Genomic DNA, 57,671 nt, shown 5'->3' with positions numbered 1-57,671 from the left:
TCCTCGGGCACGGCCGCCGAGGCGGTGAGCAGGCCGGCCGTGATGATGGCCAGGAGGATCGAGCCCGCCCCGGTCCGGCCGAGGAAGGCGCTGACCGCGATGCCCAGCCCGAACACGGCGAGGGCGCAGGCCAGGCCGGTCTGCAGGCTGGCGCCGAGCGGATGCGTGTCCCAGGTCCGGCTCGTGCCGAGGGCGCCCGCCAGCAGCGCCAGGAGGAAGACCCAGCCGCCGATCCAGCGGTGGTCGCGAGGCTTGGGCGGCCGGGCGTGCGGGGCGGGTATGTCCGCACGGGCGCGCGGACGGGTGCCGAGGCCGATGTTGACGGCCGCCGCCACGTCGAGGTCGCGGGTGTCGCGCGGGCCCCAGAGGTAGCCCGTGCCCCCGATGTGTGTGCCGTCCTTGACGATGGGGTCGCGCCACCACGAGGGGGAGGTGGCCAGGACCGGCGGGGCCTGCGGCTCCGGCGGGGCGTCGGCGGCCGCCTGGGCGGCCAGCGGGTCGGGGCTGGGGGCGCCGCGCTGCCGGGACCAGTACCCGGCGCCCGCGAGGAGGAGGGAGAGGACGACGGCGAAGGTCAGCACCCCGCCGTTCCTCAGCATCGTCAGGAACACCCCGCAGCCGACCAGCGCGAACAGCACGGCCGCCAGGGCCTGGCCGTCGACGCGGCCGGTGAGCAGCTTGCGCACCTCGTTCTCGTCCTCGTCGTCGTACGGGACGAAGAGCCAGGCGAAGCCGTAGAAGATCAGGCCGATGCCGCCCGTCGCGGAGAGCACCGCGAGGGTGATGCGGAAGATGACCGGGTCCATGTCGCACTGCCGCCCGAGCCCGGCGCAGACGCCCGCCAGCATCTTGTGGGGGCGATCGCGGCGGAACGCGTGGGGCGGCCCGGGCGGGTCGGCCTCCGCGGCCGGGCCGGACGGACCGGACGGGCCGGGGGCGCCTCCCCGTCCGTCCGCGCCCGCCTGCGGCCCGGCGCCCGGCGTGGGACGCGGGCCGGAGCCGGGTCCCGGACCCGCCGCGGCGTGCTCGTGATCGGTCATGGGTCCATGGTGACGGGCGCGGCGCCGCGGCGGCAGTCGGAACGACCCTGGCCGGACCCTGATATCGGCCCTGAGGGACGGCCCGGGAAGCGTTCGACGGGCCGGTGTCCGAGATCAGGGGAGTCTCCGGGACCGACCCTGATGCCCGGGCACCGCGCACGTGTGACCATCAATGGCATGTCGGAAGCCGCAGCAGCGCCAGTCGCCGAGCCGCGGCCGCCGCGCAAGCTCTACCGCAGCAGCGACGGACGCTGGCTGGGAGGCGTGGCGCGGGGGCTCGCCGGGCACCTCGGGCTGCCCGTGATCTGGGTACGGCTCGTCTTCATCGGCCTGTTCATGGCCGACGGCCTCGGCGCGCTGCTGTACGCCGCGTTCTGGTTCTTCGTACCGCTCGGCGTCGGCGGGGTCGACGCGCAGAAGCCGCCCTCGCTGGTCACCACGGAGACCTCGCCCGACGGCCGGCGCAAGCTCGTCACGCGCCGGCCCGACAAGGGCCAGATCGTGGCCCTGCTGCTCATGGTCGTCGTGGCCATGGTCTTCGTCGGCAATGTGAACCTGGGCGGCGGGGCCCGGGCGTACCTCTGGCCGATGGTCCTCGTCGGCGCGGGCGTCGCCCTGGTCTGGCGGCAGGCGGACAACGCCCGCCGGGCCCGCTGGGCCGAGGTCGGCCGCCGCCGGCGCACGGTCACGCTGCTGCGCTCGGTGGGCGGCGTGCTGCTCGTGACGGCCGGTGTCTCCGGCATCTTCGTCCTCCAGGGCTCCGCCGCCCACCTCGGCTCCGTCCTCCAGGCGGCCCTCGCGGTCCTCGTGGGGATAACGCTGCTGGCGGGCCCGTATCTCGTCCGCATGACCCAGGACCTCTCCGAGGAGCGGCTGATGCGCATCCGCGCCCAGGAGCGCGCGGAGGTCGCCGCCCACGTGCACGACTCGGTGCTGCACACGCTCACCCTGATCCAGCGCAACGCGGAGAACGCGGGCGAGGTGCGCCGCCTCGCCCGCGCCCAGGAGCGGGACCTGCGCACCTGGTTGTACAAGCCCGAGGGCACGGGCAAGGACGAGGCCGACGAGCCCACGACCCTCGCCGACGCGGTCCGGCGCAACGCGGCCGAGGTGGAGGACAAGCACGGCGTCCCCCTCGAGGTCGTGGTGGTGGGGGACTGCCCGCTCGACGAGAGGATCGCCGCACAGATGCAGGCCGCGCGCGAAGCGATGGTGAACGCCGCCAAGTACGGTGGCGAAGGAGGAGCCGTACAGGTCTACGCCGAGGTCGAGGGAAAGACGGTCTTCGTGTCCGTCCGGGACCGCGGACCCGGCTTCGACCTCGACTCGATACCCGCCGACCGGATGGGTGTCAGAGAATCGATCATCGGCCGCATGGAGCGCAACGGCGGTACGGCGCGGCTGCGCGCGGTGCCGGACGGCGGCACGGAGGTCGAGCTGGAGATGGAGAGGGCGGAGAAGACGTCATGAGCGACCCGACCGAGGCGAACGGTACGGCGGCAGCGGCGGAGGCGGCCGGGCCCGCGGAGTCGGGCGGGCGTCGCGTGCGCGTGGTCCTCGTCGACGACCACCGCATGTTCCGTACGGGAGTCCAGGCCGAGATCGGGCAGACCGAGCAGACCGGCGTCGAGGTCGTCGGCGAGGCGGCCGATGTCGACCAGGCGGTCACGGTCATCACCGCGACCCGGCCCGAGGTGGTCCTCCTGGACGTGCACCTGCCGGGCGGCGGCGGGGTGGAAGTGCTGCGCCGCTGCGCCCCGTTGATGGGGGACGTCGAGCAGCCGGTGCGCTTCCTGGCGCTGTCCGTCTCGGACGCGGCGGAGGACGTGATCGGCGTGATCCGCGGCGGGGCCCGCGGGTACGTCACCAAGACGATCACCGGCACGGACCTGGTGGACTCCATCTTCCGCGTCCAGGAGGGCGACGCGGTCTTCTCGCCGCGGCTGGCCGGGTTCGTCCTGGATGCCTTCGCCTCCACGGACGCACCACCGGTCGACGAGGACCTGGACCGCCTCACCCAGCGCGAGCGCGAGGTGCTGCGGCTCATCGCCCGGGGGTACGCGTACAAGGAGATCGCCAAGCAGCTGTTCATCTCCGTGAAGACGGTCGAGTCGCATGTCTCGGCGGTGCTGCGCAAGCTCCAGCTCTCCAACCGGCACGAGCTGACGCGCTGGGCGACGGCCCGCCGCCTGGTCTGACACCGGCCCCGGCTCAGACCACCCGGGTGGCGCCCGCGAAGGGCATCTCGTCGAGCGGGGCGACCCGTACGGGTGCCGACGGGTTCGGGGCGTGGATCATGCGGCCGTTGCCCACGTAGATGCCGACGTGGCTGATGCCGGCGTAGAAGAACACCAGGTCGCCGGGGAGGAGTTCGGAGCGGGAGACGCGGCGGCCGGCGTCGATCTGGGAGTAGGTCGTGCGGGGCAGCGAGACACCGGCGGAGCGGTACGCGGCCTGGACGAGGCCCGAGCAGTCGAAGGCGTTCGGGCCGGTCGCGCCCCAGACGTACGGGCTGCCCAGCTTCTGGTAGGCGTAGGAGACGGCCGCGGCCGCGCGGGAGTTGGGCGCCTGGGAGGCGGCGGGCCCGGGCGCCGCCAGCGGGTCCCGCGCCCCGGAGGCGCGGGAGGCGCGCGGGGACTCGCCGAGCCGGGTGCGCTCCTCGGCGGTGAGCCGGGTCAGCAGCTGCCGTGCCGAGCCCAGCTTGCCGGTGATGGTCTTCTTGTGCCGCTTCAGCTCCGACTGCCGTGACTTCAGCGAGGTCAGCTCGATGTGGGCGGCGCCGCGCAGCTGCTCGATCTCCCGGAGCTGCTGGCGGACGCCAGCGACGGCGGATCTCTGCCGGTTGCCGGCCCGCTCGACGAACTCGGCGTTCTGCAGGTAGCGGTCGGGGTCGTCGGAGAGGGCGAGTTGCAGCGCGGGATCCAGGCCGCCGCCGCGGTACTGCGCGGACGCGACCGCGCCGAGGGCCTCGCGGGCCGTGTTGAGCCGTTCCTTCTTGCGGGCCGCCTGCTCCTGGAGGCCCTTCAGCCGCTGCCCGGCCGCCTCGGCCTTCTCCTTCGCACCGTTGTACTTCTCGGTGGCGACCTCCGCCTCCTGGTACAGCTTGTCCACCTTGGCCCTGACCTGGCCGGGCGTGAGCTGGGGTTCGGCGTGTCCGGTCCCGTCGAGGCCCGTCGCCGTCGCCGCGCCCGCGAGGGCGATCGTTGCGGCCGTGCGGGCCTTGCCGCCACCTGTCGAGCGCTGTCGGGGCTTGCGGTGCGCTGCCACTGGGAGGACACGTCCTTTCCTCGGCCGCCGGTGGGTGCGTACGGCCGTCGGGGGAGCGGACAGCGGCCTGCGCGCGTCCGGCGACGGCCCGCACAGGGGGAGCGGACCGCCGCCGGACCTTCTCGGCGGTGGTGTCCGACTGCCGCCCCTGGCCCGGGCGGCGGTGGGGAGCCGGTCACCTGGTGGAGGACGCTAAACCGCGGCGTGCGGCGCCGGGGGCGGGTGCGCGGAAGTGTTGCGAGAGGACCGGCGGTGACCGTATGCGACCGTGAAGTCTCCCCGGCGCCGTTCACTCAACTCAGCGTGATGACCGATGTGTCCATTTCCTGGGCGAGTGACGGTGATCGGATGCTATGGGAACCGCATATATGCAGCGGAAGGCCGGTGTCCGAGCGTCGCGGGGCACCTGATTAGGCTCCGGCCCCATGGACGTACTCATCCACCTCTTCGTCGGTCTCCACATCGTCGGCATCGCCGCGCTCCTGGGCGGATTCCTCACCCAGATGAAGGCGATGGGCCAGGGCGCCGCCCGCTACACCCCCGCAATGCTGCACGGCGCCCTGACGATGCTGGTCACCGGCGTGATCCTGGTCGGCCTCAACCAGGCCGACGACCAGTCCGTGAACAACATCAAGATCGGGGTGAAGCTCGCCCTGCTGATCGTGATCCTCGGCCTGGTCTACGTGAAACGGGACGACGAGAAGGTGGACAAGGGCCTGTTCGGCCTGGTCGGGCTGCTGACCACGGCGAACGTCTTCATCGCCGTCCTCTGGACCTGACGGATCCGGCCCCGGCGGGCCGGGACCCGGCCCGGGCGGCGGAGACCGCCCAGGCGGTGCACCCGAGCCACAGGGCCACCGCGCCCCACAGCAGCACCTCCCCGGCCACATCGAGCCAGGAGGCGTCCAGGGCGGCGGCGACGGCCAGCGCCGCGGCCGCCGTCACGGCCGCGCCGAACACACCGGCCCAGCGGCGGACGTCGTAGCCGTGCCGCGGCCACATGAGCGCGGCGGTGAGCAGAGCGACCCAGCACACCAGGGTGAGGACGAGCAGGGCGACCGTGACCCTGGTGAGGACGGCGTGGTCGTCGTCGTTCCACAGGTACAGGCGGTCGCTGTCGGCGCTGAGGAGCCGGGCCCCGGCCAGTGCCGAGACGGCGAGCGCGCCGCCCACGAGCCAGTGGTCCCCGCGCCCGTCGGTGACCTCGCGCGGGGCGAAGCGGAACAGGGCGAAGCAGTAGAGGACCAGCCCCAGCCAGAACGACACCAGGGCGGTGTGGGCGAGCCAGGCCGCCGACTCGGCCGCGGCGAGCGTGGCGGCGAGCACGGCGAGGCCCTGAGTGGCCACGCAGCGCAGGAACACCGTTCCGTCGCGGCCCGGGTCCCCCGCGGCGAGCAGCAGCGTCCAGCACACCGCCGAGAGCGCCAGCAGAGCCGCCGCGGACCGCTCCCAGCCGGCCGCGGCGAAGCCGGCGCCGATCAGGGCGGTCGCCGCCGTGAGGGTGTGGGCGGCCGGCGCCTGTGCCCGCCATGCCGCCCGTGGCAGCCGCAGCAGGGCGTACCCCACGGCCCCCAGCCAGGCGGCGCAGGCCGCTACGAGCGCGAGGCGGGAGAGGACCTCGTACCCGGCCGAGTCGAGACCGGCCGACAGGGTGCCGGTGGTCAGCGCATAGGTCGCCCACAAGGTGGCAAAGAGGGAGGGGCCGGACATAGCGCCGATGCTAGAGAGCGGCGGACGGGTTGGGAGAGGGGCACGCGCGCGTACCCCTCAAAAACGTCCCGGACCCCTCAGGCCGGCCGCACCACGCTGTGGATCGCCGACTCGCCGTCGTAGTAGACCGACTCCTCGCGCACGTAGGTGCCCGGCTTCGGGGCGTGGATCATCATGCCGTTGCCGATGTAGATGCCGACGTGGGTGATGTCGTCGTAGAAGAACACCAGGTCACCGGGCTGGGCGTCGGCCAGGGAGACCGTGGTGCCGGCGTCGACCTGGTCGTAGGTCGTGCGCGGCAGGGCCACCCCGGCGGCCTTCCACGCGGCCTGGGTGAGACCGGAGCAGTCGTAGGAGCCGGGGCCGACGGCGCCCCACACGTACGGCTTGCCGATCTGGGCGCGGGCGAAGGCGAGCGCCTTGTCGGCCTTGGTGGCGTACGAGGAGTCGGCCGGGGCCGTGGAGGTGGAGCCGGAGGCGGTGCCCGGTGACGGGGTGCCGCTCTCCTGCCGCTGGGCGGCCTCCTGCCGGGCCTTCTCCTGGGCGGCCTGTTCGCGCGCCAGCTCGGCCGCCTTGCGCGCGGCCTCCTCCCGCTTCTCCTTCTCGATCGCGGCGAGCCGTGCCTTCTCCTCGGCGGTCAGCCGCGACAGCAGGTCGCGGGCGTCGGCGAGCTTCCTCTGGACGGTGGCCTTGGCCGTCTTCAGGTCGCTCTGCGACTCGGTGAGCGTCCGCAGGCTCTCGGTGGCCTCCTGGCGCTTCTTCATCGTCGCGGACTGCTGCGTGACGTAGTCGTCGACGGCGACCTTCTGACGGCCGGTCATCCGGTCCATCAGCTGGGACTGGTCGAAGTAGTCCTGCGGGGTCTCTGCGAGCAGGAACGTGGCGGTGTCGGGTGCCGCGGTGCCGGTGCGGTACTGGGCGGCGGCGAAGGAACCCAGCTTCTCGCGCGCCTCGTTGAGCTTCTCGGTGCGCTGGGCGACGTCGTCGAGGAGGGTGTCGACGCGCTTGCGCTGCTTCGCGGTCTTCTCCTTGACCGCGTTGTACTTGTCGGTCGCCGACTCGGCCTGGCGGTACAGGTCGTCGACCTTCTTCTCGACTTCCTCCAGGCTGGGTTTGCCGTCGGCCTCGGGGGCGGCGTTGGCCGACTGGGACAGCAGGGCCACGGAGGTGAGGGCCGCCGTCGCGAGGGCGGGGGTCCGTATGCCTGCCACGCGCGTGCCCGTAGGACGCGACTTGCGGTGCGACGCCAAGGGAGGCGACTCCTTCCAAAGATCCGCCTACCGGGTTAGCTGTCGGGTTCGGGCGGGTGGTTCGGAAGGGTTGCCCTACGGCCTTCCCGGGACGGGAGTCGGGCCGATTCACCCCAAGGTCTCGGTGGGTCCCCGGCTCCGGCTGCCGCTGCGGCACACCGGACTCGGCGGAGGCCGCGCGGCCCGGCGACGTTCGCCGGTGAGGTCATGCGGCCCGGTCGCACCGTAGCCAACCGGTGTGGCTCGTGTGAAGGTTGATGGGTGATATGCCCGATACATTTTCGTGACCTTACGGCGGAGCGTCGCGCAACGTGAGCGGGCGGGGGCTTCTGGTGATGAGTTGTCCGGGATTGTGTGGGGCATCGCGCGGTGTGATCGCGCCATTTCGCAGGGCGACAGGAGGTGGTCCGTCCGTCACGGAAGGCCGGTGATCCGGCGATGTTCTCGGGGCGGCGGCGGGTTGTCAGTGGGGCGCCCTAGACTCGGAGAGCGATGAGCAGCCTCTTTGACGACCACTTCCTGGCGAACCTCCAGGCCCAGCGGGGCCCCGCGGACGAGCCCCCGCCGCCGCCCGAGGACGATCACGTTCCGGAGCCGATCCCGGACGATCTGTTCGGCGGGAAGTTCGACGTGCCGCCGGACCGGGACACCCACTACCGCGACGGCGCCCCCCGACCGGTGATCGACTCCGCCGCGCTGCTGGACGGGCTGAACGACAACCAGCGCGCCGCGGTCGTCCACTCCGGCTCCCCGCTGCTCATCGTGGCCGGCGCCGGCTCCGGCAAGACCCGCGTGCTCACGCACCGCATCGCGCACCTGCTCGCCGAGCGGGACGTCCACCCCGGCCAGATCCTCGCGATCACCTTCACCAACAAGGCCGCCGGTGAGATGAAGGAGCGCGTCGAGCAGCTCGTCGGACCGCGCGCGAACGCCATGTGGGTCATGACGTTCCACAGCGCCTGCGTGCGCATCCTCCGCCGCGAGAGCAAGAGGCTCGGCTTCACGTCCTCCTTCTCGATCTACGACGCCGCCGACTCCAAGCGCCTGATGGCCCTGGTCTGCCGCGACCTGGACCTCGACCCCAAGCGGTTCCCGCCTAAGTCCTTCAGCGCCAAGATCAGCAACCTGAAGAACGAGCTGATCGACGAGGAGGACTTCGCCGCCCAGGCCACCGACGGTTTCGAGAAGACCCTCGCCCAGGCCTACGCGCTCTACCAGTCGCGGCTGCGCGAGGCGAACGCCCTCGACTTCGACGACCTGATCATGACGACGGTCAACCTGCTGCGCGCCTTCCCGGACGTCGCCGAGCACTACCGCCGCCGCTTCCGGCACGTCCTGGTCGACGAGTACCAGGACACCAACCACGCGCAGTACGCGCTGGTCCGCGAGCTGGTCGGCACCTCCGAGCACCCCGTCGACGTGCCGCCCGAGGCCGAGATCCCGCCCGCCGAGCTGTGCGTGGTCGGCGACGCCGACCAGTCGATCTACGCCTTCCGCGGCGCGACGATCCGCAACATCCTCCAGTTCGAGGAGGACTACCCGGACGCGACGACGATCCTGCTGGAGCAGAACTACCGCTCCACGCAGACCATCCTCAGCGCCGCCAACGCGGTCATCGAGCGCAACGAGTCCCGCCGCCCCAAGAACCTGTGGACCAACGCCGGCTCCGGCGCGCTGATCACCGGGTACGTCGCCGACACCGAGCACGACGAGGCGCAGTTCGTCGCCGACGAGATAGACCGCCTCACGGACGCCGGCGAGGCCAAGGCGGGCGACGTCGCCGTCTTCTACCGCACCAACGCCCAGTCCCGCGTCTTCGAAGAGGTCTTCATCCGCGTCGGACTGCCCTACAAGGTCGTCGGCGGCGTCCGCTTCTACGAGCGCAAGGAGGTCCGGGACGTCCTGGCGTACCTGCGCGTCCTGGCCAACCCGGAGGACTCGGTGCCGCTGCGCCGGATCCTCAACGTGCCCAAGCGGGGCATCGGCGATCGCGCCGAGGCGATGATCGACGCGCTCGCCCAGCGCGAGAAGATCAGCTTCCCGCAGGCGCTCAAGCGGGTCGACGAGGCCTACGGCATGGCCGCGCGCTCCACCAACGCGGTCAAGCGGTTCAACACGCTGATGGAGGACCTCCGCACGATCGTCGAGTCCGGCGCCGGACCGGCCACGGTGCTGGAGGCGGTGCTGGAGCGCACCGGCTACCTCGCCGAGCTGCAGGCCTCCACCGACCCGCAGGACGAGACCCGGATCGAGAACCTCCAGGAGCTCGCCGCCGTCGCCATGGAGTTCGAACAGGAGCGCGGCGAGGACGAGCAGGGCACGCTCGCCGACTTCCTCGAACAGGTCGCGCTGGTCGCCGACTCCGACCAGATCCCCGACGAGGAGGACGGCGACGGCGTCATCACGCTCATGACGCTGCACACCGCCAAGGGCCTGGAGTTCCCGGTCGTCTTCCTCACCGGCATGGAGGACGGCGTCTTCCCGCACATGCGCGCCCTCGGCCAGACCAAGGAGCTGGAGGAGGAGCGGCGCCTGGCGTACGTCGGCATCACCCGCGCGCGGGAGCGGCTGTACCTGACCCGCTCCACCCTGCGCAGCGCCTGGGGCCAGCCCTCGTACAACCCGCCCTCCCGGTTCCTGGAGGAGATCCCGCCGGCTCACGTGGAGTGGAAGCGCACGGGAGCGACCGCGCCCGCGTCCTCCGGTCCCGTCTCCGCCGTGGCGGCCTCCCTGTCGTCGTCCCGCTCGCGTTCGTCCGCCTCGGGCGCGTCCGGCTTCGCCACCCGCCGCACGTCCGAGAAGCCGGTGGTGTCGCTGGCGGTCGGAGACCGTGTCACGCACGACCAGTTCGGTCTCGGCACGGTCGTCTCGGTGAAGGGCACGGGCGCGAACGCCGAGGCGACGATCGACTTCGGCGACACGAAGCCGAAGCGGCTGCTGCTGCGGTACGCGCCGGTGGAGAAGCTGTAGTCCGGAGGCCGTCCGTCCGCGGACGGCCTCCGCCGAACCGCCCTTGCCGGACGATACGTTGGATCACTGCGCCGCGCCGAGCGCCCTGCCCGCGGAGGTGGGCGTTACGCCGGGTCGACGCCGTGGCTGCGCAGCCAGGAGAGCGGGTCGATCGCCGAGCCGCCCGCGGGGCGCACCTCGAAGTGCAGGTGCGGGCCGGTGGAGTTGCCGGAATTGCCGGAGCGCGCGATGGGGTCCCCGGCCTTGACCGTCGTCCCCGAGGCGACCGTGTACGTGGAGAGGTGGCAGTACCACGTCTCCGTACCGTCCTTGGCGGTCACGATCATCATGTTGCCGTAGGCACTGTTCCACTGCGTGCGCACGGTGCCGTCGGTCGCGGCCATCACGGTCGTGCCGTACGAGACGGGGAAGTCGATGCCGGTGTGCAGGGACATCCAGTTGATGCCCGACTGGCCGTAGTAGGCGCTCAGTCCGTGCTGCGCGACCGGCAGGGCGAACTTCGGGCGCAGCCGCTCCTTGCGGGCCGCCTCCTCCGCCGCCCGCTTGCGCTCGGCGGCCTGCTGGGCCTTGAGGTCGATGCGCTCCTGCGTACGGCTGGCCCGGTCGGCGAAGTCGTCGGCGCCGGCGGCGAGGCTCTGCAGCTGGGTGTCGAGCTTGTTGTTGGCCGCGGCCGGCTTCACCGGCTGCGCGTCCGCCGCGGTGGTCTGCGCCTCAGCGGCGCTGTCCTCGGTGAGGCTGCCGACGGAGGCGGCCGCGATCCCGGCCACACCCATCACACACGCCGAGGGCACCGCGATGGTCATCAGCGCCGAGCGCTTGGGCGGCGTACGGCGGCGGGAGCGGGAGCCGGCGCGCGAGGCCGCCCGGGAAGCGGGGGGCGCGACCTCTTCCTGACCGTCCAGGAGCGGGGCGACGGTGGGCAGTTCGCCGGTGGTGGCCTGCTCGTGGGCGTCCCCCGCGGGGTCGTGGTAGCCGGCCCCGGCGGATTCGTCGTAGGCGACCTGCTCGAACGTCGCGGTCTGCTGCTGCTCGAAGGTGGCCGTCTCGTGCTGCTCGAAGGTTTCGCCGTGCTGCTCGTAGGCGTCCGGGGCGGGCGCGGCGGTGCCGTCGGAGTTCCACTGCGTGGCGTCGAAGGCGCCCGTGTCGAAAGCCTGCGTGCCCCATTCCCACTGCTGGGTCCGGTCGGCCGGGTTGCCGGACTGGTCCGGCTGGAGCCAGGCTCCGGACTCCCACTGGCCGGTGCCGTCGGGGGACGCGGCCTGCGGCGGGATGGCCGACAGCGGCTGCTGCTCGGCGTGCCAGGAGGTCGTGTCGTAGACGCCGGTGTCGTAGGCGGCGTGGTGCTGGGCCGCGTACGCGTCGTAGTGCGGGTTCTCGTGCGGACCCGTGGGCCAGTGGCCGGTGTCGTACGTGCCCGTGTCCTGGCCGCTGCCCGGCATGTCGCCGAAGAGGGGGTCCGTGGCGAAGCTCGCGGTGGCGTGGCCGGTGGCGTCGAAGCCGGTGCCGTCCGTGCCGGTGGGATCAAAACCGGTGGCGGCGTACTCGCCGTACGTGGTGAAGTCGCCGTACTGGACTTCCTGGGTGCCGTACGACGCGTAGTGCGCCGAGGCGGCGTCGGAAGCCGCAGCCGGGGCCATGGTCCCCGACGGGTGACGGTCGTTCACCAACTTCTCTTTCGCCTCGACAACAGGGGCTGCCAGAGCAGTGCGGCGACTGTACCCGGCGGTACGCGGGCACGACAATCTTCGGCAGGTTTCGCGCGCGCAGGAAACGGGCATTCGGCCGTGTTTTGGCGGACTGCGGGCGCAGGCTTGGCCCTGTGTTCGAAGTTTGTTCGAGGCTGTGGAGTGATGCGGGGCTGTGTGTCATCTGTATGACGAGTCCGCGCGCCGCGTGTGACGGCCGCGGGCCGACTGTCGCCCGACCGTGTGGTGCCACGACCGTCGGGCGGCACTCCGTCACGCCACCGTGAGCCCCCCGGCGTGCCCGGTGGACGGTTCACCCGGGCGGGCCGTGTCGAGAACCTGCCGTATGCCGTTGGCGATGGCGGGGTGGACGGGCAGGGCGAGATGGCCGATGCCGGTGACCCGCACGTTCTCGGCCGTCAGATCCGGATGGTCGATGCAGGCCGACTCCAGCGGATCCATCACGTGGTCGAGGTCGCTCCAGAAGCTCACGAAGTGCGTACGGCAGCCCGGGGCGGGCCGAGTGAGCTCTTCGAGCACCGGCGAGCCGGGGCGCATCTGGCGCACGATGGGGTGCGCGTCGGCCAGGGGCGCCACCCGGGTGCCCGAGTGCGGCGTGCCGAGGGTCACCAGGGTCCGCACGCGCGTGTCGCCGCCGAGCCGCTGCACGTAGTAACGGGCTATCAGGCCGCCCAGGCTGTGTCCGACGACGTCCACCCGCTGGGCGCCGGTGCGTTCGCAGATCTCCTCGATGTGCCGGCCGAGCCGCTCGGCCGCGGCCCGTATGTCGCAGGTCAGCGGTGAGTAGTTGAGGGACTCGATCTGCTGCCTGCCGTGCTGGGCGAGGCTGCGGCGCAGCAGGACGAAGACCGAGCGGTTGTCGATGAAGCCGTGCAGCAGCACGACCGGGGGCTTGGCCTCCGTCGGCAGCTGGGCGGCGCCGTCGGCCGGCAGGGCCGGGGCGGGGACGCGCCGCTCCTGCGCGACGCCGGAGGGATAGAGCAGGAGGTGCCCGGCCAGGATCGCGATCTCCAGGGCGGTGGCCTTCAGCAGCGCCATGGAGAGTCCCGCCGGCCGGTTCGGCAGCAGACGCCGGCAGAACGGAAGAAAGGGCAGAGCCGCCCCGGTGACCTTCATGGCCGACCTCCTGTCGGCACGCGGGAGGACGGCATCGCCCCCCGTGTGCACTCGTGGAAAGCAGCAGCGAAGACGGCCGACGACGACCGCGCGGGCGGCGTGAACCGCGTGAGCTGCGAGGGGTGAGCGCGGCATGTGGCGTGTGTAGCGACGCCGGTGGTGCGGCGGGGTCCCCGGTCGGTGCGGTGACGTGGCTCCCCGCTGAGGCGGCGGGGCTCCTGGTCGGTGCGGTGTCGCGGCTCTCCGCTGGTGCGCCGTGCGTGCCCTGTGTGTCCTGCGTGCGCTGCGTGCCCTGCGTGCCCTGCGTGCTGTGCGTGCGGTGCTTGCCCGGTGTGCCGTCGCCGAAGTGACGTGCCGCCGCTGTGCGTGGTGGGTGGCGCGGCGGTGCGGTGGCCTCCTCGCGGCTCCCCTTGCGCTTGTCCCACCGTGTGATTTCCCCCTCGGTCAGCACCGCGAAACTGCCGGGTGCGGGATGCTGGAGATAACGTTCGTTCACTTCCCCGGGCGGTTCGGGGCGCGTCCGGGGCACGGTGACGTGTACGGCGTGCCGGATGTGTGCGGTACTTGTCCGTACGGATGGATGTAGTCGCTTCATGGAGGCAGTGATGGGTGTGGCAGCCGGTCCGATCCGCGTGGTGGTGGCCAAGCCGGGGCTCGACGGCCACGATCGCGGGGCCAAGGTGATCGCGCGGGCCCTGCGCGACGCCGGTATGGAGGTCATCTACACCGGCCTCCACCAGACTCCCGAGCAGATCGTCGACACGGCGATCCAGGAGGACGCCGACGCGATCGGGCTGTCCATCCTCTCCGGCGCGCACAACACGCTCTTCGCCGCGGTGATCGACCTGCTCCGGGAGCGGGACGCTGCGGACATCCTGGTCTTCGGCGGCGGGATCATCCCCGAGGCGGACATCGCCCCGCTGAAGGAGAAGGGTGTCGCGGAGATCTTCACGCCCGGTGCGACGACGCAGTCGATCGTCGACTGGGTCCGGGCGAACGTACAGCAGCCGGCTGCCTCCGGCGGCTGAACCGACCCGGCCGGGGCCCGGGCCGGTGCGGCCTCGGCCCGGGCGGGTGTCCTCGCGGGCCTTACGGGCGTGATCTGGGCCGGGGCGGGAGTGACCTTGGTCCGGGAGGGCGTGACGATCCGGGCGGGTGCGGCCGTGGCTCGGGCTGGGGTGGTCGCGGTCAGGGCGGGCGTGGCCGTGGCTCGGACTGGGTTGGTCGCGGTCCGGGCGAGCGTGGTCGCGGCTCGGACGGGGGTGGTCGTGGCTCGCGTCGGTGTGGCCGTGGCCCGGGCCGGAGTGGCCGCGAGTCGTACTGGCGTGATGGTGGCCCCGGTCCGCGAGGTGTTGCTCTACGCCGGAGTGCCGCTCTCCGGCCCGCCCAGTTCCTCGATCATCGCCGCGCGCAGGCGCAAGGTCGTGACCAGGCGCTGGAAGGCCTCCGCCCAGTAGCCGCCCGCCCCGGGAGACGCGTCCTCCGGCTCGTCCGGTACGGCCAGCAGGGCGTCGAGACGGCCGGACTCCGACGGATGGAGGCAGCGCTCGGCCAGCCCCATGACTCCGCTGAAACTCCATGGATAACTCCCCGCGTCCCGCGCGATGTTCAGCGCGTCCACCACGGCACGGCCGAGCGGCGGGGCCCACGGCACCGCACACACGCCGAGCAGCTGGAAGGCTTCCGACAGGCCGTGCGTCGCGATGAAGCCGGCCACCCACTCGGCCCGTTCGGCGGCGCCCAGCGTGCCGAGCAGCTTGGCCCGTTCGGCCAGGGACACCGCGCCCGGACCGCCCGCCTCCGGTGCCGAGGGCTCGCCGAGCAGCGCCCGCGACCACTCGGCGTCCTGCTGGCGGACCGCCGCCCGGCACCACGCCGCGTGCAGCTCGCTCTGCCAGTCGTCCGCCACCGGCAGCGCCACGATCTCCCGGGGCGTCCGGCCGCCGAGCCGTCGTGACCATGTCCCGAGCGGTGCCGCCTCCACCAACTGACCGAACCACCACGAGCGTTCGCCCCGTTCCGCCGGGGCCTTCGGCACGACGCCGTCGCGCTCCATCTCCGCGTCGCACTCGTGCGGAGCCTCGACGGCTATCGAGGGGGTGGGGGGCGTCCCCGCCGTGCGGCTGCTCCGCGTGTGGTCGATGGCCACGCACGCCGCGGCCCTGACCGCCATCCGCGCGGCGAGCGCCGAACCGGGCAGGGCTGACAGCAGTTCCGCCGCCGTCGCCCGGACGTTGCGGCTGCGGTCGCTCAGGGCCTGTTCCAGGAACGGCTCGTCGTCCGGGCTCAGGCCCGTGCGCAGGGAGTCGAGGAACATCAGCCGGTCCTCGGCCCGCTCCGTCGCCCAGGTCGTGGCGAGCAGTTCGCGCGCCGCGGCCGGTTCGCGGGAGCGCAGGGCGGACAGCAGGGCGACCCGCTCGGCGAACAGGCCCTCCTGCCACACCTGGCGCGTCCGGTCGTCGTCCGCGGCCGGCGGCGGGGCCGCTCCGCCGCCGGGAGCCGCGCGCAGGGCGAACCGCCACTCCGGGTTCAGCCGGGCCAGCCACAGAGCCCGGGGTCCCGCGAACTCCAGGGCCGCCGGGCGCAGGTCCGTGCGGCCGCGGGCCGCGTCCAGCAGCGCCGGCAGCACCTGCGGGGGCGGGGCGAAACCGCGGGCGTTCGCCGCCGCCAGCCACTGGGGCAGCAACTCCATCAGGTCGGGTGCGGTGCCGCGGCGGCCGCCGCCGGACGCGCCGGGCCGGTCGGCCAGCAGCATCGCGAGTCTGCGGGCGGCAGCGGCGGGCAGCGGCGGACGCTCGTCCTCCGGGGCCGGTCGCGGACGCTGTGCCGCGCGCGCCGGACGCAGACCGGCCCGCCGCCGTACGGTCTCCACGGCCGCCGCGTCCAGCAGGGCCACCGGCGCGTCCCGCCCGGGCGTGGTGCCCGGTGGGGTGCGCCGGTCCGTGCCCAGCAGTGCCGTGGTGACGAGCCCCTCCCAGCCGCCCGTGACGGGCGCGTCCACAGGAGCGGAGGTCCTGGTCATGCGCTTCCTTTCCGCGGGACGCCCGGAGTCGGTTGAAGGCTCGCCCTTACCGGTTGTCCCGTGATGCCTGAAAGATTCGTGAATCGCTGAGAAGGGTGGGTCCGGCCGCTGTCGCACAAGCCGGGCGGCCGCCGTCGGTTCAGCACAGGGACACGGCGCCACCCGAGCCCTCGGGCCAGGCCGTCAGCGGGCTGAAGCCCTGGTGGCCGCACTCGCCGAACACCGTGACCGGGGCGCCGCCCGAGAGGGCGACGAGCCGCCACAGGCCGGGCCGGGACCGCGCGGCCGGGGTCAGCGGCAGCGCCGCGTCCTCGTCGGCGTCCGCCAGCTGCCAGGAGTCGCCGTCGGGGGCCGGCACGACCCGGCCCAGCGTCACCGGGACGGACTCCAGCCACGGGTCGTCGCGCAGGGCGTCGCCGTAACGGGCGGCCGCCTCCGAGGTCGTCACGCCCGGCGGGCGTATCTCCGCCGGTGCGGGAGGTGCGAACTGTTCGCCCAGCGCCACCCGCAGTTGCCCGGTGCCCGGGTAGGGGGCCACTTCGGCCTCCAGGGACAGCCCGACGGGCAGCGCCAGCTCGGGGGCGCGGCCGGCGGCACCGTAGGAGAGGAGCAGCGCCGTGCGCTGTGAGTCGGCGCCGTACAGCCAGATCCGGCGGGTCGTCAGGCGGGAGTCCGCCGAGTCGTACTGGGCCAGCACCAGCCAGCGGTCCCGCACCGGCTTGCCGTCCGCCGGGGCCGGCAGGCCCACGCGGGAGCGGACCGTGGCGGCGAGGCCGTCCGGGAGGCGCTCGCGGCGCAGCCAGCCCTGGTCGAGCAGATGCAGCAGCGCGCATTCCTCCAGCAGCCGCACCGGCCAGCCGGGTCCCGTGGACGGGATCGCCCCCAGCTCCCGCACCCGGGCGGCGAGGCCCTGCGCCTGGGCGTCGACCATACGGGCCGCCGTCTCCTCCCAGAGGCCGTAGCCGGACTGCTCCGCCGTCGCGAGGCCGCCGCGCAGCAGGTCCGCCAGCCGCTGCTCCAGCTCCAGCGCGCCCGCCGTGACCCGCTCGGCCCGCCGCTCCGCCCGGCGCCGCGCCGCCTCCGGATCAGCTGACCCGGACGGCGGCTCCTGCCCGCTCTTCTTCTCCTCCGCGCGCCTGCGGCGGCCCGCTGTCCACTGCTCCGCCCACTGAGGCGCCTCCCCCCGCGGCACCGCCGCGTCGTCGCCCGCCCAGAGCAGCAGCAGCCCCAGCGCGTGCTTGCACGGGAACTTGCGGCTCGGACAACTGCACTTGTACGCGGGCCCGGAGGCGTCCGCGATGTCGACGACCGTCTGATACGGCTTGCTCCCGCTGCCCTTGCACAGCCCCCACACCGTCCCCTCGTCGGAACAGCCGGCCTCGGACCACGGTCCCGCCGCGCCGAGTTTGCTTCCCGCTTTGCGTGACGCGGCGTCAGGCGCCAAGGCCAGCACCTGGTCCGCAGTCCAGCGCACCCCCTGCTGAGTCATGCCATCGAAGGTAGATCCCACCACTGACAATCGGTTCGGCGAGCGGCCCCGGCGCGGTATTTCCGCAGGTCGGAACGGATTGTCAGTGGTGTGGTGCAACGTTGGTGCCAGATCCGAACCGGCCGAGCTGGAGGGGGCCTCAGCCATGTCTGTGTCCGTTGAACCGACGCCCGTGGAACCGAAGCAGGGGGAGCCGTCCGAGGCGTTGCGGCCGCATGCCGAGGATGCCTTCGCCGACGAACTCGCCGCCATCGCCGCCCAGGACGACCGCCCGCGCCCGGCCCGCTGGAAGCTGTCGCCATGGGCCGTCGCGACGTACCTGCTCGGGGGCGTCCTGCCGGACGGCACGGTGATCACGCCGAAGTACGTCGGTCCGCGCCGCATCGTCGAGGTCGCCGTCACGACCCTCGCCACCGACCGCGCCCTGCTCCTGCTCGGCGTGCCCGGCACGGCCAAGACGTGGGTGTCCGAGCACCTGGCCGCCGCGGTCAGCGGCGACTCCACACTGCTGGTGCAGGGCACCGCCGGCACGCCCGAGGAGGCCATCCGCTACGGCTGGAACTACGCGCAGCTGCTCGCCCACGGCCCGAGCCGCGACGCCCTCGTGCCCAGCCCGGTCATGCGCGCCATGGCCGAGGGCATGACGGCGCGCGTCGAGGAGCTGACACGCATCCCGGCCGACGTCCAGGACACGCTCATCACGATCCTGTCGGAGAAGACGCTGCCGATACCAGAGCTGGGCCAGGAGGTGCAGGCGGTCCGTGGCTTCAACCTGATCGCCACGGCCAACGACCGCGACCGCGGGGTCAACGACCTGTCCAGCGCCCTGCGCCGCCGCTTCAACACGGTGGTGCTGCCGCTGCCGGAGACCCCCGAGGCCGAGGTCGACATCGTCGCGCGCCGCGTGGACCAGATCGGCCGCTCCCTGGAGCTGCCGCCCGCGCCCGACGGGCTCGACGAGATCCGCCGGGTCGTCACGGTCTTCCGTGAGCTGCGCGACGGTGTGACGACCGACGGCCGCACGAAGCTCAAGTCGCCCAGCGGCACGCTGTCCACGGCCGAGGCGATCTCCGTCGTCACCAACGGACTGGCGCTGGCCGCCCACTTCGGCGACGGAGTGCTGCGGGCCGGCGACGTCGCCGCGGGCATCCTCGGCGCGGTGGTCCGCGACCCGGCGGCCGACCGCGTGATCTGGCAGGAGTACCTGGAGACGGTCGTCCGCGAACGCGACGGCTGGAAGGACTTCTACCGGGCCTGCCGCGAGGTGAGCGGGTGAGTCACGAGGGGGCCGGGAACCGGCCGGGGGACGAACCAGGGCGGGAACGAACACGGACGGGGACGGGGACGGACAGGGGATGGGAGGGAATCAAGTGACGGCTGTGGAACGGCCCGTGGGCCGGGGCGCCGGGGCGGGGCCGGTGCTGCTCGGGGTGCGGCATCACGGGCCGGGATCGGCGCGGGCCGTACGCGCGGCGCTGGAGGAGACCGGGCCGGCGGTCGTGCTGATCGAGGGACCGCCCGAGGCGGACGCCTTGATCCCGCTCGCCGCCGACGCGGAGATGCGGCCGCCTGTCGCCCTGCTCGCCCATGCCGTGGACGAGCCCGGTCGGTCGGCCTTCTGGCCGCTGGCCGAGTTCTCGCCGGAGTGGGTCGCCCTCCGCTGGGCCCTGGAGCACGGCGTTCCGGCCCGCTTCATCGACCTGCCGGCCACGCACACCCTCGCCTGGGAGAGGCGTGAGGACGAGGAGGGACCGCAGGGCGAGTCCCCGGTGGACGCCGAGCCCACGGCGACGGAGGGCGGCGGCGGTGCCCCAGCCACCGCCCCGGGCGCCGCCCCCGACTCCGAGCCCGACGGCGCTGCCGAGGTACGGATCGACCCGCTCGGCGTGCTCGCCGACGCCGCCGGATACGACGACCCGGAGCGGTGGTGGGAGGACGTCGTCGAGCACCGCGGCGCCGGGCAGGGGGACGCCCTCGCGCCGTTCACCGCACTGGAGGAGGCCATGGCCGCGCTGCGGGAGACCTACGGCAGTGGTGGCCACGCCCGGGACCTGGTCCGGGAGGCGTACATGCGGCTCCAGCTGCGGTCCGCGCAGCGGGAGTTCGAGGACGGCGTGGCCGTCGTCTGCGGCGCCTGGCACGTACCCGCCCTGCGGCAGAGGACCACCGTTGCCGCCGACAAAGCGCTGCTGAAGGGCCTGCCCAAGGTCAAGACGGACATGACCTGGGTCCCGTGGACCCATCGCAGGCTGTCCCGGGTCAGCGGCTACGGGGCCGGCATCGACTCGCCGGGCTGGTACGGCCACCTGTTCAGCGCCCCCGACCGGCCCGTCGAGCGGTGGATGACCAAGGTGGCGGGGCTGCTGCGGGCCGAGGACCGGATCGTCTCCTCCGCGCACGTCATCGAGGCGGTGCGGCTGGCCGAGACGCTCGCCGCGATGCGCGGCCGTCCGCTCCCGGGTCTGAGCGAGTCGACCGACGCGGTGCGGGCGGTGATGTGCGAGGGCTCGGACGTGCCGCTGGCCCTGGTACACGACCGGCTGGTCGTGGGTGACGTCCTGGGAGAGGTGCCGTCGACGGCCCCGGCGGTCCCGCTGCAGCGGGATCTCACGCGGCTGCAGCGCCGGCTGCGGCTGAAGCCGGAGGCGCTGGAGCGGGAGCTGGAGCTCGACCTGCGCAAGGAGAACGACGCCGCACGCAGCAGGCTGCTGCACCGGCTGCGGCTGCTCGGCATCGCGTGGGGCGAACCGGCCGCCTCACGGGGCAGCACCGGCACGTTCCGGGAGACGTGGCGGCTGCGCTGGGAACCGGAGCTGTCCGTGCGGGTGGCCGAGGCGGGCGTGTGGGGGACGACCGTGCTGTCCGCCGCGACCGCCAAGGCCGAGGCGGACGCCGTCACCGCGAACGGTCTCGCCGACGTCACCGCGCTCGCCGAGCGCTGCCTGCTGGCCGAACTGCCCGGCGCGCTGCCGACGGTGATGCGGATCCTCGCCGACCGGGCGGCCCTCGACGCCGACGTCGGCCATCTCGCCCAGGCACTGCCCGCCCTGGTCCGCTCGCTGCGCTACGGCGACGTCCGCGGCACCGACACCGGGGCCCTCGGCGAGGTCGCCGCGGGGCTGGCCGAGCGGGTCTTCGTCGGCCTGCCCCCGGCCTGCGCGGCGCTCGACGCCGACGCGGCGGAGGAGATGCGGCGCCACGTGGACGCGGTGCACGGGGCCGTCGGGCTCCTGGGCGACGCGCCGGCAACCGGACGCGGTCACCTCAGACCCCGCTGGCAGTCGGTGCTGCGGGTGCTGTCGGGGCGGGACACCGTGCCGGGGGTGATCCGGGGCCGGGCCGTGCGGCTGCTGCTGGACGACGGGGAGCTGGCGCAGGACGAGGCGGCGCGGCTCATGGGGCTCGTCCTGTCGCCGGGCACGCCGCCCGCGGACGCGGCCGCCTGGATCGAGGGCTTCGTCGGCGGCGGCTCCGGCGGCGGCATGCTCCTGGTCCACGACGAGCGGCTGCTCGGGCTGGTCGACACGTGGCTGACCGGTGTGCCGGCGGAGGCGTTCACGGACGTGCTGCCGCTGCTGCGGCGGACGTTCTCCGCATACGAGCCCGGGGTGCGCCGGACCCTCGGAGAACTGGTGCGGCGAGGTCCGGCCGCACAGGGAGCCGCGACGGCAGCCGGCTCCGCGATACCCGGCTTCGCGGCGGAACTCGACACCGTGCGCGCGGACGCCGTCCTGCCGGTCGTGCGGCTGCTGCTCGGCCTCGACGACATGGATACGCGGAACGACCTGGTGGGGGTGGAGAGATGACGACCGACGGACGGCGAGCGCCGACCCCGAGAGCGGCCGGGGCGAACACCGCCGGAAGGGGACCGGGCACGGAAGGCCGGCCCTTGACGACCGTGCCGGTGATCCCCCTGTGGGAACGGCCGCGCGGGGGAGGACACGGATGACGGCCGAGGGGACGCCCATGACGGCCGAGGGGACGCGGGCGACGGCCGAGGTGACGGATCCGGCGCAGGAACGGCTGCGGCGCTGGCGGCTCGTGCTCGGGGGAGACGCGGCGGACGGCACCGGGTGCGCGCTGTCCGGCCAGGACGCGGCGATGGACGGAGCGCTCACCGCCCTCTACGGCCGCAAGGACGCCAAGGGACAGGGAGGCCGGGACCGTTCGGCGGGGCTCGGGGCGTCGGCGCCGTCCGTGGCGCGCTGGCTGGGCGACATCCGGACGTATTTCCCGTCCTCCGTCGTCCAGGTCATGCAGCGCGACGCCATCGACCGGCTCGGTCTCGCCACGCTTCTGCTGGAGCCCGAGATGCTGGAGGCGGTGGAGGCCGACGTGCACCTGGTCGGCACGCTGCTCTCGCTCAACAAGGCGATGCCCGAGACGACGAAGGAGACGGCACGGGCCGTCGTGCGCAAGGTCGTCGAGGACCTGGAGAAGCGGCTCGCCACCCGCACCCGGGCCACCCTGACGGGCGCGCTCGACCGCAGCGCCCGGATCAGCCGGCCGCGCCACCACGACATCGACTGGAACCGCACGATCGCGGCCAACCTCAAGCACTACCTGCCCGAGTACCGCACGATCGTGCCGGAGCGGCTCATCGGCTACGGGCGGGCGACCCAGTCCACGAAGAAGGAGGTCATCCTCTGTATCGATCAGTCGGGATCCATGGCGGCGTCGGTCGTGTACGCATCGGTGTTCGGAGCGGTGCTCGCCTCGATGCGGACGATCTCCACGCGACTCGTCGTCTTCGACACGGCGGTCGTCGACCTCACGGACCAGCTCGACGACCCGGTGGACGTCCTGTTCGGTACGCAGCTGGGCGGCGGCACCGACATCAACCGGGCGCTGGCCTACTGCCAGTCGCAGATCACCCGGCCCGCGGAGACGGTCGTCGTACTGATCAGTGACCTCTACGAAGGGGGCATCCGCAACGAGATGCTCAAGCGGGTCTCGGCGATGAAGGCCTCGGGGGTGCAGTTCGTGACGCTGCTGGCGCTCTCGGACGAGGGGGCACCGGCCTACGACCGGGAACACGCGGCCGCGCTGGCGGCGTTGGGGGCACCGGCGTTCGCCTGTACGCCCGATCTGTTCCCGGAGGTGATGGCGGCGGCGATCGAGAAGCGGCCGCTGCCGATACCGGACGCGGCCTGAGGGAGGGCCAGGCCCGGGGGCCGCGTCGCGCGGGAGCCGGTCGGACGACGCCATGCCGACCCGTCGTCGTCCGACCCGGCCCGGTAAACCGGACATGACGGTCCATCTGCCGGCAAGGGCTTGCATGACCTCCGCACTCCCGTGCGAGGATCGGCGCCTGCTCGGCGGTGCGTCGCGCCACTACCGGGTGGACATCGCGTTGTGCCGACCCGTAGCCCGTAGCCCGTAGCCCGTTGCCCTTGATGCGTGATGCGTTCCGCGCGCTTGTTCCGTCGCACGGAGGAAGTCTCACTCTTGACCTGGTCAGCAGCCCTGTCCGGTGCCGCGTCGCGCGTGCTGCGCACGGCGGCCGGACGGCGTGCGCTCCACGTGGCGCTGATGCTGGGCGGGTTGCTGGTGATCGGGCTGCTGTGCGGGCAGCGGGCCGACGCGGCGGACGGCGGCACGACCGGGCAGGCCGCCGGGTCCTTGATCCGACAGGACGCGCAGGCCGGGGCGGTACCGGGCGCTCCGCTGGAGTCCATGCGGGGTGTTCAGCCGGTGTCCGCGCGGGGAGTTCCGCCGGTGTCCCCGCGGGGCGTTCCGCCGGTGCCCGGGGATGGGAACGTGCTCGGGGCGGGGGCGGGGGCGGTGGGGGAGCGGCCGCGGGTTCCGGGCCGTCCGTACGTCTCTCCGGCGGTGCACGAGGCACCGGTGGTCCCGGAATCGCCGGTGGCTTCGACCTCGACTGCGGCGCCGTCCCGACAGGAGGCGCCGGCCGAACGGAACCGCCCGGTCACGTCGCCTGTCTCCGAGGCGCCGCTGCTTTCCTGGTCTCCCGCCCCGGTGTCCCTCCCCGAGCTCCCGGTGCTGTCGGCCGGGTCAGCCCTCCCCGGGACGTCGCCGCTGCCGGCGCTGCCCGACCGCCCCGGTCTGCCCGGGGCTCCCCTGCCGGGCCTGCCCGAGCTGCCCGGGGCGCTGCCGCACGTCCCCGACCTACCGGTTGATGACATCGCGCTCCCGGAAATCCCCGGCTTGCCCGAGGCGCCGAACTTCCCTGAGCCGCCGGGCCTCCCCGCACCTCCGAACTTCCCTGAGCCGCCGGGCCTCCCCGCACCTCCGAACTTGCCTGAGAAGCCGAGCCTCCCCGAGCCGCCGAGCCTCCCCGAGCCGCCGAGCCTCCCCGAGCCGCCGGGCCTGCCCGAGTCTCCCGGCCTCCCTGAGGCCCCCGGTGACTTGGTTCTGCCCGGCGATCTGGTCCTGCCCGGCGATCTGGTCCTGCCCAGCGATGTGGTCCTGCCCGGTGACCGGGTCCCGCCCGGCGACCTCGTCCTCCCCGGGCAGCTTCTCCCCGCGCTGATCAGTGAGACCCCCGAGGCAGGCGCGGCCGCTGTACCCCCGGTCGCCGTGCCCTCGGTCGGCGTAGCGCACTCCGTCGGGTGGCCGGTCGTGGCCGAGTCGCGTCGTGCCGGCGACCACTGTTCCGTCAGGTCGGCCCACGCGGACCACCGCCCCCGACACGTCGACGGCCACCCGGGGCGCAGCCACGACCACCCGGGGCACCCTCCGGCCGACCAGGCCCCTGCCGAGCGGCCCGACGGCACGGCCGGCAGCCGTTCCTCGGCTGACAGCGGGACGCCGCGGCACGGTGACGCGCACGCCGTCACGCCGAGCCGGCGGGCCCCGCTGAGGCTCGCACCCGGTACCGCGGCCCGTGATGAGGCGACCGGTACGCGGGACGGCCGTGGGGACGTTCCGCTCTTCCCCGGCTAGCGGGCCAGGCCTGCGGTCCCGGTCCCGGTCCCCTTCCGTCAACCTCGCTCCCGCCCGCGTATCGCGGGCCGCGTAACGCAGGGCGCAGGCCCGGGGAGGCCGAGCATCCCGAGTGGAAGAGTGCCGCCCGCCACCGCCACTCCCCGTGCCGCTGCCGCAGCCACACCACTGCCACACCGTTGCCGCTGCCACTGCCACTGCCACTGCCACGCCACGAAGCCTCCACGAGGCATCCCCCCCGGCCGGTCGAAAGCCGTCGGCTCTCCGGGGGCCGAGGTCTCGTGGGAAGGGGCGGCCGGTTCCCCCCGGGGTGGGGACCGGTCGCCCCGCACCCCGACGGGAGCAAGGGCCGCAGCAGGCCCTCCACGCTCCCCCGGAGGTGTCCGCGGGCCTCACCGGGTGAACCCCAGCCCGGTGAGGCCCCTCACCCCCGGCACGCCGTGCCAGAGAGCGCGGCATCATGTGACAGGTATCACCGCTCAGGTGTGACCCTCGATTTAGAGGCCCCCCGGAAGCAGCGATAACCTGCGAGACGGACATGCCGCGCGCTCGGACACCGTGTGCGCCTCCCTTGTGACAGACAGCGGACGTCACGTTGCCCTCGCGGCACGCCCACGCAGACAACGAACCGCGAGATCACTGATAGGGACGGAAGCGCGTGGACCTGTTCGAGTACCAGGCGAGGGACCTCTTCGCCAAGCACGATGTACCGGTGCTGGCCGGTGAAGTCATCGACACGCCTGAGGCGGCCCGCGCAGCCACCGAGCGCCTCGGTGGCAAGTCCGTCGTCAAGGCCCAGGTGAAGGTCGGCGGCCGCGGCAAGGCCGGCGGCGTCAAGCTCGCCGCCACCCCCGACGAGGCGGTCGAGCACGCGACCAACATCCTCGGCATGGACATCAAGGGCCACACGGTCCACAAGGTGATGATCGCCGAGACGGCCCCGGAGATCGTGGAGGAGTACTACGTCTCCTTCCTCCTGGACCGTGCCAACCGCACCTTCCTCTCCATCGCGTCCGTCGAGGGCGGCATGGAGATCGAGGAGGTGGCGGCCACCCGCCCCGAGGCCGTCGCCAAGACGCCGATCGACGCCAACGAGGGCGTGACCGAGGAGAAGGCCCGCGAGATCGTCGCGGCCGCCAAGTTCCCGGCCGAGGTCGCCGACAAGGTCGTCAACGTCCTGGTCAAGCTGTGGGACACCTTCATCAAGGAGGACGCCCTCCTGGTCGAGGTCAACCCGCTGGCCAAGGTCGCCTCCGGTGACGTCATCGCCCTGGACGGCAAGGTCTCCCTGGACGAGAACGCCGAGTTCCGCCAGCCGGAGCACGAGGCCCTCCAGGACAAGGACGCGGCCAACCCGCTCGAGGCCGCCGCCAAGGCCAAGAACCTCAACTACGTCAAGCTCGACGGCGAGGTCGGCATCATCGGCAACGGCGCGGGTCTCGTCATGAGCACCCTGGACGTCGTCGCGTACGCCGGTGAGAAGCACGGTGGCGTCAAGCCCGCCAACTTCCTCGACATCGGTGGTGGCGCCTCCGCCGCCGTCATGGCCAACGGCCTGGAGATCATCCTCGGCGACCCGGACGTCAAGTCCGTGTTCGTCAACGTCTTCGGTGGCATCACCGCCTGCGACGAGGTCGCCAACGGCATCGTCCAGGCGCTGCAGCTGCTCAAGGACAAGGGCGAGGACGTCAACAAGCCGCTCGTCGTCCGTCTGGACGGCAACAACGCCGAGCTGGGTCGCAAGATCCTCTCCGACGCCAACCACCCGCTGGTCCAGCGCGTGGACACCATGGACGGCGCGGCCGACAAGGCCGCCGAGCTCGCGGCTGCTGCGAAGTAAGGGACGAGGGACTACACAGCCATGGCTATCTTCCTCAACAAGGACAGCAAGGTCATCGTCCAGGGCATGACCGGTGCCACGGGCATGAAGCACACCAAGCTCATGCTGGCCGACGGCACGAACATCGTCGGTGGCGTGAACCCGCGCAAGGCCGGCACGACCGTCGACGTCGACGGCACCGAGATCCCGGTCTTCGGCACGGTCGCCGAGGCGATCGAGAAGACGGGCGCGAACGTATCCGTCCTCTTCGTCCCGCCGGCCTTCGCCAAGGCCGCCGTCGTCGAGGCCATCGACGCCGAGATCCCGCTCGCGGTCGTCATCACCGAGGGCATCGCCGTCCACGACTCGGCCGCGTTCTACGCCTACGCCGTGTCCAAGGGCAACAAGACCCGGATCATCGGCCCGAACTGCCCCGGTCTCATCACCCCGGGCCAGTCCAACGCCGGCATCATCCCGGGCGACATCACCAAGCCGGGCCGCATCGGCCTGGTCTCGAAGTCCGGCACGCTGACGTACCAGATGATGTACGAGCTGCGGGACATCGGCTTCTCCTCCGCCGTCGGCATCGGTGGCGACCCGGTCATCGGCACCACCCACATCGACGCGCTCGCCGCGTTCGAGGCCGACCCCGACACCGACCTGATCGTCATGATCGGTGAGATCGGCGGCGACGCCGAGGAGCGGGCCGCGGCCTTCATCAAGGAGAACGTGAAGAAGCCGGTCGTCGGCTACGTCGCGGGCTTCACCGCGCCCGAGGGCAAGACCATGGGCCACGCCGGCGCCATCGTCTCCGGTTCCTCCGGCACGGCCGCCGCGAAGAAGGAGGCCCTCGAGGCCGCCGGCGTCAAGGTCGGCAAGACGCCGACCGAGACGGCCAAGCTGGCGCGCGAGATCCTCGCCGGCTGACACCGCCGTCCCGGCTCCGGCCGACAGTGGGCCCGCTCCCCGTCCGGGGGCGGGCCCACCGCCGTTCCGCCACCGCCGTTCCGCCACCGCCGTTCCGCCACCGGCGTTCCGCCACCGCCGTTCCGCCACCGGCGGTCCGCCACCGGCGGTCCGCCACCGGCGTTCCGCCGCCGCTGGGCGGCGTCGCCGTTTCGTCAGCGTGGTTGTGGAAGCAGTCGTTCCGGTCCCTTCTGGGTCTGCTTGCGCAGCTTCGACCGCAGCTCGCGCTCCGACTCCGACAGCGGCCCGGGCGCGACCGGGGGCGGCACGCCCTGGACCGTCTCGCCCTGCGGTACGGGCGGCTCGTAGTGCGTGGGGGCCGTACGGAGGGTGAGGGCCGTGGAGCCGATCAGGGCGACGGTGAAGGCGATGGCGGCGCGGGTCCAGAAGCGGGCCCGGCGTTCTCCGGCCTTCCGCACCACCTGCGGCTTGGCGGCGCGCAGCCGCTCGGTGGAGGCGAGTTCGACCAGCCGCCAGTGCAGCGTCTCGGGATCCGCCAGTTCCGGCAGCCGTTCGGCGACCGTCTCCCGCGCGTGCACCAGCCGGTTCACGGCCGCGCGCGTGCTGGCCTCCGTCTCCGCGGCCGTCTCCGGCAGGCCGAGTCCCACGCCGTCGTGGAGCAGGAGTGTGCGGCGGTACGACGGCGGGAGCTTCAGCAGGGTGTTCATCAGCGCGCGGTCGAGGGGATCCGAGGGCGGCGGCTCGGGGTGCCGGTAGCGGGGGCGGAGCCGCTGCCAGGGGGAGAGCGCGCACTCGTACGCCAGCGCGCGCACCCAGCTCGCCGGATCGCGGTCCCGGGCCACCTCGGGCCAGCGCTGCCAGGCGTTCTGGAACGCGCGTTCGACCGACTCCCGGGCCAGCTCGCGGCTCCCGGTCAGCAGGTAGGTCTGCCGGACGAGTGCGGGGGCGCAGAAGGCGTAGAGCGCGTCGAAGGCCTGGTCGGGGGTGAGCGCGGTGGTGGCGTCGTCCGGCAGATACGACCGCGTCGGGCGGGCGGCGGGGGCGGAGCGCCGATCGAGGGTCGGCACATGCCCACGGTCGACGACCGTGTGGTGACCTCGGCCGGAGAAGGACGAGTGGCCCGGGTCGGGAGGGGGTGAGTGGGGGCGTTCGGGGGCGGGTCCCCGGGACCGGTCCGTGGCCGTGGCGCGACCGTGGCCCGGGTCGGACGCGGTGGCGCGGCGCCTGTCCTTGGTGGAGACCCGGCCCCGGTCGGCCCCGTCGGCGGCGGAGGCGCGCTTGCGGCCCGAGCGGCCCGGGGTGGAGGTCCGGCCGCGTCCGCCCGGCTGGACCGTCCGGGTGACGTGAGAGGGCTGCGCCGCCGCCACCGTCCGCGACTCGCGGTCGGGCTGAGGAGCCGTCACTTCGGTTTCCTCGCACAGTGCGTCGAGCACTCTCGCGTACTTCTCCCCTTTCCGGCCGCGCGGCGTCGAGCGGCCGGTCTCCCAGCCGCGCACCGTCTCGCTGGTCACGCCCACCCGGGAGGCCAGTTGAGCCCGCGTCAGAGAGGCGGCCTCACGCAGGCGTCGGCGCTCCTTGGGCGGGGGGAGCGGCATGGCAGGGCCCTGAGTCACAGCATGCCCCTCCGTGCAGAAAAGTACATAAACGTATATTGAGCGACACAGCGGTGGTTCGCCTGTTACGACGGGAAAGCGCGTGTCGTTGGGAGCATGGCGGGCGTGACCGAGATGACCGCTCGCCGACGTCCCTCGCCGCCCCTGCTCACGCGGGTGCGCGACCGTTCGCCCGGACTGGTCGGCGGGCTGATGGGTGGTGCGGTCGCGGCCGGTCTGGGACTGGCGTCGTTCGCCGTGCTCGTGACGTTGCTGTGGATCAGTTCGCCGTACCCCGACAGCGGTCCCGGCGGCGCGCTGCACATCGCGGCGGCCCTGTGGCTGCTGGCTCACGGAGCCGAACTGGTCCGTGCCGACACGCTCTCCGGCGCCGCCGCCCCCATGGGCGTCCCGCCGCTGCTGCTGCTCGTCGTGCCCGTGTACCTGGTGCACCGCGCGGCGCGGGATGCCACGGACGGCGGGGCGGGGGGCGGGGACGACGCCGATGACGAGTACGGCGTCGTCGAGGTGGGCGCGGAGCCTCCCCTCGTCCCGGCCGGCACCGCCTGGGCCGGGGTCGTCCTCGGCTACCTCGCCGTCGCCGCGCCCGCCGCCCTGTACGCGGCCGGCGGTGTGCTGCGCCCGTCGTGGGTGTCGGCGGGCGTGTGCGTGCCGGTGGTGGCCGTCGTGGCGGCGGGGCTGGGGGTGTGGTCGGCGTACGGCCGTCCGGGCGGGCCGCTGCGGCGGTTGCTCGGGGCGCTGCCTGGGGGAGTGCGGCCGCTGCTGCTCGCGCCGGACGGACGCCCCGGGGTCGCCGCCCGGGCCGCGGCGGCCGGGCTGGCCGTGCTGCTCGGGGGCGGTGCGCTGCTGGTGGCGGTGTCGCTGGTCGGGCACGGGGGCGCGGCCCAGTCGTCGTTGCTCCGGCTGACCGAGGGCTGGTCGGGGCGGTTCGCGGTGCTGCTGCTGTGCGTGGCTCTGGTGCCGAACGCGGCGGTGTGGGGGGCCGCTTACGCACTCGGGCCCGGGTTCGCCCTCGGCGCCGGGCACGCCGTCGGGCCGTTGTCCTCCGCGCCGGCGCCGTCCCTGCCGCCGTTTCCGCTGCTGGCCGCGGTGCCGGAGGCGGGGGCGGGGACGCCGGTGCACTGGGCGGCCGGTGCGGTGCCGCTGGTCGCCGGGGTGATGGTGGGCAGGTGGGTGGCGAAGGCCGCGGCCGCGGCGGAGCGGGGCGGGACGAGGCCGGGGGGCCGGCCGGCGGTGGTCTGGTCGGCGGGGCGCACCGCCCGTGCGGCCGGTGTGGCGGCCGTACTGTGCGCCGCTGTGCTGGCGGGTCTCGCCGCGCTGGCGGGCGGCCCGCTCGGCGTGTCCGTGCTGACCCGTTTCGGGCCGGTGTGGTGGCAGGTCGGCGCGGCGGCACTGGCATGGCTGGCACTGGCGGCGATCCCGACGGCGCTGGCCGTACGGTCCCGGCGGTGCCGGCCGCCGCGTGACGAGGAGCCGAGGATCGGCCGCCAGCGGGACGACACCGCCGAGGACGAGAAGGGCCCCCGGGCCGGACGCCTGTGGAAGAGGTCGCGCCGGACCGGACGCCCTCTCGCCGACCGGACGGGCACCGACGCGGCCGGGGACCTCCCGGGCCCGGGAACCGCGCTACCGGCCGGGCGGCGAGCAGTCGCCGACGGCGGGAAGGCGGCGTGGGACGACGACGAGGACCTGGGCACGATGTGGCCGACGCCCGGCACCCTCGGCGGCGACCTGGACCCGTTCGCGTCGGACGACGGTTGGGACTCGGCTTGGCCGAGCGGAACCCCCGCGAAGCGGGACGGTGCGAGCGGTGCCCCCAGCCGCGGCGCGGACCCGTTCGCGTCGGACGACGGCTGGGACTCGGCCGGGCCGAGCGGGACCCGCGTCGAGCGCGACAGCCAGCCGGTGGACAGAGGTCCCGGGGCGGCAGATGGGGCCTGAGGGGCCGGGCGGGACAGCGGGGCGCTCGGATCACGCGCCGCGCGGGACGGCTGGGCGACCGGCCCCCGAGGTGGGGAGCACGGCAATGGCGCCCCCGAATCGGACGACGGTCCGCCGCCCGGCCCCCGAGGCCAGGGGCGCGGTGACGGCGGCTTCGTGTCCTACGACGGTTCGCCGCCCGGCCACCCAGGACGGTCCGCCGCCCGGGGCGGAAGCCCTTCGGACGTTCGGGTGGGGCGGGGTCAGCCGTCCGTGCCCAGGACTCCGCGGAGTTCGTCGGGCAGGAGCTGGGAGCAGGACTGCTTCGCCTCGTTGGTCAGGGCGTCGTTCATGCACGTGTAGTAGTCGCGGTAGACCAACTGCGCCGTGAAGGACGCGGCGACCAGGACGATGGCCAGGGACGCCGTCACCAGGCCGCTCACCGCCGCCGTCGTCTGCGGGCGCCCCTGCTGCTCGGGGGCCGGGGAGTCCGGGTCAGACCTGCGGGGCTTGGCGCGCAGGGAGCTGATGGCCCAGTACAGGGCCAGCGCGCCCAGCAGCAGCGCCACGTACGGCCAGCTGAACAGGGCGAAGAAGAACGCCCACATGCCCGACAGCAGGGCGTAGCGCGCGCGGCGCTGGGCCGGGTCGGTCGGGTCCCAGCGCATGTTCGAGCCGCCGCCCTGCGGGCCGCCCTGGCCTTCGGGGCCGCCGCCGCGCGGTCGGTCGCCGAAGCCGCCGGGGGAGCGGCCGGGCTGCCGGTCGCTCCACTGACTGCCCCACGGCGAACGGTCACGCTCCCCGCCGTCCTGCGCCCCGTCACCGGAGGGGCGCCGCGGCTGCCAGGGCCGGTCCGGCGTGCCCTCGGGCGGTGGCGCGAAGGGGTTGTCCTCCTGGGAGCCGCGCTCCCGCCCGCCCCGGTCGCCGCCGTCCGACGGCGCCTCGGGCGGTGAGCCGGGGCGCTCCCGCAGCAGCACGGCGCCGCGCTCCCCTCCCTGTGGCGACAGCTGGGGGAACGTGAGGAGTCGCAGGCTGCGGTCCGGCATCAAGTGAGCGTCTTCCCGTTGGTGAGTAGGACTGGCTGGACAGGACGGGGCGGTGTCGGATCCGGGTCCGTCACCTCCTGAACGCTCCGCGCCCGGACGGCGTTCCCGGAGCCGGCCCCGCCCAGACGCTACCTTCCGGCCATGCCCCCGTCCCGTGGGGGCCGTCCGGTGTGCCGGTATCGTTGCTGACGGTCGGCCGGTTCGTAGGCTTCCCCGTATCCGGGGGCCCGAAGCATTCGTATGAATGCACAAACGCCACGAGGCGGGCCGCCCGGACAGACGCTCCCCCGAGAAAGGCCCACCACCGTGGCCGCCAAGCCCGTGGCCCCGCGCGCCAAGCGCCTCGTCGTGCTGGTCTCCGGATCCGGCACCAACCTCCAAGCGCTGCTCGACGAGATCGCCGCCACCGGCACGCAGGAGTACGGGGCCGAGATCGTGGCCGTCGGCGCCGACCGCGAGGGCATCGAAGGGCTGGCCCGCGCCGAGCGTGCCGGGCTGCCGACCTTCGTGCGCAAGGTCAGGGACTACGGCAGCCGCGAGGAGTGGGACGCCGCGCTCGCCGAGGCCGTCGCCGCCTTCGAGCCCGACCTGGTCGTCTCCGCCGGGTTCATGAAGATCGTCGGCAAGGAGTTCCTCGCCCGGTTCGGCGGGCGGTTCGTGAACACCCACCCCGCCCTGCTGCCCAGTTTCCCGGGGGCCCACGGCGTACGGGACGCGCTCGCGTACGGCGCCAAGGTCACCGGCTGCACCGTCCACTTCGTCGACGACGGCGTCGACACCGGGCCGATCATCGCGCAGGGCGTGGTGGAGGTCCGGGACGAGGACGACGAGAGCGCTCTGCACGAGCGCATCAAGGAAGTCGAGCGAAGGCTGCTCGTCGAGGTCGTGGGGCGGATCGCCCGCAACGGCTATCGCATTGAGGGACGAAAGGTAGTTATCCAGTGACCGCCGAGAGCAACAAGCGGCCCCTTCGCCGGGCGCTCGTCAGCGTCTACGACAAGACCGGTCTCGAGGACCTCGCGCGCGGGCTCCACGAGGCCGGGGTCGAGCTCGTCTCCACGGGTTCCACCGCCGCGAAGATCGCCGCTGCCGGCGTCCCCGTCACCAAGGTCGAGGAGCTCACCGGCTTCCCCGAGTGCCTGGACGGCCGCGTGAAGACGCTGCACCCGCGCGTGCACGCGGGCATCCTCGCCGACCTGCGCCTGGAGGACCACCAGCGGCAGCTCGCCGAGCTGGGCGTGGAGCCGTTCGACCTCGTCGTCGTCAACCTCTACCCGTTCCGCGAGACCGTCGCCTCCGGCGCCTCGCCCGACGAGTGCGTGGAGCAGATCGACATCGGCGGCCCCTCGATGGTCCGCGCCGCCGCCAAGAACCACCCCTCGGTCGCGGTCGTCACCAGCCCGGCCCGTTACGCCGACGTCCTGTCCGCCGTGCAGAACGGCGGCTTCGACCTCGCCACGCGCAAGCGGCTCGCCGCCGAGGCCTTCCAGCACACGGCGGCCTACGACGTCGCCGTCGCCTCCTGGTTCGCCTCCTCCTACGCGCCCGTCGACGAGTCGCAGTTCCCCGACTTCCTCGGCGCCACCTGGGAGCGCGGGCACACCCTGCGCTACGGCGAGAACCCGCACCAGCCGGCCGCGCTCTACGTCTCCCCGGAGGGCGGCGGCCTCGCCCAGGCCGAGCAGCTGCACGGCAAGGAGATGTCGTACAACAACTACACGGACACGGACGCCGCCCGCCGTGCCGCGTACGACCACGCCGAGCCCTGCGTCGCGATCATCAAGCACGCCAACCCCTGCGGCATCGCCGTCGGCGCGGACGTCGCCGAGGCGCACCGCAAGGCCCACGCCTGCGACCCGCTGTCGGCGTTCGGCGGTGTGATCGCGGTCAACCGCCCGGTCAGCAAGGAGATGGCCGAGCAGGTCGCGGAGATCTTCACCGAGGTCATCGTCGCGCCGGACTACGAGGAGGGGGCCCTGGAGGCCCTCACCAAGAAGAAGAACATCCGCGTGCTGCGCTGCCCCGACGGCCCGGCCGCCCCCGTCGAGGTCAAGCCGATCGACGGCGGCGCGCTGCTGCAGGTCACCGACCGGCTCCAGGCCGAGGGCGACGACCCGGCCCACTGGACGCTGGCGACCGGCGAGGCGCTGAGCGAGGCCGAGCTGGCCGAACTGGCCTTCGCCTGGAAGGCCTGCCGCGCGGTGAAGTCCAACGCGATCCTGCTCGCCAAGGACGGCGCCTCGGTCGGCGTCGGCATGGGGCAGGTCAACCGCGTCGACTCCGCGAAGCTGGCCGTCGAGCGGGCCGGTGCCGAGCGCGCGGCGGGTTCGTACGCCGCGTCCGACGCCTTCTTCCCCTTCCCGGACGGCCTGGAGATCCTCACCGCGGCCGGCGTGAAGGCCGTGGTCCAGCCCGGCGGTTCGGTCCGCGACGAGCTCGTCGTCGAGGCCGCGAAGAAGGCCGGCGTCACGATGTACTTCACGGGGACGCGGCACTTCTTCCACTGACCCGGGACGGTTCGACGGAGCGGTCGGACCGCACGAGCGGCGCCACGCGGAGACGCGGGGCGCCGCTCCCGTTTTCCTGGCTTGCACCCGACTTATCGGATCCCCCGACCGCGAGTAACCTACAGACTTATCTGTTTCCCGGTGGACATCACCCGGTTACCCGCACCCGCCCCCTTCACCTCGGAGATCCCGTACATGCCACGTCAGGAACGCGCTGTGCGCACCAGGGCACTGCTGCTCCGGTCCGCCGCAGAATGCATCAAGGAGCACGGCTACGACGGCTCCAGCACCACGGACGTGCTCCGGCGGGCCGGTGTGACCCGGGGAGCCCTCTACTTCCACTTCCCGTCCAAGGAGGCGCTGGCCGACGCGATCGTCGAGTACCAGATGCCGTTGCTGCGGCCGCTGCCCGGCGACTGCTCCCTGCAGTCCGCCATCGACCTCACGCTCTCCTACGCGCGGATGCTGCAGAAGGACGTGGTCCTCCAGGCCGCCGTGCGGCTGGCGACCGAGGAGACCTCCTACCAGCCCGGGACCCGCCCCTACCTGTGGTCCCAGCAGAGCGTGGCCGACCTGCTGCACCAGGCCCGCAACAAGGGCGAGCTGCTGCCGCACACCGACCCCGACGAGATCGCGGTCCTGATCGTGGGCGCCTTCACCGGCATCCAGCTGCTGTCCCAGCTGTCCTGCGGGCGGTCCGACCTGCTGTTCCGCGTCTGCGTGCTGTGGCGGGCCCTGCTGCCCGGGATCGCCGCCCCCGGGCTGCTGCTTCGCCTGCGGACCGACGAGAAACGGGCGGAGGAGCTGGAACAGGACGGGCCGGCACCGGAGGACCGGCTGCTGCACGACGTGGGGTGACGGCGACTGACCCTGAGTGATGCTTCTCACGTCCACCGGGGCAGTCGGTGAAAACATGTAGCACCATCGAAATAAACAGACGAGTATGTTTGTTTGTGAGACTGAGGCGGCACGGGGGAGCCGCGTGGTCCCGGTGCGTCCGTATGTCCCCCTGCTCCGTCATGAACAGAAGGGGAACCGCAACCGATGGGAAACGCTGCTTCCGCCAGGCGCGTGGCACCTCCGCACCTCCTCGAACTCGGCCGGTTCCTGATGGCACGGAGGGCCGAGGTGTCCCCGAACCAGGTCGGCCTCCCGGACGCCGGCAAGCGCCGCACGCCGGGGCTGCGCCGGGAGGAGGTCGCGCTGCTCGCCGGCGTCGGCGTCTCCTGGTACACGTGGATCGAGCAGGGCCGTGCCGAGAACGTCTCGGGCGAGGTGCTCGACTCCATCGCCCGGGTGCTCCGGCTCAGTGAGAACCAGCGGCTGTACCTGCGCCAGCTGGCCGGGGTGCAGGCCGTTCCGCTGCTGCCGGACGCCCCGCCGGAGGCGGAGGCCATGCGCCCGTTCGTCGAGAACTGGTGGCCCAACCCCGCGTACATCGCCGACCACGCCTGGAACGTCGTGGTCGCCAACGCGGCGGCGGAGACCCTCCTCGGCATGGCCGACGACCATGCGGGCGACGCCCGGCTCGGCGGCGGCCCCGGTACCGGCGTCCTCGGCGGGCGGCGGCCGTACAACATCCTGCGGGAGTTCTTCCTCAACGACGGCGTGCGGTCCGCCTATCCGCTGTGGGAGAAGATCGCCCCGACCGTCGTGGCCCGCTTCCGCAGCCAGGCGGCGCTGCACATCGAGGACGCGGCGATCCCGGCACTGGTGGAGGAACTGCGGGTCGCCAGCCCCCTGTTCGCGCAGCTGTGGGACCGGCACGAGGTGCTGGAGGACTCCTGCGGCCCCGAGGTGCTCACCCACCCGGCCGTCGGCGACCTGCACTTCACCCGCGCCACGCTCGACTTCACCCGTCGCATCGCCCTGCGGATGACGGTGTTCCTGCCCGCTCCGGGCACCGGCACGGAGGCGGCGCTGCGCCGGATGTCCCATGTGACGCTGGCGCAGCGGATGAACAGCCTCGGCCGTGACGACCTGGTGGGAGAGGCCCGATGAGCACCGCGGTGAACAGCCATGTGACCGAGCCGGTCCGGGTGCGGCTCGGCACCCACCGGCTGACCTATCTCCCCGACGGCTACGTGCAGTTGCACCCGCGGGCCTGGTTCCCGGACTCACCCGGGGCGTTCTGGGAGGGCCACGGCGGGCATCTGGACGACGAGGGTTTCCTGCGGGCCTCGGTCGGCGCGCTGCTCGTCGAGTACGAGGACCGGACCATGCTCTTCGACACCGGCTTCGGGCCGGCCCGCATCCCCGCCGACCGGACCATCCCGCCCCTGGGGCGGATCGAGGGCGGAGGCCTGCCCGACGCGCTCGCCGCGGCGGGAACCGCCTGGGAGGCGGTGGACACCGTGGCGTTCACGCACCTGCACGACGACCACGTCGGCTGGGCGGGGGACGAACGGCTGCGCGGTGCCCGGTTCGTGGCCTCGGCCGCCGAATGGCGTGGTGCGCACCGCCGTCCGGCCGGGCAGCCGGTGGCCGTGCGGGACGGCCAGGAGGTCTTCCCCGGCGTCACGGCGCTGGCCACGCCGGGTCACACGCCGGGGCACCTGTCGTACGTGATCCGGGGCGGGGCGGACGGGCCCGCGGCCGTGGTGGTCGGTGACGTCCTGCACTCCGCCCTGCAACTGGCCGACCTCACGTGGCGGGCGGCCTCGGACCTCGATCCGGCGGAGGCGGTCCGCAGCCGCCGCAAGGTCGTGGCCGAACTGTCCCGCCCCGACACGATTGGCTTCGCCGGCCACTTCTCCGGCGCGGTGTTCGGACGGCTGACCCCCTCCGCCGACGGACAGCACTGGCAACCGCTGGCCTGAGACCCGGCCCCCGCCCGTCCCTTCCCCCGCCCGTCCCTTCCCCCCCCACCGGCCACCGCACATCGGCCCACCGCTCACGACCCACGGCCCCCGGTCCTCTCATGGACCGGGGGCCGGGCGCTTTCCCGCGCGGGAGATTCCTGTGCCCACGGTCTCCGTGCCCGCGGTTTCCTTCCTCACGGCTCCCGCACCGGGACGTCTCCGTCCTCGACGGCCGCCCGTGCTCCGGGCCACCCCGCGAATATTCCCGGTCCCGGACACGTGGCCATTCCCTTCTGTTGGCGCGACCAATATGTTGCCTGCGCACTGGCAGGGCGTTCGGCCCCGGCCGAGCCTGAGGTCATGTCCTCAACGGTTGTTCCCCCGATGACCTGCACGGCACCGGTCGAACCGCGGCGGCTGCGGACCGTCGCCGGACGGTTCACCACCGGCGTGGTGGCCGTGACGGCGCTGCGCGGCTCCGACGGCGCTCCCGCAGGGCTGGCCGTCAACTCCTTCACGTCGGTGTCCCTGGACCCTCCTCTCGTGCTGTTCTGCGTGGCCCGGACCAGCACCAGCTGGCCCGACGTCCGTTCGGCGGACCGGTTCTGCGTCAACATCCTCGGCGAGGGCCAGCGCGACCTCAGCGCCCGTTTCGCGACCAGCGGCACCGACAAGTTCGGTGACACCTCCTGGACGACCTCACCGGGCGGCGCGCCCGTGCTCGACGGCTCGATCGGCTGGATCGAGTGCTCCGTCGAGGAGGAGATACCGGCCGGCGACCACGACGTGGTGATAGCCCGCGTCCACGACCTGGACACCCACCACGAGGACTCGCCCCTGCTGTTCTTCCGCGGCCTGTACGGGCGTTACGCCCAGCTCTGACCCTCCTTCAGGAAAGGACGATGCATTCGTGATGCACACAGCGGCCCCGCTCGGCGTGGGGATCGTCGGACTGAGCGCGGACGGCGGGTGGGGCGGGCGCGGCCACGTGCCCGCACTGCGCGCCGTCGAAGGCTACGAACTGCGCGCGCTGACGGCGTCCACGCCCGACTCCGCGCGCAAGGCCGCCGCGGCGTTCGGGCTGCCCGAGTCGGCGGCGGGGACCGACGCCGCCGCACTCGCGGCCCGGGACGACGTCGACCTGGTGGTGGTCGCCGTCCGCGTCCCGCGCCACCGGGAACTGATCCTGCCCGTCCTGCGGGTCGGCAAGACGGTGCTCAGCGAGTGGCCTCTGGGCAACGGCACGGCCGAGGCCGAGGAACTCGCCGCGCTCGCGGCCGAGGCGGGCGTGCGGACGGCCGTGGGCCTCCAGGCCCGGTCGGCCCCGGTGGTCCGCTACCTCCGGGACCTCGTCGCGGACGGATTCGTCGGCGAGGTGCTGTCCACCACGCTGGTGGGGTCCGGTGGCGGCTGGGGACCGGTCGTGGCCGAGCGCACCGCCTACGTCGCCGACCGCGCCAACGGGGCGACCCTGCTGACCGTCCCGTTCGGGCACACCCTGGACGCGCTGACCATGGTGCTGTCCGATGTCACGGCCCTGACCGCCACCACGGCGACCCGGCGTCCCCGGGTGCGGATCGCCGAGACCGGTGCGGAGGTGCCGATGACCGCCGAGGACCAGATCGCCGTGACCGGGCGCCTGGAGAGCGGTGCGGTCGCCTCCCTGCACTACCGGGGCGGTTCCTCGCGCGGCACCAACCTGCGCTGGGAGATCAACGGCACGGAGGGCGACCTGGTGCTGACCGGCGACTCCGGGCATCTGCAGTTCGGTCAGGTGGAGCTGCGCGGCGCCCGGGGCGACCAGCGGGACCTGCGGCCGCTGCCCGTGCCCGGCGACTACCTGCCGCCGGGCGGCCTCGACCGCCTCCCGGCGCTCGACGGGCCGGCCGCGGTGGTCGCGCACGCCTACCACCAGTTGCGCGCCGACCTGCGGGACGGCACCTCGGTGGTGCCGGACTTCGCCCACGCCGCCGCCCACCACCGGCTGCTGGACCGCATCACCCGGGCCGCGGAGACCGGCAGCGCGCAGTAACCCCCGGCCACCGTCCCTCCCCCTCCCCCTCCCCCTTCAGCCCCTCCGGCCATCCCCCCAGACCCGGCGGACCCGGCGCCGACAAGCGCACGGCACCGGCGTGCCGCCGCCACCCCCCGATCACAGGAGCACCCATGCACACCGGCTTCGGAGCCTTCCTCTCCCCCCTCCACGCGCCCGGACAGGACCCGCATCTGACCATCCGCCGCGACCTCCAGCTCGTCGAGCACCTCGACGAACTCAACTTCGACGAGTGCTGGTTCGGCGAGCACCACTCCCTGTCCTGGCCCACGGTGGGCGCCCCGGAGACGATGATCGCGGCACTCGCCGAGCGGACCCGGCAGATCAAGCTGGCCAACGGTGTGGTGACGCTGCCCTTCCACCACCCGTTCCACGTCGCGACCCGGGCGATCATGCTGGACCACCTGACGCGCGGCCGGTACATCCTGGGCGTCGGTCCCGGTGCCACCCCCAACGACGCCCACATGCTCGGACTCGACCTCGGCGAGCTGAAGCGCATGGCGCGCGAGGCCATCCCCACCGTCATGGAACTGGTCAACGGCGAGGAGCGGATCTCGGAGAAGACGGACTGGTACACCCTCCAGGACGCCAAGATGCAGCTGCCGCGCTACAGCAAGCCCGGCATCGAGATCGCCGTCTCCAGCGTCGGCACCCCCAACAGCCCGCAGATCGCGGGCAAGTACGGCCTCGGCCTGCTGTCGTTCGGCGCCCCGCCGCCCGGCTGGCCGGCCGTCGACCTGGCCCGGCAGTGGAGTTACGCGGAGGAGTCCGCCGAGGAGCACGGGCAGACCGTGGACCGCCGCAACTGGCGCATCGCCGTACCCCTGCACATCGCCGAGACCCGTGAGGAGGCCTTCCGGGACGCCCGGGAGGGCTTCGGCCGGTGGCTGCACGGCTACTGGGGCGAGGCGGTCGGCGCCGACGTCCTCGGCGGCCTCGACGGCGTACCGGAGTCCCGGCACCTGGAGGCGACCGTGGAGCAGGGCCGGGCGGTCGTCGGATCGGTCGAGGACGCGGTGGAGGCGATCCGCAACCTCCAGGAGACCACCGGCGGCTTCGGCACGTTCCTCACCTACGTCGTCAACTGGGCCTCCTTCGAGAAGGTCAAGCGCAGCTTCGAACTGCTCGCGACCGAAGTGGCCCCGCGGTTCACCGGTTCCGCCGACCGCGGTCTGGAGTCGGTGCGGTGGAGCACCGAGAACCGGGCCCTGTTCCCGCACACCGAGCCGCTGCGCACGCGCCTGGCCGCGAACGCCCGCTGACCCGGGGCCCGGGCCCCTCACCCGCGCCCGGCCCGCCGTCCCACCGGCGGGCCGGGCGCACGCACGTTGCGGAATTCTCAATTCCAGCTTCGTTCTCGCACACATTCCCGTAACGTGTATCCGGACTTCCGATTTCCGGATTCGAGCTCATCCTGTTGTTCGTGGCAATAGCGTTGATGGCCACTGGTTCAGGTCAAAGTCCCCTGTGATGCTTGATCCGTGACCAGACGAATCGCTGTCGTAGGCGCCTACGGATCGGGAAAGACCACGCTTTCCTCGGCGCTCTCGCATCTGACCGGCCTGCCCCGCACCCACGGTTCGCCCATGCGGGAGCCGATCGGGGGCGAGGGCCGCAGCGTGCACAACTGGACCGACGGGCAGCTCATCCAGCTCACCGTGAACCGCTACGCGGAACGGCTGCTCGGCGAGGCCGCCCACCCCGGCGGTTTCGTGTCCGACGGCTCCGTGGTGCACGAGTGGGTGTACGCCAAACTCCGCCTGGTGGCCGGCTCCTACCCGGGCACGCTCACCCCGCTGGAGGACCGGCACCGCCCCGTCACGACGGCCGCGCTCGAAGCGGCCGTGGACGACATCGGCCTGCTGATGAAGCACCACGCCCGCACCGCCTACCAGGCCTTCGTGCACGTGCCGGTGGAGTTCGAGCTGGCACCGGACAACCGCCCCATCAACGAGAACTTCCGGCGCCTGTCCGACTCCCTGCTGCTGCCCGCCCTGGAAGCCACGGGCGTTCCCGTGCACACCGTCCGCGGCGACGTGGCCGAGCGCCTCGGCCAGACCGTGAAGCACCTGGGACTCCAGGACGCGACGGTCATGACGGTCGACGAGGCCGCCGCACTCGCCGCGCCCGCCCGCTAATCCACCCACCGAGCCCCGGGGCTCCCTTTCGCAAAGGTGACCATCTGTGTCCGCGCTCGAAGTACCCAGTTTCAAGGACAATCCCAAGCTGAAGCTCGCCATTTCCGGCACGTATTCGACGGGTAAGTCGACGACGACCGAGGCCCTTTCCATAGCCACCGGAATACCGCGCACCCACGCCAAGACGTCGCGCGAGCTGCTGGTGGACCTCGTCCCCGGCAAGACCGTCATGGAACTGAACGCCATGGAACTCGTGAAACTCGGACTGCGCCGCTTCGAGGAGCGCGTGCACAACGAGTCCAGCGGCGACGCCTTCATCTCGGACGGCGGCGTGTTCCACGAGTGGGTGTACTTCGAGGCGCGGATGCGCGTCGGCATCAACCCCGGCGCCGACTGGTGGTTCAAGGGCATCAAGAAGGTCATGGGCCTGCCGGTGAAGCACTTCTACCAGCGCTACACCGACACCCTGGGCGACATCACCCGCGCCCGCGCCAAGCGGATCTACGACGCCTATGTGCACCTGCCGGTGGAGTTCGACATGGAGCCCGACGGCCACCGGCCCGTCTCCGAGAAGTTCCGCCGGCTCTCCGACGACCTGCTCATCGAGGCGCTGGAGCGGATGGACATCCCCTACCGCGTCGTCGGCGGTCCCATCCCGGACCGGATCGAGAAGATCGTCAAGCTCTTCGACCTGCCGGTGGTGGTCCCGATCGAGGAGGCCATCGAGGAGGCGCAGCGCCGCGTCCTGGCCGACATCGAGGACCTCAAGGCCGACGCCCGCTTCCACGAGGCACAGCGCCAGAAGTCGCTGGCCCGGCGCATCGGTTACGCCATGCGCTACTGACCGGCGCCCGTCCCGCCCCACCGTCCCCGGACCCCCACACACCCCCCACGCCCCACCTCCCCTTCCCCTCCCTTCCCACCCTCGTCCCCCGACGTCAACCACGAAAGGAACCGGCGTGTCCGGCATCAACTCGACACGGCCGCGTCATCTGGGCGCGGTGCTCGCACTGCTCGCGTTCGCCCAGATGATCATTGCGATCGACTACAACATCGTCTTCGTCTCCCTGCCGGAGATCGGCGACAAGCTCGGCTTCGGCGCCCAGGACCTCCAGTGGGTGGTCTCCGCCTACGCCGTCGCCTTCGGCGGATTCCTGCTGCTGGGCGGCCGCGCGACCGACCTCTTCGGCCGCAAGCGGATGTTCGTCCTCGGCCTCTTCCTCTACGCGGCGTCCTCCCTCGCGGGCGGTCTCGCCGAGGACCCGTGGCTGCTCATCGCCGCCCGCGCGGTGCAGGGCCTGGGCGGCGCGTTCCTCGCGCCGGCGACCCTGTCCCTCGTCACGACGCTGTTCGCGGAGGGCGCCGAGCGCAACCGCGCCCTGTCCGTGTGGGGCGGCGCCGGCGGCTCCGGCATGGTGCTCGGCTCGATCCTCGGCGGTCTGCTCACCGACGCCTTCGGCTGGCCCTCGGTCTTCTACGTCAACGTGCTGCTGGCCGGCGCCGCCATGTTCGTGGCGATGTCCCTGCTGCCCGACGACAAGCCGCAGGCCGGCAGCGGGTTCGACCTGCCCGGCGCGATCACCGGCACCGTCGCCTCCACGCTGTTCGTCTTCGCCCTCGTGCAGGGCCCCGAGGCGGGCTGGGGCTCCGGCCAGGTCCTGGCGGCCCTCGGCGTCGCCGTGCTGACCTTCGCGCTGTTCCTGGTCATCGAGAGCCGCAGCGCGGCCCCGATGGTGCCGCTGCGCCTGTTCGGCAACCGCAACCTGTCCACCGGCGCCGGCATCACCTTCCTGTTCATGGCCACCTTCGGCGCCCTGGCGTACTTCCTCACCCAGTACTGGCAGATCGTGCAGGGCTACAGCGCCTGGACCACCGGCTTCGCCTTCGTGCTGCCGTCCGGCAGCGTGCTGATCGGCACGATCGTCGGCGGCAAGTGGGCCACCAGGTTCGGGGTGCGCAACACCCTGTTCATCGGTCTGACCATGGGCCTGGTGGGCACCGTCGTCCTCGCCCTGACGCTCGGCCAGGACGCCTCCTACGGCGTGATCGCGCCGTCGCTGTTCGTGCTCTCGCTGGGCCAGGGCATCGTCTTCACGACGATGTTCGCCGCGGCCACCACCGGCGTCGAGGCGGCGGACCAGGGCATCGGCTCCGGTATCGCCACCACCGGCCAGCAGATCGGCGGCGCCGTCGGCCTCGCCGTCCTGATCGCCATCGCCAACGCCTCGGGCGGCGGCGAGACCAAGGACCTCGGCGAGCTGATGGACGGGGTCACCACGGCCACCTGGGCGATCGCCGTCGGCATCGCGCTCACGTTCCTCGTGGTGCTCAACTTCAAGAAGCCGGCGTCGGGCGACCACGTCGACCCCGCGGAGAGCGAGCCGGTCGCGGGCACCGCTGAGCCCGTCCAGGCCAGCCGGACCGCCTGAGCACCGCCCGACCTGGACGTCGGCGATACCCGGTCCACTGTTGCGGAGGGTCCCGGGCATCGCCGTCGCCGTTCAACGGCCGTCACCCCGCCGGGGTATGGCCGCCTACGAAGGAAACTCTATGACTACGGCAGCACCTCTCGACACCCTGGGCACCGTGGACGACTTCCTCGGCGCCAGGCAGGAACGGTTCTTCGGTGAGGGCTTCAAACGGGTCCACCACTCGCTCACCGACCTCACCGTCGACGAGCTCGGCATCACCGGCACGGCGGGCCTGGAGATCCCGGGCGCCTGGTCCCGCAAGGGCGACAGCACCCAGCGGCCCCACCTGTCCACCATCGACGTCATGCTCTACGGTGCCCGGCTCGCCGGCCTGCACGCGGCGCACACCCGCGGCCTCGGCCCGCACACGCCGTTCACCGTCCGGTCGCTGACGATCAAGGCCGGGAAGAAGCCGCAGGAGGAGGACCTCGACACGTTCGCGGTCTCCGGCCGGCTCCTGGACACCGACGGCGACGGCACCACGACCATGGAATGCCGCGTCGGCCTGCTCACCGTGCAGGTGGAGACCACCGCCGGCGGCGGCTCGCCGCAGCCGGCCCCCACGCAGGCGGGCACGGCCCACTACGCGGACGCGGACGCGCTCCCCGGGCCCTGGAACGACGCCCCCTTCGGCACCCCGCACCGCGACCGGCGGCAGTTGCTCACCTCCGTCGACGTACTCCCGGACGCCTCGCTGGCCCGGGCCGACCTCACCCTCGACCCCGACGGCCCGGCGACGATGATCGACCTGTTCGTCGCGGCCCTCCAGCTCGGCCAGGTCCTGCTCTACTCGCTGGACGGTGTCGCCCGGGCCGACAGCAACACGCTGTGGATGCGGCGCACGGTCATCGGGCCGGCGCCCGGAACCGGCACGGCCGCAGGCCCGTTCGAGGTCGAGCTCCGGGAGCCGCAGCTGCTGCGCGGCGCCCAGGGCACCTGGCGCAGCGCCGAGATCGCCGCCGACCATGCCGGCCTGCGGCTGAGCTGCTCCGTCGCCCATCTGCTCCCCGCGTGACGGCCCACGAGCGCACCACCCGGAGCCGATCGCTCCGATCCCAGTTCGCGTCCTCGGCCGCAGCCGGACACCACCGGCGCCCGCGGCCCACGGTCCTTCCCGGGAGGCGAGAGACATGCCCCTGACCGCCGTACTCACCGGACTCGGCGCCTACCTTCCCCCGCGTCGCGTCAGCAACGAAGAACTCGCGGACCGCTTCGACACCACCGACGAATGGATCACGTCCAGAACCGGCATACGCAGCCGGCGCTGGGCCGACCCGGGCACCTCCACCGGCGACCTCGCCGTGGAGGCCGGACACCGCGCGCTGAAGTCCGCGGGCGTCGACCCCGAGCCCGGCGCCGTCGACCTCGTGGTCCTCGCGACCACCACGCCCGACCACCTGTGCCCGGCCACCGCGCCCGACGTCGCGGCCCGGCTCGGCCTCGTCGGCGCCGCGGCGTTCGACATCAGCGCCGTCTGCTCCGGATTCGTCTACGCGCTGGAGACCGCGGCCAACGCCATCGGCACCGGCCGGGCACGGACCGCACTGGTCATCGGAGCCGAGACCTACTCGACGATCCTCAACCCGGCCGACCGCACCACCTCGGTGATCTTCGGGGACGGCGCCGGCGCGGTCGTCCTCACCGCGGGTGACGCGGACCGGCCCGGGGCCCTGCACGGCTTCGAACTCGGCTCCGACGGCACGCAGAAGGACGTCATCTGCATCCCCGCCGGGGGCTCCCGGCAGCGCGCCGCGCTGACCGACCCCGCCCCGGGCGACGAGTACTTCGCCATGGAGGGCCGCAAGGTCTTCCTCTCTGCCGTGCAGCGCATGAGCGAGTCGTCCACGTCGCTGCTCGACCGGATCGGCTGGCCCGTGGAGAGCCTCGGCCACCTGGTCGGCCACCAGGCCAACGTCCGCATCCTGCGGGCGGTCGCCGAACAGCTCGGCATCCCCGCCGAGCGGGCGGTGGTCAACCTCGACCAGGTCGGGAACACCTCGGCCGCCTCCATCCCCATCGCCCTGGCGGACGCCGCGGCCTCGGACTCCCTCACGGTGGGGGAGCGGGTGCTGCTCACCGCCTTCGGCGGCGGACTCACCTGGGGTTCCGCGGCCCTCACCTGGCCCGACGTCGTACCCGCCTGACCGGACCGGGCTCCACCCGCCGGCCCTCACCGACCCAAGGAGAAGGACACCATGACCGCACCCACCACCGCCCCCGGCGACCTGACCGAGGCCGTGCTCGACATCGTCCGCGGCAAGTTCGAGGCACCGCAGGACACCACCGCCACCACGCCCTACGAGGAGATGGAGTTCGACTCCCTCGTCCTGCTGGAACTCGCGGTGCACCTGTCCAAGGCGTACGGGGTCGAGATCGGCGACGACGAGATACTCGAGGCCTCCAACGTCGCCGAGACCGCGCGGCTGCTCACCGAGAAGGGCGCCCGCCTTGCCCGGTGACGTCCGGGCCGGCACTCCGGGGGCCGCGTTCTTCGACGTCGACGGCACACTGACGACCGGGACCACCCTGTTCCGGTTCCTGGAGTACCGCTTCGCCGTCGAAGGACGCCCCCCGCAGGCCTACACGGAGGAGCGTCAGCGGCTGCGCGCCATGACCGAGGCGGGCGTCTGCCGGTCGCGCACCAACCGCGCCTACTTCGCCAGTTACGCCCGGCTCGGCGTCTCCTACGTGGCGGACCTGGCCGAGGACTGGTTCCGCACGGAGCTGGAGTCCGGGGGCTTCCTGCACGACAGCGCCGTCGCCGCGCTGCGCGGGCACCAGGCGGCGGGGGAGCCCGTGGTGCTCGTCTCGGGTTCCTTCCCCGCGCTCCTCGCGCCGCTGGCCCGCCTGCTGGACGTGGACGCGGTCCTGGCGACGGAGCCCGAGACCCTCCTCGGCCACTACACCGGCGACGCGACGGTCACCATGATCGGCGCCACCAAGGCGGACGCCGTCCGATCCTGGTGCGCCGAGCACGGCATCGACCCGGCCGCCGCCACCGCCTACGGCGACCACGCCTCGGACCTGCCCATGCTGCGGGCCACGGGCCGGGGCGTGGTGGTCGGCGGCGACCGGGAACTGCGCGCCGTCGCCGCACGGCAGGGCTGGCGCCTGCTGCCCGCCCCGCCCGCGGCGCCGCCGCTGCGGCTCCCCGAGCCCCTGTGGACGGCCCGGGCGCCGTCCGCCGCCGCGCGACGCCCGGCCTGACCGCCCCGTCGCACCCCGTACCCGACCACCCACCCGCAGGCCTCACGGCCCCACAACGGAAGTGCTCCACCATGCGCGCAGTCGGAATCCTGGAATACGGCAGACCGGACGTGCTCGAGGTCATCGACCGGGGGATACCGGACCCCAGCCCCGGAGAGCTGCGCATCCGCGTGGCCGCCGCAGCCGTCAACCCCACCGACCTCATGCTCCGTTCCGGCGAACTCGCGGCCTACATGGCCGCCTTCGAGCCCCCGTACATCCCCGGCATGGACGTGTCCGGCACCGTCGACGCGGCGGGCGCCGGCACCCTGTTCGCCCTGGGCGACCGGGTCATGGCGTTCGTCAACCCGTTCCGCCCGCAGGGCGGGGCCCAGGCCGAGTACGTCGTCGTCCCGGCCGCCGACACGGTCCTGGTCCCGCCGGGCCTGGACCTCATCGACGCGGCCGGGCTGCCGATGAACGCGCTGACGGCCCACCAGGCGCTCGCCCTGCTCGGGCTCCGCCGCGGGGCGACCCTGGCCGTCACCGGCGGGGCCGGCGCGCTCGGCGGCTTCGTGATCGAGCTCGCCGCGCACCGCGGCCTGCGCGTGGTCGCCGAGGCGGCCGCCCAGGACGAGCCGCTGCTCAAGCAGCTCGGCGCGGAGATCGTCGTGCCGCGGCACGCGGAGCCGACGGGCGCGCCGCAGGAGCCCCACGCGGCAGCGGCCTCGCTCGCCGAGCGGTACCGCACCGCCGTGCCCGAGGGCGTGGACGCGCTGGTGGACGCCGCCGTCCTGGGCGCACCGGTCCTCGGCGCCGTCCGGGACGGCGGTGCCGTGGTGACCTGCCGCCCGGGCCCGCTGGCCCCGCCCCGCGGCATCGTGCGGCACGAACTCAACGTCATGGCCTACCCGGACAAGGCCGCCGCCCTCACCGAACTCGCCGCGCTCGCCTGCGAGGGACTGCTCTCGCCGCGCACGGACGCGCTGCTCGCCCCGTCCGCCGCACCCGAGGCCCACCGCCGGCTCGCCGCGGGCGGCGTGCGCGGACGCCAGCTCCTCGTCTTCGACGGGGCCTTCGACGGGCGACGCCCCGCCGCTTCCTGACCGGGCGTCACCCCCGGCGTCACCCACCACCGGGCCCTTCCGGGCCGGCGGCGGTCCCCGCCCCGCCGTCGCCCCGGCAGCCGCCCCGCAGTCCCGCACCGCTCAGCCCGACCCGACACGAACCCGCCCGAGGAGGCAACACCCATGACAGACGGGGTCCTTTCCTACGCCCGGACCGTCGATCGCGCCCTCACCCACCGTGCCGCCGTGAGCGAGTGCTTCCTGACCGACGCGCTGCGCACCGGTGAGCGCACCTTCCGGGTCGCGGCCCAGCCGCCCCGCGCGCACCTGTACTACAGCGACCACGTCACGGACGCACGGACGGCCCCGTCCTACGACCCGCTGCTCGTACTGGAGATCTTCCGCCAGTCCTGCATCCTCGCCTCGCACGAGTACCTCGCGGCACCGCAGGACAGCAGCTTCGTCTTCGACCGGGGCACGCTGGAGGTGACCGACCCCGAGGCGCTGACGGTCGGCGAGCGGCCCGCCGCCCTCACCGTGGAGGGCGAGTTCACGGAGGTCCGGGAGCGGGCCGGCCGGCCCTGCGGTGCCACCGCGGAGGTCCGGGCGTCGGTCGACGGCAGAGCGGCGGCCACCATGCGGCTGGCCTTCCGTTGGATACCGCGCCGGAGCATGCTGCAACTGCGCGCCCGGGCCAGAACCGCTCTCGCCGGCACCCCGCACCGCGCCCACCCGCTGGCGAACCGGCTGGTGCCCGCGCAGGTGGGCCGTGAGCTGTCCGCCAACGTCGTCCTGGGGCGGGTGACCGTGTCCTCCGCCCCGCAGGCCGACCCGGAGGTGGTGGCCCAGGTGGTCGTCGACCGCGGCCACCCCGCGCTCTTCGACCACTACGTCGACCACATCCCGGGCGCGGTGATGTTCGAGGCACTGCGGCAGACGGCCACCGCGGCGGCCCGTGAGCTGTGCGGCCTCGACGTCCCTCCCCAGCACCTGGCGCTCACCGGCTGCGAGGTGACGTTCCGCAAGTTCGGCGAGTTCGAGCTGCCCACCGACTGCCGTGCCCGGGTGGCCGAGGGGGCCGACGGCCGTCCCGTGCTGGACCTGGTCCTGGAGCAGGAGGGCGACGTGCTGGCGTCGGCGCGGGTGACCCTCGCCGTGCGGGACCGCGCCCTGTCGGAGCGGGACGGCTGCGGCAGCCGCGACGTCGTGGTACCGGGCGCCCACCCCCGGTTCCTGACCGCCGCCTGAGACGGGCGGAGCACCGTGACGACCACGCGGGACGACCATCACGCACCGGTCCGCGCACCGGAGGATGACGCCTCCGCCACCACCGTCTGGTTCGACTTCGGCGGTGTCCTGACCCCCACCATGGACGAGCTGTACGCCCGGTACGCCGAGGAGACCGGCATCTCGCCCGAGCGGCTGCGCCGGGCCGTGGCCGACGTGGGAGCCGACCTCGGGATGCACCCGCTGGCCCCGCTCGAACTGGGCCGGATCAGCGAGGCCGAGTGGGGAGCGCGGGTCCGGGCCGCGCTGCGCGCCCGCCACCCGGATCTGGACCTCGGCGCCGCCCGGCTGGAGCGGTTCGGCGAGCAGTGGCTGGGAGGACGCACGGGCAACCCGGTCATGGCGGCGGTGGTCCGCGCCGTCCGGGCCGCCGGCCACCCGGTCGGGCTGCTCACCAACAACGTGCCCGAGTGGGAGAGGCACTGGCGGCGCATCACCGCCCCGGCGGGCCGTTTCGACGCCGTCGTGGACTCGTGCCGGGTCGGTGTGCGCAAGCCCGATCGGGCCGTCTTCCGCATCGCGGCGGCGGCGTCCCGGACCGCCCGCCACGTCCTCGTCGACGACCTCACGGAGAACTGCGCGGCCGCCGCCGCGGCGGGCTGGCGGACCGTGCGCTTCCGGAACGACGCGCAGGCGTCCCGCGAGCTCTCCGCCCTCCTGGGCATCCCCATGCCCGGGCCCGGCACGCTCCCCGCGCCCGGCCCGGTCACCTCCGGCCGGGCGGCGCGTACTCCTTGAGGTGGTGGGCGACGCGGCCGGCGTACTTCCGTACGTCCGGGGGCACGCCGCCCGCCTTGTTCACCGTGCCGAACGACGTGCGGTAGGCGGCCGCGACCAGGACCTGGCGGTCGCCCGTGAGGTCGTCGTGCAGGCGGGGGGCGATCCAGCACAGATAGCGGCCCATCGCCGGGATGGACTCGGCCGGGGGGAACGGCGGCTGAGGCACGGTCTCGCCGGGAGTGCCGTCCTCGTTCATCCACCAGCGCAGGACGCGCGGGGTCCAGCGGGCGATGCCGTACTCGTCGTTGGCCGGGTCGGACAGGTCCGGGTCGAAGTCGCTCTCCACCTTCAGCATGGCGGCGATCAGGGCCGGCGTGACCTCCTTCTGGTCGCAGTCGTGCGCCGTCTCCACGATCAGCAGCCGGTAGGCGGGCGGGATGCCCCGGTCGGTGCGCAGGTCGGAGGCGCCGTACGTGGCGGCGGACACGTTCGCCGTCGCCCCCGGGCCGCTGCCGCCGCCGCGCGCCCCGTCGCCCCAGACGCTGACGCCGTAGGTCAGCGCTGCGACGGCCGTGACGCCGACGGCGGCGCCCGCCACGACCGACGCACGGCGCGGGCGGCGGCCCGGGCGCAGGCGGGGCAGGCGGAAGGGACGGTGACGGGCGCGGGTGCCGGCGGCCGCCTCGACGCGGCGCAGCAGCGCCTCGGCGGTGATGCGCTTCTCGTGGGTGCGGGTGAGGCAGGCGGAGATGATCCGCCGCCAGTCGTCGGACAGCCGGGGCGACAGGCGCAGTTCGTCGGTGCCGCGGGCGTAGGCGGCGGCGGCGTCGCGGCGGGCCGCCGGGGTGGCCCCGGGCAGGGGGAAGGAGTCGGTGAGCACGAGGTGGGCCAGCACGCCGAAGGCCCACACGTCGGCGGAGGCGCGGATCCGGCGGCCGCGTTCGCCGATCTCGGTCCACAGCAGCTCGGGCGGGGTGTAGTCGGGGGTGGAGAAGGCCGGGGTGTAGGCGTGGGTGCCCTCCAGCTCGGCGGCCATGTTGAAGTCGGCGAGCCGGACGGAACCGTCCTTCATCAACAGGACGTTGGCCGGTTTCAGATCGCCGTGCACCCAGCCGGCGCCGTGCAGCTGGGCCAGTCCCTCGCAGATCTGCGCGAGCAGCGCGGGGCCGGCCGCGGGCCGGGGCGTGGCGGCGAGCAGGGCGGACAGCGAGCCCTCGGCGCGCTCCAGGACGAGGACGGTGGCGCCGTCCAGCCCGGGGCGGCCGGGGTCGTCGACGGTCAGCGTCTCGTACATCCGCACCAGGCGCGGATGCCGCAGCCGCCGGTGCAGCTCGACCTCGCGCTCGATCAACTCCCGCAGGTGGGCCAGCCGGCGGGGCGTCGCGGTGCCGGTGGGCAGGAACTTCAGGGCGGCCGTGGGCGGCAGCACGTCGCTGTCGCCGATGCGCCGGGCCGTGTACACGCTGCCGAAAGCGCCGGTCGCGAGGGGCTCGCGCACTTCCCAGACGCCGACCCGGTACCCCTTCGGCACGGGTACGGCGTAGGGCTCGGTCACCGGGTCACCTCGCCCGGCGGGGCGGCCGGTCCCGCGCCGGTCGCGGCGCGGACGGGACGGAAGGAGTGGGCAACGTTGTCGGGCGCGGACCGGCCGGTCCTGGGGCGTGGGCCGGGCGCGCGGCGGATGGGGGTGCGGTCTCGCTCGTCCTCCGTGGTCGGCGGAGGTACCACGATGATGCTGTACAAGGTGCTCTCCCCGTGCCTGAACAGCTACCACCGTCAGACTAGGGCGACGCACCAGGGCCGTGCCCCCCTCGTACGGGTGAGACACGGCCCTTGGATGTGTTTGGCGTGAAGTGGTCCGGTCGACCGGGTCCGCTCAGTAGCGGGGGCGGTTGAACCAGGCCTTGCCGGCCGCGTTGCCGACGAACACCGCCACCAGGACGGCCAGGATCGTGTGCACCAGGCCCACGATGACGAACGGGTAGATGCCGAGGACGGCCGTGATGATGGCGAAGACCAGGATGGTGACCCGGGCGCCGTTGCCGCCGTTCTTGAACTTCGTCGCCAGCACGGCCGCGAACACCAGCCAGGCCAGGCCGAACACCACGTAGCCCCAGATCACGCCGGTCGAGTCACCGACCAGGTCCTGGAAGGCGGTGTTGTCCTTGAGGGCCTCGTCGTCCTTGGCGGCGTTCAGCGCGACGGCGGAGAAGGCGAAGATCGCCACACCGAGGACCTGCAGACCGACGATCACCCACAGCATCACGCGGGCCGCGCTCACCGAGCCGGGCATCGTGGTCGGGGCGGCGGGGCCGCCACCGTAGGGGGAGACCGGAGGGGCCTGCGGGTAGCCGTAGCCGGGCGCCTGCCCCTGCTGCTGCGGGTAGCCGTAGCCCTGCTGCTGCGGCTGCTGCCCCTGGGGCGGGCCGTAGGGGTTGTTCGGGTCGCCGAAGCTCATGGCGGACTTTCCTCCGTTGTTCCGAGTGCGGGGACGACGCGTGCCGTCCGTACGGAGGAGAGCTCTTCAGATTGCGACCGTCCCCCCGTTGAACTGCCCGCGGCACTAGTCAGGTCATCGTTCTGCACCACTGACCGGCTTGTCCAGCCGCATTCCCGATGTGTTGTGCAAGTGCAACATCGCTGATCATGGGCGGATACGGGCGGAGCGCACCCGCGGTGCCCGGATTGCGGGCGGATTGGAACCGGGGCGGGGTCATCCGCGAGGATGGGGGCCATGACCGCCCAGATTCTCGATGGCAAGGCCACCGCAGCCGCGATCAAGTCCGATCTGACCGCCCGCGTGGCGGCGCTGAAGGAGAAGGGCATCACGCCCGGCCTCGGCACGATCCTGGTCGGGGACGACCCCGGCAGCCAGAAGTACGTCGCCGGCAAGCACCGCGACTGCGCGCAGGTCGGCATCGCCTCCATCCAGCGCGAGCTGCCCGCCACCGCCACGCAGGCGGAGATCGAGGCGGTCGTGCGCGAGCTGAACGAGGACCCGGCCTGCACCGGCTACATCGTGCAACTTCCGCTGCCCCGGGGCATCGACGAGAACCGCATCCTGGAGCTGATGGACCCGGACAAGGACGCCGACGGCCTGCACCCGATGAACCTCGGCCGCCTCGTGCTCAACGAGCCGGCCCCGCTGCCCTGCACCCCCAACGGTGTCCTGACCCTGCTGCGGCAGTACGGCGTGGAGATCAAGGGCGCCGAGGTCGTGGTCGTCGGACGCGGCGTGACCATCGGCCGGCCGATGCCGCTGTTGCTCACGCGGCGCAGCGAGAACGCGACCGTGACCCAGTGCCACACCGGCACGCGCGACCTGTCGGCGCACCTGAAGCGCGCGGACATCATCGTCGCGGCGGCCGGTTCCGCCCATCTGATCCGCGCCGAGGACGTCAAGCCGGGCGCGGCCGTCCTCGACGTCGGCGTCTCGCGCAGCGCGGAGGGCAGGATCGTGGGCGACGTCCACCCCGACGTCGCCGAGGTCGCCGGCTTCATCTCCCCGAACCCCGGTGGGGTCGGCCCGATGACCCGCGCACAGCTGCTCGTCAACGTGGTCGAGGCGGCGGAGCGCAGTGCCGGCTGACCGCGACACGGCGAGCACGCCGAGCGCTGCGTCCGGCGCGGGCGCGGCGGACGGGGCCGACGACGCCCCGGCTGCGGAGCGGACCGCCGACCACGCCCGCGACGCCGAGCACGGCCGGGCAGGCCTGAACGGCCACGAGAGTCTCAAGGGCCACGAACGCCCCAGGGGCCATGAGGGCCACGACGGCCGGAACGGCCCGGATGGGCCGGACACCGACGAGCGCGGCGACGGTGAGGGCGACGCCGACGAGTTCACCGTCCGGGACCCCGTCAGCGCGCCCGATGCCGAGGGGCGGCCGCGACGGGTCACCCGGCGGTTCCCGCTGTTCACCAGGGACACCGCGCGCCCCGAGGGCGGTGGCCGGGCCGCGTCCGGGGACGCGCCCGCGCCGGCCCGGCAGTGGCCCGTGCTCGCCGTGCTGGGGCTCGCCGGGCTCGGGCTGCTGATCACCGCGTTCGACCAGTTCCGGCTCGGGACGCTGCTGATCGGCGTGGCCCTGCTGGGCGGCGGCGCGATGCGCTGGCTGCTCCCGGACGTGGGCATGCTCGCCGTGCGCTCCCGCTTCACGGACATCGTCACGTACGGCGTGCTGGGCACCGTGATCGTCCTGCTGGCGCTGATGGCCCAGCCGAACCCGCTGCTGCAGATCCCGTTCCTGAAGGACACCCTGCACTTCACGGTCACCAGCGAATGACCGGACGACGGCCCGTCCTCTCCCCCGAGGAAGGACGGGCCGCCGCCGCGATCCACCTTTGTGCACCGCGAACGGCCTGTTCAACGCCTGTCAGTACGCTGTGGCACGGAAGTGACAGTTCCGGTACGTCCTGCTTCCGATTCCGCACGAAGTGGTGCGACACGGGGGTTGGCGTGGACAATCGGGACGGTCCAGGGTGTATCGCGCGCGGGCACCACGCTTCCGTGCGCCCCCCGTCGGGGAACTGAGATCCTGACCGGGCGCATCCCTGTGGGTAGTCACAACGGGGATCGGCCGAGGCCGCCACGCGCGGGGCGAACAGCGCGGGAAAGAACAGCACTACCCGGGGGAAGAGGGGGGAAGCAATGCCTCGTTGGAAGGCCTTGCCGGATGAGCTCGATCCACAGATCAGGGAGTTCACCAGTCAGCTGCGCAGGCTCGTGGACCGCAGCGGTCTGTCCATCGCGTCGGTGGCGGACCGCACGGGCTACAGCAAGACGTCGTGGGAGCGATATCTGAACGGCCGGCTGCTCGCGCCCAAGGGCGCGATCGTGGCCCTGGCCGAGGTCACCGGGACCAACCCGGTGCACCTCACCACCATGTGGGAGCTCGCCGAGCGTGCCTGGAGCCGCTCGGAGATGCGGCACGACATGACGATGGAGGCCATCCGGATCTCCCAGGCGCGCGCCGCGCTCGGCGAGTTCGGCGGCCAGGACTTCGGCGCCGCCGCGGCCGGCTCCAAGGAGGACGGCAGATCCGGGGGCGGCAAGCCGTCCCGCCGGAGCGGCAGCGCCACGGTCACGCCCGGCATCGCGGGCCCGGCCGGCGTCGTCCCCAGCGTGCCGCCGCAGCCGACGGCGCCCGAGGTCCAGGACTCCACCGGCACCGCTCCGCGGGAGGACCGCACCGACGTCAACTCCTGGGGGCTGGCCGGGTACAAGGGCCCGTCGCCGACCGGGGCGGGCGCGGGCGGACGCACCGCCGGGCCGGGCACCGGCGCCCGGCCCGGCCCGGGGAGCCCGGGCGGAGCGCCGGGCACGACGGCCCGGACACCGTCCGCGGGCGCGGGCGCGGGCGTGTACGGCGGGCGGCAGGACGCCGCGCCGGACGCCGGTGGTTCCGGCCGGTCCGGTGGCCGCGGCCGGGCGGCGGGCCCGGGTCACAAGGGCGGTTCCGCCGGCAAGCGGCGGACCGGGACGTTCCTCGCGGGCGTCGTGGGCGTGCTCGTGGTGATCGCCGGAGCCTTCTACCTCACCGGCGGCGGGGACGACGACACCAAGGGCAGGGCCGAGTCGCCCAAGCCGACCGTCAGCACCGACCCCGACCTGCCGCCCGGCGTGAAGTGCAGCGGCGACAGCTGCACCGGCAAGGACGCGGAGAACATGGGCTGCAGTGGTGACCTGGTGACCACGGCCCGGACGGCGACCGTCGGCACGACCGTCGTGGAGGTCCGTTACAGCGAGACCTGCAAGGCGGCCTGGGGCCGAATCACGCAGGCCGCGCAGGGCGACGAGGTCCAGATCAGCGCCGGCAAGGCGAAGCAGAACGGCAGCATCACCGCGGCCGGGGACACCATCGCCTACACCCCGATGGTGGCCGTGAGGAACGCCGCCGACGCCAAGGCGTGCGCCACGCTCGCGGCCGGCGGGCAGGGCTGCACGGAGTGACGGGGGAGTAGCGGGCGCGGCGCGGCCCGCCGGGCCCGGAATGATCTTCGTGGAAAAGATCTTCGTGGGGGGAGGCATGCCCGCCCGGATCGGGGGCACGCGCACCGTACCCCCACGGGACCGGCATCGTCGGAATCCCCCTCAGGCGGCCGCCTTCGTCCTCCTCTCCCGGACGGGCGGCCGCCTCTTGTGTGACGGGCAGCGGGTTGTGGGCCGGGCCACACCGACCCGGCGGTCCGGGATCCCGGATGCGCGATAGCCTGACCGCTGGATCGATCTCTTGACGCCAAGAGATCGATCAAACGTCCGGGGCAGGGACCCCGCCCCTACCGCCAGCTGTCATACGGAGAACGCCATGACCCGCACTCCCGTGAACGTCACCGTCACCGGCGCGGCCGGCCAGATCGGTTACGCCCTGCTCTTCCGCATCGCCTCCGGTCAGCTGCTCGGCGCGGACGTGCCGGTGAAGCTGCGCCTGCTGGAGATCACGCCGGCGCTCAAGGCGGCCGAGGGCACGGCCATGGAGCTGGACGACTGCGCGTTCCCGCTCCTGCAGGGCATCGACATCACGGACGACCCGAACGTCGCCTTCGACGGCGCCAACGTCGGTCTGCTCGTCGGCGCCCGCCCGCGCACCAAGGGCATGGAGCGCGGCGACCTGCTGGAGGCCAACGGCGGCATCTTCAAGCCGCAGGGCCAGGCCATCAACGCCCACGCCGCGGACGACATCAAGGTCCTCGTCGTCGGCAACCCGGCCAACACCAACGCCCTGATCGCCCAGGCCGCCGCGCCGGACGTCCCCGCCGAGCGGTTCACGGCGATGACCCGCCTGGACCACAACCGCGCCCTGACCCAGCTGTCGAAGAAGACCGGCACGCCGGTCTCCGAGATCAAGAAGCTGACGATCTGGGGCAACCACTCCGCCACGCAGTACCCCGACATCTTCCACGCCACGGTCGCCGGCAAGAACGCCGCCGAGGTCGTCAACGACGAGCAGTGGCTCGCCGACGACTTCATCCCGACCGTCGCCAAGCGCGGCGCCGCCATCATCGAGGCCCGTGGCGCCTCGTCGGCCGCCTCCGCCGCCAACGCCGCCATCGACCACGTCTACTCGTGGGTCAACGGCACCCCCGAGGGCGACTGGGTCTCCATGGGCATTCCGTCGGACGGCTCCTACGGCGTCCCGGAGGGCCTGATCTCCTCCTTCCCGGTCACCTGCAAGGACGGCAAGTACGAGATCGTCCAGGGCCTGGACATCAACGAGTTCTCGCGCGCCCGCATCGACGCCTCCGTCAAGGAGCTCGAGGAGGAGCGCGAGGCGGTCCGCGGCCTCGGCCTCATCTGAGCGACCTCCGAGCGAACGCGGCTCGCGTCTTCCGCGCAGGCCCCGCACCGGATCTCCGGTGCGGGGCCTGCGCGCTGTTCATCGACATTTTCGTCCCTTTTGTCCGCATCTCCCGTGACGCAGCGCACTTTCGGCCACCCAGGCGCATGTATCCGGGGGTCTCGGGCAGGCGAACCCGGTCTCTGAGTGACACGTCTGTGACACAGAGACGCTGAACAGGAACGGAAGGCGAAGAGCGATCATGGCGGAAAGTACCGAGCTGCAGGCGAGTCAAACCATCCACGCGGGAGGAAAATGGCGCGCGGCCGTTTCCGGGGCCACGCGCGAGATCATCGACCCCGCGGA

The 57,671-nt window shown here is 73.1% G+C and carries 47 protein-coding genes, 1 pseudogene and 1 riboswitch (2 of these 49 only partly in view); of the genes and pseudogenes, 35 read left to right on the top strand and 13 right to left on the bottom strand.

Annotation, left to right across the window (positions count from 1 at the left end; genetic code table 11):
• Positions 1–1,040, bottom strand: partial view of a PspC domain-containing protein gene (locus ACIGAQ_RS18505; protein WP_399784003.1) — the 5' portion only. Its footprint begins 388 nt before the window's first position; only the first 1,040 of its 1,428 coding nucleotides appear in the window; it begins with the start codon at positions 1,038–1,040; the stop codon falls past the left edge of the window.
• 177 nt (positions 1,041–1,217) lie between these two features.
• Between ACIGAQ_RS18505 and ACIGAQ_RS18500 the strand changes: the two genes are divergently transcribed.
• Together ACIGAQ_RS18500 and ACIGAQ_RS18495 are read left to right on the top strand one after the other, a co-directional pair.
• The gene (locus ACIGAQ_RS18500) at positions 1,218–2,510 is read left to right on the top strand and encodes a PspC domain-containing protein (protein WP_311680234.1); all 1,293 of its coding nucleotides are present in this window, start codon (positions 1,218–1,220) and stop codon (positions 2,508–2,510) included.
• Positions 2,507–3,238 (top strand): response regulator transcription factor, encoded by a 732-nt coding sequence (locus tag ACIGAQ_RS18495; RefSeq protein ID WP_311680231.1) that lies wholly within the window; start codon positions 2,507–2,509, stop codon positions 3,236–3,238. Before ACIGAQ_RS18500 ends, ACIGAQ_RS18495 begins: the two co-directional genes overlap by 4 nt.
• A 13-nt stretch (positions 3,239–3,251) precedes the next feature.
• Here ACIGAQ_RS18495 and ACIGAQ_RS18490 read toward each other — a convergent pair whose 3' ends face one another.
• Positions 3,252–4,307, bottom strand: coding sequence for an NlpC/P60 family protein (locus ACIGAQ_RS18490; protein ID WP_399783999.1), 1,056 nt, complete (start codon positions 4,305–4,307; stop codon positions 3,252–3,254).
• 425 nt (positions 4,308–4,732) lie between these two features.
• Between ACIGAQ_RS18490 and ACIGAQ_RS18485 the strand changes: the two genes are divergently transcribed.
• Positions 4,733–5,086, top strand: coding sequence for a hypothetical protein (locus ACIGAQ_RS18485; protein ID WP_311680227.1), 354 nt, complete (start codon positions 4,733–4,735; stop codon positions 5,084–5,086).
• Here the strand turns inward: ACIGAQ_RS18485 and ACIGAQ_RS18480 are convergent.
• Together ACIGAQ_RS18480 and ACIGAQ_RS18475 are read right to left on the bottom strand one after the other, a co-directional pair.
• Positions 5,064–6,017 (bottom strand): hypothetical protein, encoded by a 954-nt coding sequence (locus tag ACIGAQ_RS18480; protein WP_399783996.1) that lies wholly within the window; start codon positions 6,015–6,017, stop codon positions 5,064–5,066. The genes ACIGAQ_RS18485 and ACIGAQ_RS18480 overlap by 23 nt on opposite strands.
• A 77-nt stretch (positions 6,018–6,094) precedes the next feature.
• A complete protein-coding gene (locus ACIGAQ_RS18475; protein WP_399783994.1) occupies positions 6,095–7,267 on the bottom strand; it encodes an NlpC/P60 family protein in 1,173 nt (390 codons plus the stop codon).
• Positions 7,268–7,274: 7 nt separating this feature from the next.
• Positions 7,275–7,447, bottom strand: a riboswitch (cyclic di-AMP (ydaO/yuaA leader).
• 312 nt (positions 7,448–7,759) lie between these two features.
• On the opposite strand from ACIGAQ_RS18475, the gene pcrA reads away from it, so the two are divergent.
• Entirely contained in the window at positions 7,760–10,237 is a 2,478-nt protein-coding gene (gene pcrA, locus ACIGAQ_RS18470) for a DNA helicase PcrA (RefSeq protein WP_399783991.1), read from the top strand.
• Positions 10,238–10,341: 104 nt separating this feature from the next.
• On the opposite strand, the gene ACIGAQ_RS18465 is transcribed toward pcrA, so the two are convergent.
• Together ACIGAQ_RS18465 and ACIGAQ_RS18460 are read right to left on the bottom strand one after the other, a co-directional pair.
• Complete coding sequence (locus ACIGAQ_RS18465) at positions 10,342–11,901, bottom strand: peptidoglycan DD-metalloendopeptidase family protein (RefSeq protein WP_311680219.1); 1,560 nt, start codon at positions 11,899–11,901, stop codon at positions 10,342–10,344.
• Between the two features lie 294 nt (positions 11,902–12,195).
• Positions 12,196–13,059, bottom strand: a complete 864-nt coding sequence (locus ACIGAQ_RS18460; protein ID WP_399783987.1) for an esterase/lipase family protein — start codon at positions 13,057–13,059, stop codon at positions 12,196–12,198.
• A 605-nt stretch (positions 13,060–13,664) separates the two neighbouring features.
• Between ACIGAQ_RS18460 and ACIGAQ_RS18455 the strand changes: the two genes are divergently transcribed.
• A complete protein-coding gene (locus tag ACIGAQ_RS18455) occupies positions 13,665–14,087 on the top strand; it encodes a cobalamin B12-binding domain-containing protein (protein ID WP_311680215.1) in 423 nt (140 codons plus the stop codon).
• Positions 14,088–14,416: 329 nt separating this feature from the next.
• Here the strand turns inward: ACIGAQ_RS18455 and ACIGAQ_RS18450 are convergent, their stop codons facing one another.
• Together ACIGAQ_RS18450 and ACIGAQ_RS18445 are read right to left on the bottom strand one after the other, a co-directional pair.
• Positions 14,417–16,081 carry a DUF5691 domain-containing protein gene (locus ACIGAQ_RS18450; protein ID WP_399783984.1) on the bottom strand — a complete coding sequence of 555 codons (1,665 nt, stop codon included), beginning with the start codon at positions 16,079–16,081 and terminating at the stop codon, positions 14,417–14,419.
• A 139-nt stretch (positions 16,082–16,220) separates the two neighbouring features.
• Complete coding sequence (locus tag ACIGAQ_RS18445) at positions 16,221–17,570, bottom strand: SWIM zinc finger family protein (RefSeq protein WP_399783982.1); 1,350 nt, start codon at positions 17,568–17,570, stop codon at positions 16,221–16,223.
• 145 nt (positions 17,571–17,715) lie between these two features.
• Here ACIGAQ_RS18445 and ACIGAQ_RS18440 point away from each other — a divergent pair, with 145 nt between their 5' ends.
• The 6 genes from ACIGAQ_RS18440 (at position 17,716) to sucD (ending at position 27,222) form a co-directional block, all read left to right on the top strand.
• Entirely contained in the window at positions 17,716–18,846 is a 1,131-nt protein-coding gene (locus ACIGAQ_RS18440; protein WP_399783979.1) for an AAA family ATPase, read from the top strand.
• Positions 18,847–18,925: 79 nt separating this feature from the next.
• Complete coding sequence (locus tag ACIGAQ_RS18435) at positions 18,926–21,376, top strand: DUF5682 family protein (protein ID WP_399783976.1); 2,451 nt, start codon at positions 18,926–18,928, stop codon at positions 21,374–21,376.
• Between the two features lie 139 nt (positions 21,377–21,515).
• On the top strand, positions 21,516–22,724 hold the full coding sequence (locus ACIGAQ_RS18430) for a VWA domain-containing protein (protein WP_399783973.1): 1,209 nt from the start codon (positions 21,516–21,518) through the stop codon (positions 22,722–22,724).
• A 1,104-nt stretch (positions 22,725–23,828) separates the two neighbouring features.
• Entirely contained in the window at positions 23,829–24,476 is a 648-nt protein-coding gene (locus tag ACIGAQ_RS18425; RefSeq protein WP_399783971.1) for a hypothetical protein, read from the top strand.
• A gap of 658 nt (positions 24,477–25,134) precedes the next feature.
• The gene (gene sucC / locus ACIGAQ_RS18420) at positions 25,135–26,316 is read left to right on the top strand and encodes an ADP-forming succinate--CoA ligase subunit beta (RefSeq protein ID WP_311680203.1); all 1,182 of its coding nucleotides are present in this window, start codon (positions 25,135–25,137) and stop codon (positions 26,314–26,316) included.
• 21 nt (positions 26,317–26,337) lie between these two features.
• Positions 26,338–27,222 (top strand): succinate--CoA ligase subunit alpha, encoded by an 885-nt coding sequence (gene sucD, locus ACIGAQ_RS18415; RefSeq protein ID WP_094054536.1) that lies wholly within the window; start codon positions 26,338–26,340, stop codon positions 27,220–27,222.
• Positions 27,223–27,416: 194 nt separating this feature from the next.
• Here sucD and ACIGAQ_RS18410 read toward each other — a convergent pair whose 3' ends face one another.
• Positions 27,417–28,817, bottom strand: a complete 1,401-nt coding sequence (locus ACIGAQ_RS18410) for a helix-turn-helix domain-containing protein (RefSeq protein ID WP_399783966.1) — start codon at positions 28,815–28,817, stop codon at positions 27,417–27,419.
• Between the two features lie 114 nt (positions 28,818–28,931).
• On the opposite strand from ACIGAQ_RS18410, the gene ACIGAQ_RS18405 reads away from it, so the two are divergent.
• Complete coding sequence (locus tag ACIGAQ_RS18405; protein WP_399783964.1) at positions 28,932–30,776, top strand: DUF6350 family protein; 1,845 nt, start codon at positions 28,932–28,934, stop codon at positions 30,774–30,776.
• Positions 30,777–31,018: 242 nt separating this feature from the next.
• Here the strand turns inward: ACIGAQ_RS18405 and ACIGAQ_RS18400 are convergent, their stop codons facing one another.
• The gene (locus ACIGAQ_RS18400; RefSeq protein WP_362277171.1) at positions 31,019–31,801 is read right to left on the bottom strand and encodes a hypothetical protein; all 783 of its coding nucleotides are present in this window, start codon (positions 31,799–31,801) and stop codon (positions 31,019–31,021) included.
• A 306-nt stretch (positions 31,802–32,107) separates the two neighbouring features.
• Here ACIGAQ_RS18400 and purN point away from each other — a divergent pair, with 306 nt between their 5' ends.
• The 18 genes from purN to ACIGAQ_RS18310 all read left to right on the top strand — a co-directional run bounded on the left by purN (position 32,108) and on the right by ACIGAQ_RS18310 (position 50,049).
• Complete coding sequence (gene purN / locus ACIGAQ_RS18395) at positions 32,108–32,746, top strand: phosphoribosylglycinamide formyltransferase (RefSeq protein WP_311680194.1); 639 nt, start codon at positions 32,108–32,110, stop codon at positions 32,744–32,746.
• A complete protein-coding gene (purH, locus tag ACIGAQ_RS18390) occupies positions 32,743–34,308 on the top strand; it encodes a bifunctional phosphoribosylaminoimidazolecarboxamide formyltransferase/IMP cyclohydrolase (protein WP_311680192.1) in 1,566 nt (521 codons plus the stop codon). The genes purN and purH overlap by 4 nt, the downstream gene beginning before the upstream one ends.
• A gap of 216 nt (positions 34,309–34,524) precedes the next feature.
• Positions 34,525–35,166 (top strand): ScbR family autoregulator-binding transcription factor, encoded by a 642-nt coding sequence (locus tag ACIGAQ_RS18385; protein WP_311680190.1) that lies wholly within the window; start codon positions 34,525–34,527, stop codon positions 35,164–35,166.
• A gap of 213 nt (positions 35,167–35,379) precedes the next feature.
• Positions 35,380–36,309 carry a helix-turn-helix transcriptional regulator gene (locus ACIGAQ_RS18380; RefSeq protein WP_399783958.1) on the top strand — a complete coding sequence of 310 codons (930 nt, stop codon included), beginning with the start codon at positions 35,380–35,382 and terminating at the stop codon, positions 36,307–36,309.
• Entirely contained in the window at positions 36,306–37,127 is an 822-nt protein-coding gene (locus ACIGAQ_RS18375; RefSeq protein ID WP_399783955.1) for an MBL fold metallo-hydrolase, read from the top strand. Before ACIGAQ_RS18380 ends, ACIGAQ_RS18375 begins: the two co-directional genes overlap by 4 nt.
• Before the next feature lie 342 nt (positions 37,128–37,469).
• Positions 37,470–37,991 (top strand): flavin reductase family protein, encoded by a 522-nt coding sequence (locus ACIGAQ_RS18370; protein ID WP_399783952.1) that lies wholly within the window; start codon positions 37,470–37,472, stop codon positions 37,989–37,991.
• Positions 37,992–38,022: 31 nt separating this feature from the next.
• Positions 38,023–39,141 (top strand): Gfo/Idh/MocA family protein, encoded by a 1,119-nt coding sequence (locus tag ACIGAQ_RS18365; protein ID WP_399784633.1) that lies wholly within the window; start codon positions 38,023–38,025, stop codon positions 39,139–39,141.
• Positions 39,142–39,275: 134 nt separating this feature from the next.
• The gene (locus ACIGAQ_RS18360; protein ID WP_362277180.1) at positions 39,276–40,424 is read left to right on the top strand and encodes an LLM class flavin-dependent oxidoreductase; all 1,149 of its coding nucleotides are present in this window, start codon (positions 39,276–39,278) and stop codon (positions 40,422–40,424) included.
• Between the two features lie 219 nt (positions 40,425–40,643).
• Entirely contained in the window at positions 40,644–41,300 is a 657-nt protein-coding gene (locus ACIGAQ_RS18355; protein ID WP_399783949.1) for an AAA family ATPase, read from the top strand.
• Between the two features lie 46 nt (positions 41,301–41,346).
• Positions 41,347–42,144, top strand: coding sequence for an ATP-binding protein (locus ACIGAQ_RS18350; protein ID WP_094054547.1), 798 nt, complete (start codon positions 41,347–41,349; stop codon positions 42,142–42,144).
• A 115-nt stretch (positions 42,145–42,259) separates the two neighbouring features.
• On the top strand, positions 42,260–43,729 hold the full coding sequence (locus ACIGAQ_RS18345; RefSeq protein WP_311680176.1) for an MFS transporter: 1,470 nt from the start codon (positions 42,260–42,262) through the stop codon (positions 43,727–43,729).
• Positions 43,730–43,850: 121 nt separating this feature from the next.
• Positions 43,851–44,786, top strand: a complete 936-nt coding sequence (locus ACIGAQ_RS18340) for an AvrD family protein (RefSeq protein WP_399783945.1) — start codon at positions 43,851–43,853, stop codon at positions 44,784–44,786.
• Between the two features lie 115 nt (positions 44,787–44,901).
• The gene (locus ACIGAQ_RS18335) at positions 44,902–45,915 is read left to right on the top strand and encodes a beta-ketoacyl-ACP synthase III (RefSeq protein ID WP_311680172.1); all 1,014 of its coding nucleotides are present in this window, start codon (positions 44,902–44,904) and stop codon (positions 45,913–45,915) included.
• A 51-nt stretch (positions 45,916–45,966) separates the two neighbouring features.
• Entirely contained in the window at positions 45,967–46,230 is a 264-nt protein-coding gene (locus tag ACIGAQ_RS18330; RefSeq protein ID WP_399783941.1) for an acyl carrier protein, read from the top strand.
• Positions 46,220–46,978 carry an HAD family hydrolase gene (locus tag ACIGAQ_RS18325; protein ID WP_399783939.1) on the top strand — a complete coding sequence of 253 codons (759 nt, stop codon included), beginning with the start codon at positions 46,220–46,222 and terminating at the stop codon, positions 46,976–46,978. Before ACIGAQ_RS18330 ends, ACIGAQ_RS18325 begins: the two co-directional genes overlap by 11 nt.
• 71 nt (positions 46,979–47,049) lie before the next feature.
• Positions 47,050–48,063: an NADP-dependent oxidoreductase gene (locus tag ACIGAQ_RS18320; protein WP_399783936.1), complete on the top strand. Its 1,014-nt coding sequence runs from the start codon at positions 47,050–47,052 to the stop codon at positions 48,061–48,063.
• A 144-nt stretch (positions 48,064–48,207) separates the two neighbouring features.
• A complete protein-coding gene (locus ACIGAQ_RS18315) occupies positions 48,208–49,272 on the top strand; it encodes a ScbA/BarX family gamma-butyrolactone biosynthesis protein (protein WP_399783933.1) in 1,065 nt (354 codons plus the stop codon).
• 15 nt (positions 49,273–49,287) lie between these two features.
• Positions 49,288–50,049 carry an HAD-IA family hydrolase gene (locus ACIGAQ_RS18310; RefSeq protein ID WP_399783930.1) on the top strand — a complete coding sequence of 254 codons (762 nt, stop codon included), beginning with the start codon at positions 49,288–49,290 and terminating at the stop codon, positions 50,047–50,049.
• Here the strand turns inward: ACIGAQ_RS18310 and ACIGAQ_RS18305 are convergent.
• The 3 genes and pseudogenes from ACIGAQ_RS18305 to ACIGAQ_RS18295 form a co-directional block, all read right to left on the bottom strand.
• Positions 50,018–51,586, bottom strand: a complete 1,569-nt coding sequence (locus ACIGAQ_RS18305) for a protein kinase (protein ID WP_399783928.1) — start codon at positions 51,584–51,586, stop codon at positions 50,018–50,020. The two genes, ACIGAQ_RS18310 and ACIGAQ_RS18305, sit on opposite strands and share 32 nt — an antisense overlap.
• Positions 51,587–51,663: 77 nt before the next feature.
• Positions 51,664–51,774, bottom strand: a pseudogene (locus ACIGAQ_RS18300) (FHA domain-containing protein); the annotation flags it as partial.
• A gap of 133 nt (positions 51,775–51,907) precedes the next feature.
• Entirely contained in the window at positions 51,908–52,489 is a 582-nt protein-coding gene (locus ACIGAQ_RS18295) for a hypothetical protein (protein ID WP_311680158.1), read from the bottom strand.
• Between the two features lie 276 nt (positions 52,490–52,765).
• On the opposite strand from ACIGAQ_RS18295, the gene ACIGAQ_RS18290 reads away from it, so the two are divergent.
• The 5 genes from ACIGAQ_RS18290 to ACIGAQ_RS18270 form a co-directional block, all read left to right on the top strand.
• On the top strand, positions 52,766–53,620 hold the full coding sequence (locus ACIGAQ_RS18290; RefSeq protein WP_311680156.1) for a bifunctional methylenetetrahydrofolate dehydrogenase/methenyltetrahydrofolate cyclohydrolase: 855 nt from the start codon (positions 52,766–52,768) through the stop codon (positions 53,618–53,620).
• A 124-nt stretch (positions 53,621–53,744) separates the two neighbouring features.
• Complete coding sequence (locus ACIGAQ_RS18285) at positions 53,745–54,314, top strand: DUF3017 domain-containing protein (RefSeq protein WP_399784630.1); 570 nt, start codon at positions 53,745–53,747, stop codon at positions 54,312–54,314.
• Between the two features lie 383 nt (positions 54,315–54,697).
• Entirely contained in the window at positions 54,698–55,981 is a 1,284-nt protein-coding gene (locus ACIGAQ_RS18280) for a DUF2690 domain-containing protein (RefSeq protein WP_399783925.1), read from the top strand.
• 355 nt (positions 55,982–56,336) lie between these two features.
• Complete coding sequence (locus ACIGAQ_RS18275) at positions 56,337–57,326, top strand: malate dehydrogenase (RefSeq protein ID WP_311680152.1); 990 nt, start codon at positions 56,337–56,339, stop codon at positions 57,324–57,326.
• Between the two features lie 241 nt (positions 57,327–57,567).
• On the top strand, positions 57,568–57,671 hold the beginning of the coding sequence (locus ACIGAQ_RS18270; RefSeq protein WP_399783923.1) for an aldehyde dehydrogenase family protein. It continues 1,417 nt past the right edge of the window; the window shows 104 of its 1,521 coding nt (coding positions 1–104); its start codon is at positions 57,568–57,570; its stop codon lies beyond the right edge, outside the window.

The sequence above is a fragment of the Streptomyces sp. NPDC085932 genome, assembly GCF_044540525.1.
Lineage (GTDB): Bacteria > Actinomycetota > Actinomycetes > Streptomycetales > Streptomycetaceae > Streptomyces > Streptomyces levis.
The sequence above is the reverse complement of the archived record's forward strand: the minus strand, read 5'-3'. Positions and strand labels throughout refer to the sequence as shown.

Excerpts from the sequence above, each read along its gene's own strand:
- ACIGAQ_RS18435 (WP_399783976.1), top strand. The coding sequence starts at position 18,926 with ATGGGAGGGAATCAAGTGACGGCTGTGGAACGGCCCGTGGGCCGGGGC.
- ACIGAQ_RS18335 (WP_311680172.1), top strand. The coding sequence starts at position 44,902 with ATGCCCCTGACCGCCGTACTCACCGGACTCGGCGCCTACCTTCCCCCG.
- ACIGAQ_RS18495 (WP_311680231.1), top strand. The coding sequence starts at position 2,507 with ATGAGCGACCCGACCGAGGCGAACGGTACGGCGGCAGCGGCGGAGGCG.
- ACIGAQ_RS18370 (WP_399783952.1), top strand. The coding sequence starts at position 37,470 with ATGTCCTCAACGGTTGTTCCCCCGATGACCTGCACGGCACCGGTCGAA.
- ACIGAQ_RS18295 (WP_311680158.1), bottom strand. The coding sequence starts at position 52,489 with ATGAGCTTCGGCGACCCGAACAACCCCTACGGCCCGCCCCAGGGGCAG.
- pcrA (WP_399783991.1), top strand. The coding sequence starts at position 7,760 with ATGAGCAGCCTCTTTGACGACCACTTCCTGGCGAACCTCCAGGCCCAG.
- ACIGAQ_RS18275 (WP_311680152.1), top strand. The coding sequence starts at position 56,337 with ATGACCCGCACTCCCGTGAACGTCACCGTCACCGGCGCGGCCGGCCAG.
- ACIGAQ_RS18455 (WP_311680215.1), top strand. The coding sequence starts at position 13,665 with ATGGGTGTGGCAGCCGGTCCGATCCGCGTGGTGGTGGCCAAGCCGGGG.
- ACIGAQ_RS18450 (WP_399783984.1), bottom strand. The coding sequence starts at position 16,081 with ATGACCAGGACCTCCGCTCCTGTGGACGCGCCCGTCACGGGCGGCTGG.
- ACIGAQ_RS18405 (WP_399783964.1), top strand. The coding sequence starts at position 28,932 with ATGGCGGGCGTGACCGAGATGACCGCTCGCCGACGTCCCTCGCCGCCC.
- ACIGAQ_RS18460 (WP_399783987.1), bottom strand. The coding sequence starts at position 13,059 with ATGAAGGTCACCGGGGCGGCTCTGCCCTTTCTTCCGTTCTGCCGGCGT.
- ACIGAQ_RS18340 (WP_399783945.1), top strand. The coding sequence starts at position 43,851 with ATGACTACGGCAGCACCTCTCGACACCCTGGGCACCGTGGACGACTTC.
- ACIGAQ_RS18445 (WP_399783982.1), bottom strand. The coding sequence starts at position 17,570 with ATGACTCAGCAGGGGGTGCGCTGGACTGCGGACCAGGTGCTGGCCTTG.
- ACIGAQ_RS18410 (WP_399783966.1), bottom strand. The coding sequence starts at position 28,817 with ATGCCGCTCCCCCCGCCCAAGGAGCGCCGACGCCTGCGTGAGGCCGCC.
- ACIGAQ_RS18330 (WP_399783941.1), top strand. The coding sequence starts at position 45,967 with ATGACCGCACCCACCACCGCCCCCGGCGACCTGACCGAGGCCGTGCTC.
- ACIGAQ_RS18500 (WP_311680234.1), top strand. The coding sequence starts at position 1,218 with ATGTCGGAAGCCGCAGCAGCGCCAGTCGCCGAGCCGCGGCCGCCGCGC.
- ACIGAQ_RS18315 (WP_399783933.1), top strand. The coding sequence starts at position 48,208 with ATGACAGACGGGGTCCTTTCCTACGCCCGGACCGTCGATCGCGCCCTC.
- sucD (WP_094054536.1), top strand. The coding sequence starts at position 26,338 with ATGGCTATCTTCCTCAACAAGGACAGCAAGGTCATCGTCCAGGGCATG.
- ACIGAQ_RS18485 (WP_311680227.1), top strand. The coding sequence starts at position 4,733 with ATGGACGTACTCATCCACCTCTTCGTCGGTCTCCACATCGTCGGCATC.
- ACIGAQ_RS18375 (WP_399783955.1), top strand. The coding sequence starts at position 36,306 with ATGAGCACCGCGGTGAACAGCCATGTGACCGAGCCGGTCCGGGTGCGG.
- ACIGAQ_RS18320 (WP_399783936.1), top strand. The coding sequence starts at position 47,050 with ATGCGCGCAGTCGGAATCCTGGAATACGGCAGACCGGACGTGCTCGAG.
- ACIGAQ_RS18440 (WP_399783979.1), top strand. The coding sequence starts at position 17,716 with ATGTCTGTGTCCGTTGAACCGACGCCCGTGGAACCGAAGCAGGGGGAG.
- ACIGAQ_RS18365 (WP_399784633.1), top strand. The coding sequence starts at position 38,023 with ATGCACACAGCGGCCCCGCTCGGCGTGGGGATCGTCGGACTGAGCGCG.
- ACIGAQ_RS18400 (WP_362277171.1), bottom strand. The coding sequence starts at position 31,801 with ATGCCGGACCGCAGCCTGCGACTCCTCACGTTCCCCCAGCTGTCGCCA.
- ACIGAQ_RS18430 (WP_399783973.1), top strand. The coding sequence starts at position 21,516 with ATGACGGCCGAGGGGACGCCCATGACGGCCGAGGGGACGCGGGCGACG.
- ACIGAQ_RS18480 (WP_399783996.1), bottom strand. The coding sequence starts at position 6,017 with ATGTCCGGCCCCTCCCTCTTTGCCACCTTGTGGGCGACCTATGCGCTG.
- ACIGAQ_RS18360 (WP_362277180.1), top strand. The coding sequence starts at position 39,276 with ATGCACACCGGCTTCGGAGCCTTCCTCTCCCCCCTCCACGCGCCCGGA.
- ACIGAQ_RS18290 (WP_311680156.1), top strand. The coding sequence starts at position 52,766 with ATGACCGCCCAGATTCTCGATGGCAAGGCCACCGCAGCCGCGATCAAG.